Origin of the sequence: Tenacibaculum sp. E3R01 (genome assembly GCF_003318185.1) — a bacterium.
Lineage (GTDB): Bacteria > Bacteroidota > Bacteroidia > Flavobacteriales > Flavobacteriaceae > Polaribacter > Polaribacter halocynthiae.
The window spans coordinates 63,355-121,025 of the sequence record NZ_QOCC01000014.1; the positions used below are offsets into that span (position 1 = coordinate 63,355).

Below are 57,671 nucleotides of genomic sequence, written 5' to 3' on the forward strand. Positions count from 1 at the left end.
CATTAATTGATCCTTTTATTGATTGGACAACAACTCTTATCGATGTTAGCTTACAAACTATTTTAGGAATTATCTTGTTACCAATTATGCGCTTCTTAACAGACAAAATATTATTACCTGGAAGAAAATTAACTGATGAAATCATTAATCAAGAAAAACCAAATATCGGTGCAGGATTAATAGAAGCATTTGCTTATGTTGGTTCAGCTATATTAATTACATGGAGTATCTAAAAAACAATTCATTTATTCTAAAATCGGCCATTTTCGCTACAGGTTTTGCCGGAATTGTAGCTGAATATGTGCTATCAACTTTAGCTACATATTTTATTGGAAATTCAGTTTTTCAATGGACAATGATTGTTTCTTTAATGCTATTTTGTATGGGATTAGGAAGCAGACTTAGTAAAAGGTTTACTAAGAACTTAATTAGAAATTTTCTATTACTTGAATTAGCTTTATCACTAATTGTTGCTTTTTCATCTGTATTAGTGTATACACTAGCAGCTGTATCATCATACTATGATGCAGTTATCTATTTTTTAAGTATGCTTGTTGGTTTACTAATTGGTTTAGAAATCCCTTTAGTTGTAAGAATTAATAAAGAATATGAAGATTTAAAAACTAACATTTCTTCAATTTTAGAAAAAGATTATTATGGAAGTTTATTAGGTGGAGTATTCTTTGCTTTTATAGGCTTACCTATACTAGGACTTACCTATACTCCTTTTATTTTAGGGTTCATTAATTTTTTTGTAGCCTGTTTAGTGTTTTATCGCTTTAAAGGTAAAATGATAAAAAACCAATTAAAATCAATGTTAGCTATGATAAGTATTGTTTTAATTACACTTATCATGGGAATGAGTTTTACTGACACAATTATTACCTGGGGTGAACAAAAAAAATACAAAGATAAAATTGTTTATTCAACCCAAAGTAAATATCAAAAAATTGTGCTAACTGAATGGAAAGATGAACATTGGCTATACTTAAATGGTAACTTACAATTTTGCTCAATAGATGAAGAAATGTATCATGAACCTTTAGTACATCCAATTATGCAACTACACCCAAATCCTCAAAAAATATTAATTTTAGGAGGAGGTGATGGATGCGCAGTAAGAGAATTACTAAAATATCCTTCAGTTGATAAAATTGATATGGTAGATCTAGATCCTAACATGACTGAACTTGGAAAAAAAAGTCCAATTCTTATCAATATTAACGAAGGATCAATGAATAGTGAAAAGCTTAAAATTTACAACAAAGATGCTTACGTTCATCTAGAACAAGACAATCAATCTTTCTACGACGTTATTATCATAGATTTACCTGATCCAAGAAGTGTTGAATTGGGCAGACTTTATTCTCATGAATTTTATACATTATGCAAACGTAAATTAAGACCTCATGGATTAATCATCACACAATCTGGTAGTCCTTATTTTGCTACCAAAGCTTTTCAATGTATTGATTTAACAATGCAATCTGCAGGTTTCACTACAGTTCCAATGCACAATCAAATTATATCTATGGGAGAATGGGGATGGATTATAGGAACAAAAAACAAAGATGTTTCTAAAGAGAAATTTAAGCAAAAACTTCGAAACCTACAATTTTCATCAGTATCAACAAAATGGATTAATAAGGAAGCTATGTTACTAATCACTTCTTTTGGTAAGAAAGATTTTTTTAATATTGGCACAAATAAAGTTGAAGTTAATAAAATTCAAAACCCAGTATTATATCAATATTATTTAAAAGGAAATTGGGATTTATACTAACACAAAATGAACACTGACTACAAACACATACAAGCCAATATATATAATTTTCAAGAATGGATTTCTGAAACTAATCCTGAGGTTTTAAAAACGAATTTTGAAAATTTATTACAACAAAGTAAATTTACTTTATTAGCTTTTAACGAACATCATTTTGAACAACAAGGATACACCTGTTTTTGGCTACTAGGAGAAAGTCATTTAGCCATTCATACGTTTCCTGAGAGTAACAAAACCTATATAGAACTTAGTAGCTGTAATCAAGAAAAATTGAACGTATTTAAAAACTTGATGCAAGTATGAGTTCCAAACAAAAATTAATATTCTTTATACTAGTCGCTGGAATCTATAATATACTAGTATATAGCCTATATCATTTTGAATCTAATTTTGAAAATACTAATATAAATAACCTTGCTGATGCTTATTGGTATTCTATTGTTACATTAACTACAGTTGGTTATGGTGATTTTTATCCTATAACATTCTGGGGAAGACTCATCGGTATTTTATTTGTATTGGGAAGTCTTGGTGTCTTAGGATACATCGTAACAGAATTAAGCTTAAAAATATCAGAATACTTAAAAAAAAGAGAAATGGGATACTTTGGAACAGACATGAATAACCACTGTATAATTATTGGATGGAATGCTTTTTCTAAACAAGTAGCAGATCAAATTATTAAGGCTGAAGAAGACTTAGCAATAGTTGTGAATAAAGAATCTGACTTAAAAACTATTAAGCAACTATACTCTGATAAAAACTGCTTTGTTTTACTTACTGACCTTAATGATTACAAGGCATTAGATAAAATAAAGCTTAAAGAATCAAGAAGAGTTTATATCAGTTTTGAAAATGATACCGACACATTAGTTTATACAATTAGTCTAAAAAAACGATTTGAAAACATTAATTGTGTAGTTGCTATAGAAAACATAGAATTAAAATCTTCTTTCAACTATTTGGGAGTTCAGTTCATTATTCCAAAAAATGAAATTGTTTCAAAATTTATAGCTAGTTATATATTTGAACCTAATGTTGCTTTACTTACAGAAGATTTAATTTCTACTTCTAACGACAAAAGTAATTTAGACATTTGCGAAACTAAGCTATCAAATAAACACACTTATATTAATACCACTTATTTAGAAACTTTTATTCATTTAAAAGAAAAATATGGTATTACACTAGTAGCACTTAGCAGAAAAGGACAACTCATTAAAAACCCTGAAAACCATCTTACACTTCAAGAGAATGATGTTATAATATATATAGCTAATGGGGAAAATAAACAGTTTATAAATTAGCCTATGGACAATCAATTAAATGATATACTAACAAACATTCCTTTATTAAGGAAAAAAGTTGAAAAAATAAGTTTTGAAAATAATATAGATAAAGATGAATTATTAATAGAAATGCTAAAATTTCTTAACCTTATTCATATTACAAAAACAAAATTAAGTCCATCCTTATTAATTGATTTAGCATGGCATGAATTTATTTTATTCACTAGGTATTACCAAAAGTTTTGCTCTACTCATTATAATAGGTTTATACATCATACTCCTAGTGAAAATGAAGATTATACTATTTATCAAAAAACAATAAAATTATATATTAAACATTATAATAAACCACCAGAATCTATTTGGGGATCTTATGCTATGACCCAATGGGAATCTAATAATTGTGGGGCTTGTCATAATTAAAAATTAGCCTATGTATTTAGAAGGAATTATTACCATTGACCCTAGTCAATTAACAGAAATTAAAAAAGTAAAACCAACAAAAGCTTTTAAAAAATTCTTCCATCACCTAACGCTTGGAGTTATTTCAGATAAAGAAGAACGTGAAACTTTTACTGCTGTAGCAATACTGCAACAATTAAACGCCACATTTAGAAGTTTAAAAATCAACAATATCATTAAAATATCACATGATGATATTGATTTCTATCATGATAAAGATGGAAAAGAAAATGATTTAAAACATGCTCTCGATAAATATGAAATAGAGGTAAACGATGCTATGTCTATTCATTTCAAGCAACTAAAACTTGTTTTAGAGCATGAAGATTTCGATTTTAAATACCTGATAGAAATTGAAATAAATAGAGATCACAAAATAGGAGTTTTCCCTTTAGTTATTAAAATTTCAGGGTTATTTAAAGAACTTGAATCAGGAAATCCTAATAAAACTATATCTCAGGCAACAAGTTCTCAATTAAAATTTGACCAGTTTAAAGAAAAGAAGACTTCAAGATTTGATTATTTTTTAAACAAAATAAAACTTGAATTAAAAAAACAAGTAGAAACTGATGACATTAAATCTTTCATTAAAAACAAACACGTACTACCTAAACAAAAAGTAAATACAAAAGAAGATATTAGATACAATACAAAAAGAGGGGGGATTTATGGTGGATATCATGGCTTTGATGACTATCTTTTTTATAGTTTAATTTGGTCAGATATCATGCATCATAATAACAATATAGTTATAACAGATTCTTATTATGAAAATGATTCTGGAGAAGATATTGGATATGCCAAAGAGTTAGAAGTTTCAAATGATGCTTTTAATAGTGAATCTAATAATGACTTAACTGATTCTGTCACTTTTGAAGAAGACCCTTTAAGTATTAATGAACCACCAACAGATGAATCAAGTAACTGGTTTGATTTCAATTCTTGGGGTGGTGATTCAGATTCAAATGGATTTGATTTCAGTAGTAGCCCATGCTCTAACTGTTCATCATGTTCAAGCTGTGCTTCTTGTGGTGGTGATTAATATTAAAAACATATTGAAAATTGATTTTAGCATTTGATACCTATTATTTTGAAAACCAAGCAAAAACCGTTTGTATACAATTTGACAATTGGAAAAGTAAGGAAACTACTAAGATTTATGAAGAGACCTTAACCGGTGTTTCTGACTATATTCCTGGAGAATTTTACAAAAGAGAATTACCTTGCATTTTAAGCTTACTTAAAAAAATTAACCTAGATAATTGTAATGCAATAATTATTGATGGATTTGTTTTTTTAGATGACAACAAAAAATTAGGACTAGGAGGACACCTATATAAATCATTAAAAGATAACATTCCTTTAATTGGTGTAGCCAAAAATGATTTTAAAAATATCAATACTCACAAAACATCGATTGTAAGAGGTAATAGTAAAAAAGCATTACATATTACTGCAATAGGAATGGATGTAAACATTGCTGCCAAAAAAATTAAAGAAATGCACGGAGAGTATCGTTTTCCTGATTTATTAAAAAAAGTAGACTCACTAGGTAGAGAAAACCTTACAAACTAAACTTATGTTCTTTTCTGAAATAAAAAGTAATTACAACGAAGATATCTCTATCTTAATAAAACCAGATAATCACCCTTGGAATTATATTTGTGAATGTGGTGATGCTAGTAACTTAACCGTAAAAGAGATACAAAATACGAATGCGATTTTTATTAGTCATACCCATATAGATCACTTTGTAAACTTTGACGCTATCATAAGACATCAAATAGGTACACAAAGAAGAATTCTTATCTGCGGCCCTAAAAATATAGCTAAACAAGTTCAAAATAGAATAAAAAGTTACACTTGGAATTTGATTGAAAAAGATGCTATTATTTACGAAATACGTGAAATGATTTCTGACAATGAAATTCATATCTATGAAATAGAACCTCCTGTATGGGAACTTAAAAAAACTTCTATTAAACATAACAACATTCTTTTTGAAGAAAATAACTTTATAGTAACTGGAATATTGCTTAACCATAAAACACCTTCTCTAAGCTATAAATTTAAAGAAAAAGACACACTTAAAATCAACCTTAAAAACAGTAATTTTAAAGGAGGAAAATGGGTAAATGATTTAAAAAACGCTTTTCTAAAAAAAGAAGAAACCGTTGCTATAAATATTGAAGGTAAAAACTATGAATCTAAAGATTTATTTCATTTACTACACACCCAAGAAGGTGATTCGATAGGAGTTATTATGGATCATGCTGCTAATTTTGAAAATCATTCTAAGATTAAAAAGCATTTTTTTCAATCTAATAAAATATACATAGAATGTTTTTATAAAAATGAAGACAAAGAATATGCTCACCTTAATTATCATAGCTACTCAGAAAAATCAGGAGAAATAATGAACGCATCTAAAATAAATGAGGCAATACCTGTACACTTTTCTAGAAAATATAACGAACAACAAATAGAGGAAATTATTTCAGAATTTAAAACAGTTTTCAAAAACTAAAAAAACCCTTTGAATTTTATAAAAGCTCAAAGGGTTTAAAATAAATAAAAAACAACTTCTTTTTATTATCTTAGAATAACCATAAGTTATTTAATAATAAATCGTTTATCTTCTTTGGTATATTTATTTTCTATTGTTAAAATATAAATACCAGTTTTTAATTTATCTGTTTGAATACTTCTTCCTGCTAGTTTTCCAGTTTCCAGTACCTGCCCCAACATATTCGTAACACTATAAGAAGCATTTAATAAATTCTTACTATTTCCTGTTAAATAAAGAAGCTCTCCTCTTTTAACTGGATTCGGAGCTACTTCGATTGAAGAAAACACACCTTCATCCTGAGTACCAATAACGTCTGTTCGAATGCCAAATTCACTTACATTAATTGATGATGTTCCACAAGAGCCTTCATAAATTTTCACATTAGAAAAAGTAGAATTATTTCCTGATCCAGCATCATTATCATTAATAAAAACTAACCTATCCATGGTTCCTGTATAAGAACTACCTACAGGAATTACATATTTTTTTGTTCCACTTACATAATTATCAAAATTAGTTACTCCATAATTTTGAGTTCCATGAACTTTGAAATATCTTGAAGAAGTTAAATTATTGTCATTTTCAAATCCTACTGCGTGAATCTCACCTTCAGACGTACTGCTAAACTCAAACTCTATTACAGTGTTAGATGTAACTGTATAATTCATTAAAATATACTTCCAAGTATTATTCGTTAATGCTAGTGAACCTCCTGAGCCTCCAATAGAATAATTTCCACTTGAATCTTGATTAGAAAATGGACTTATAGTAAAATCGTTAAAATTCAAAGCTGTACAATCACCTCCTGGGTCTCCTGCTCCATTAGTAATAGATATTGCATCTATAGCAATATCACTTTGCCAACCACTATTTCCAGAACCAGTAACTACATTAAACCTTAATTGTACACTTGCTTCATTAGCATAAGCACCTAAATCAATAGTTGCAGTTTTCCAGCTATTTCCTTGATCTCCACTTTTGCTAAACACTGATGTCCAAGTACCTGTATTGTCTTTTCTTGCCTCAACTTTTAAAGTAGCAATTGCGCTACCATACATGTGATATTGAAAAGCCAATTTAGGATTTGCTACCGAACCAAAATTTAAACAAGGAGAATTTAAAATAGCTCTCTTATTAGGGTACCCTGAACCATTTCCTGAAGCTTCAACATATAAATACGTAGAACCATCAGCTGCATTACTTGGTCCAGTATTACTTGAAGGAGTTCCTCCAGAATCTCTTGTAAAGTTTAAATCATCTCCAGTGGTTGCATCTTTCCATAAGCCTAAATTAGTTTCAAAACTTTCATTGAAAGGGAACGAAGTAACATCTCCAGCACAACTTCCTGGATCTGGATTACCTCCATCACATGGATTGGTATACGATACTGTTTGATCTGAGTTAGTATTACTACCTCCATTATTATTTTCTACAGCTCCTTCTCCAACTCCTCTACCTGCGAAAGCTTTCCAAATTAAACATTTGTATTTTCCTCCGTATAAATCTTGATCAGCTTGTAAAATACCATCTCTACCTGATACAAAACCAGGATTACTTGCTGTATTTTTTAAACCCTCTATAACTAAAGCCATTGCAACATTATTACCTCCAGTACCGGTATAAAAATTTGGATCAAAACCTTCTTGATCTATAATCAACCAAGTCATATCCCATAATATTGAAGCAAAACTATAACCAACTCCATGCGGTACTCTTAATCCGCCTATATCAGCATAATCTGTATTATTCACAGATCTATCAGTTGAATACACCGTTGGCCTAATTCCTACTCCATCTAAAGCCTGACCTAACGCATAAGTACCAACTCCTTTTCTATCAGTTCCTTTATCACCAGCTTTCATGGTTAGCATTAATCCGAACCAATCAGACCAACCTTCACCCATTTGTTCAGATCCTCCTAACACATTCGCATTCCTTCCACCTACTAATCTTGTAGAAATACCATGTCCATATTCATGAGCAATAATCATATTATCAAATGAACCATCTCTATTAGGATTTGTTCTAGTCCATAAATACATTTGCATTCTTGCATTACCTCCATCTGTTGGAGTTGCCATATTTGCATTATTAGTTCCTCCTCCATCTTGAGAATCAGCATTTACAGAATCACTTCCTGCTCCTCCTTTTCCATAGTTGTTTTCTTGAAAGTTTCCTGAAGCTTCATCAAAACCATATTGATACCATACATCATGCATAATATTATTCCAATAGAATAAGTTAGTAGTTGAAGCATCACGATAAGTACTAGGTGCTTGAGTTAAATTAACTGGGAAATTAAAATCCAAACTAGAACCTCCACTTGGAGAAGCTCCAGTGCCATTATTTCCGTTTGCATCTTCTTGAGCCCATACATTATTACCTCTTGTAATTGTATGTTCAGCACCTGCAACACCATTTGTATCATGCCACCCATAAGGTGATGCTACAGAATTAGCTGGATTAGTAACAACTGTTCTTCCTCCATCATCTGGGTTAATTAATGGCATTGCATATACATTATAAGAATCTGGCGCTAACATGCTAGATTCTTTTAAATATGGAGTACTAGATTCTTTATTTGAATTAAAAAACTCAGAAGAATCATGAGTTGTATGAGAATCATGACCATGATGAGTGTCAAAATTACAAGTTATAACCCAGTTACTTTCCGATATAATTTTATTTGAAGAAGCATCTACATAACTATCCCACCAGTTTTTACCTCCTTTTTCATATAAATTAACATTCCAGCACAAACGTAATTCACCTTCATGTAAGAAGTATACCTTTTTAACAAGAATGGGTTCATTATCTTCTGTAATTCCTGAATTCTTAAACTCAACTAAATCATCTCCTTTACTTTTTCTCATTGTTTTAACTAATTTAGCACTAGTTAATTTATGAGCTCTTATAACTTCATTTATAGCTTGTGTTTCCGTTATAGATATTGATTTTTGTTTAGATGTTTTTATCTTTATATCATTAACAAATTGATTTTTTGAATAATTAACTTTATTATTTATAATTGATAAATTATAAGTACCATTTACAATAGGAATACCATTATAATACTGTGTTAAATAATAATGCGTCAATCCTTTTTTTAAGGAAGACGCAGTACTAGTTACTTTCCATTCAGCATAATCTAAAGATGTCGTTTTTCGAGCTTTCTGTAAATCATTAAAATGTTGTTGGATCAGTCCTAAATTTTTAGGGGTTTGTGTTTGCGAAAAATTTGTTTGGCATATTAAAAGTAATACAACAAACAGGTAGTTTTTTTTCATTTGTTTGGTTTTGAGGGATTTATATCTACGTAAAGTTAACAAACCATCTCCCAAAACTTTAAAATGTTAAAAAAATAAACATAATATCGTTTTTTAACAAAAAAACACACTTTTAAATCATTTTTTTAACAACAAAATAAATTAAACCACAAATTAACAGTAAAAAAACATTAAATTTTTCAATAAAACATAATTAAAGTCTACACTCCCGTCAAAGTTAGTACCAGCTTTCTTTTCCCTCCACAATTTCTATGTTCTCCTAAATATATACCTTGCCAAATCCCCATATTCAATTTACCATTCGTTACAGGAATCAAAACTTGACAACCTAATATTGAACTTTTAATATGAGCAGGCATATCATCATCACCTTCATAATTATGTTTATAGTAAGACATTCCTTCCGGTATCATTTCATTTATATGAGTTTCAAAATCTAATCTTACAGTTGGATCAGCATTTTCATTAATTGTTAAGCTAGCAGAAGTATGCTTAAGAAACACTTGAAACTGTCCGGTTATAATATCTCCTATTTCAGGCATTTCTCTAACTAAAATATCAGTTATTAAATGATAACCTCTTCTATATTCATTTAATTGAATTTCTCTTTGGTAAATTTTCATTTGCTAAAAATAGAAGACTATTAATTTAATTCATAAAAATCATCTATTTTTTTAAACATTCTTTCATTGTTTTCACTCTTTGGAGTTATTTCTAAAGCACCTCCCCATACTTTATCATTGCCTTTTAGTTGTTTCATTATAGCCTTCATATCTGAATACTCAATAACCTTCATTGCATCTACCAATGAAAACCATCTGATATCAGAACACGACTTAGGTATTTTTAAATCGCCTGATTTGTACGAGGCTTGATAATAATGCATTAATGTTGGTTTTACACGACCTTTATAATGAAAAGTAAACAACCCTCTTAGTTTAATTTTTTTAAGTTTAGCCCCAACTCCGTCACTCATTCTCTCAATAAATTTATACAACGAATAGTTGCCTTTATATTTTCTTCCTTGTATTTCCCATGAATCTCCCCATTTAACTAATAAAATTTCATTTTATTATTTGTTATAATTAATTTAAAGAAAGAATAATTGGTAGAAACTACTTCAGACTGACCTACAATTTTTGCACTTATTAAAAACAATACTATTAACAAAATTCTCTTCATTCTATTATATATTTTAAAAACAAAACCGAATAGTGTTTTCTACTATTCGGTTCAAACTTAAATAATCAAAAAAATGGATTTATTCATCTAAATAATCCTCTAAAACTGTGATCCACCCCTTAACTGGATCTAGTAATAGTTTTTCAGTATTTTTAGTATACTCTAATTGAATTGTACCTGTAGCTACAGGATCAATATTTTGTCCATCTTTATAAGCCCATACAGTTACTTTTAAATCATATACTTTTCCTTGTGTCAAACTATCTTGCGTTAATCTTAATAACTCTAAAAAAGCATAATCAGCAATATTGTTAGAAGTATTAATCGTTACTTTAGGATAAAAAAAGTAAAAATCATTTTTATAATCTGTTAATTGAGGAATGTTTTTAGAAAACTTTGTACTCGTTTTTCTTAAAGCCTCTCTACTGGTTTTTTGCCCTGCCATCTCATACGTAATATTAAACCACGCTCCTGGATGAGAAACTGATAACGGCTGCTCAAAGTAAGGCTTAAAAGCTACTGTTTCACCCAACTCTCTTTTTGTTATAAAATTAGCAGATTTTTCAACCGGTTGATTAGCTTTTGAACTTTTTAAATAGTGCGTTTGCTTAGCAAATGCAACTTTACCATGGTAATTTTTATACGTTTCAAAACGCATTAATTTCTTTTTAGTTTTAGCTATTTTAGCAGTATTTAAACTACTTATTAACATATCAACTTTAGCTTGTGCTGTTTCAATATCCCAAGTATCTAAGTCTGCTTTATTTTTTGCCATTACCTCAATTACTGTTCTTTTTGAATCTAATGGAACAGACTCTTCGTATTTATTAATACTTCTACTTGTTTGTTGAGTTTGTGCTAAAACCCCTGGTGCCACTTCAAAAACCTCAACATAAGATTTTGCATAAGAAGACATCCATACAAAAAACATTTTTACTTGTTTTTTTCTGTAATAACTCTCCTTAAAGTTCATTTTTAATTGAGGCTTTTCTTGTTTTTTTTCCCAATAATGTAATTCATTAACAACTTTCCCCTCATTTTCTTTTACAAATCTAAAGCCAAATGCTTTTTTATCTTTTAATCCATGATACTCACCACTTAAGCCTAAATCATCTTTTTCATTGTTTAAATATGAAAACGTACCCCCTGAAGCTCCTCCAGATTTAGATTTTTTAGATGAACTTTTTTTAGAAGTTACTTTTTTTAATAATCTTTTAAACTGAGCATTTGACTCATTACTTGTTCCGAATAGCATTGCTATACTTAACGCACATGTTACTAATATTTGTTTTCTCATTATACTTGAATTTAATAGTTTATTTAGAAACTTAATTTAACTGCTTTTACTTGTTTATTAATTCTTCCTTTATCTCCTCTTACTCCATTTCTTCCTCTACTTGCATATGAATATTTAGGAGCTCCTCCTTTTCCACCTGCTCCTCCTGCATTATTTAAAACAATATTTAATTTGGTAACAGAAGGATCTTTAATTAATAAAATATTACCTCCTGCTCCACCATTACCTCCATTTCCTCCATTTGGAGAGCCTTTTCTTCCTTCAAACCCATTCATTCCCTGACCACCATTATTATTTACAATTAGCTTAGTGTTTGGTGTTAACTTATACCTCACAACCAATTTATTTTTAGTTGTATTGAATATTTCTATTTTATTTAATTTCACTCCAGTTTGTTTGTGTGAAACCGTTTTAACTTTAATTGTTAAATTATCACCTCTTCCAGCATGTTGTCCATTTTGACCTTGAAAAACAGTTACATATTTATGTCTTTCATGCCCCCAGAAACCTGTTTGATTTACCTGTATAGACAAGTTGTTTGTTGTATTAATATGTTTAGTAGCTTTTAATGTTTTATGAAATTTTGAAATAGCTTGAAGCGTAATTCTATCTTCTTTTAAAGTTTTAGCATCTTCATCAATTCTTACTTCATCAATTGTATTACTACAACCTTTGTTTTTAAGAATAAAATCACTCCAAGGAATTTTACCTCCTAAATTTTCTGTTGATAATTTACTTCCATCTTTAAGAATTGCAACAACACCATATTTTATAGCTTCAGAAAAATGAGCTACTTTATTAGGAGTATTCACTAACTGTATTTCTATTTTACTTACCTCTCTATTTTGTAAAGAATTTTTCTTTCTTTCTGCTTCGGCTATAGCTGATTTTTGTTCTTTTACTTCTGCTCTGGCATTCGTTTGATTTTTAAATACAGCTTTTGAATAATTTTCTACTAACTTATTTAGCTCTTTATAGTTTTTATTTAAACCACCTTTTGTAAAAACATATTTTGTTGTTGCTTGTTCTTTTCCATTCCAACTATAATAAACCCCTATACCATCTATAAAAGTTAAACGATATGTTGAAAAAGAAAAATATGCTGGATGACCTGGTACGTCTGGTTTAAAAGTTTCATCTAAAATACCTGCTCTTTTTACTAAAACTGTGCTGGTTTTATCTCCTGATTTTGAAAATTGTATTGGCCATTGCTTCTTAACTTTTACCATTTTATACTTACCATAAGAAACTTTTTTAACTTTATACACTATATATTTTCCAGAATTATAGTTTGCTAATATTTCATTCTGGTTTTGTTGTGCAGAAGCTATCAATGTAAAAAGCACTACTATTATTAATAAAATTCTCTTCATGTTTACTTCTATTTAATTCTGTTTATACCCCTCTTTAATTCTTATACAAATAACGCTTGCTAATATCAAAAAAGCAGAAAATTACTTCCCAAACACACTAAATTACTTCCGAATGAAAAACACACAAAAACCTACAAACCAACAATTTGAACACGCAAACAATTAAAAAACCTGAAACATCAAAAAATAACCTCAAATAAAAAAAGCCAAAACTAGTATCCTAGTTTTGGCTATTAATCTCTTTAAAAAAATTTACGTTATAATAATTTTGACAATTTTAAAACCTTGCCACAATGCTTACTTTCTATTTTAAAAATTACTTTTCCTTTTCTACCACTTTTTGCCCAACGTACTTCTTTTCCCACTTTACATGAAATACTTGTTTTTGACCCTTTATTTAAGGATACAAAACCAGTTCCTGTATAAATTGACACTTTACTTTTAGTATCATTTATTAATGAAAAACTGCTTCCAATTATTTTCTCTGTCTTTACTTCTTTAAAGGTTTTACTTTCATTTGGTGAGTTAAATAATAAAGCTCCAATTGTTGATACAATAATAAATACTAATTTCATTTGATTATTTTTTAGTTAATTTTAAAAACAAAAACTGCATGAGACAATATGTATCTCATACAGTTTTTAACAACACTACTTTTTAACAAACTTCTTGATTCCTATTTTATCATTGTCTGTTTGTACTTTTATTAAATAAATACCTGAAGATAAGTCACTGATATTTATTTCTCTTTCTTTTGATGTTTTTACTTCTCTTCCCTGAATACTATATATAGTTATTTCTTTAACCTGCTCATTTAATTGTAATCTTAAAATTGTTTCTACTGGATTGGGATATACAGCAAAATCTTTTAATTTTTTCTCATCTTCTATCCCAGCTGTTACTTGACTAAACGTTGCTGTAATCGATTTATTTGCATTCATAGTAACTGTAATTTGGTTGGTAGTTCCACTTGCATCACCACTCCAACCATCAAACTTCCATCCAGAGTCAGGAGTAGCTGTTAATGTTACATTTGTTCCATCAACATATCCACCTGTAACATTTGGATTTGTAGTTACTGTTCCATTTCCTGCTTTAGTTACAGTTAATGTTCTCATTATTCTACTAAACATTGCTGTTACCGTTTTATCTCCACTCATTACAACTGTTAATGGATTCGAAGTTCCACTTGCATCTCCACTCCAACCATCAAATTGATATCCTGCATTTGGCATAGCAGTTAACACAACACTTGTTCCATCATCATACGTTCCACTTGTTGGATTAGGATTCGTTGTTACTGCCCCGTTAGATGCATTGATTGTTAACGTACGTTGAATTTTGCTAAACGTTGCCGTTACTGTTTTATTAGCATTCATTACAACTGTTACTGGATTCGTGGTTCCACTTGCATCTCCACTCCAACCATCAAATTGATATCCTGCATTTGGCATAGCAGTTAACACAACACTTGTTCCATCATCATATTTTCCATTTGTTGGATTAGGATTTGTTGTTACTGTTCCATTTGTTCCATTAACTGTTAGCGTACGTTGAATTTTGCTAAATGTTGCTGTTACTGTTTTATTAGCATTCATTACAACTGTTACTGGATTCGTAGTTCCACTTGCATCTCCACTCCAACCGTCAAATTGATATCCTGCATTTGGCGTAGCAGTTAACACAACACTTGCTCCATCATCATACGTTCCACTTGTTGGATTCGGATTTGTTGTTACTGTTCCATTTGTTGCATTAACTGTAAGTGAATATTTAGCTGTACAATTAACACTATAACTAGCAGCAGCATCTTTATTCCATACCGAAGTTGGAGTAAATCCTGAATCTATTTGAATACAACTTAAATTTGGATTTCCAGTTACCGTCATATAAATAAACTGTGTATTATTACCATTAGCTACATTTAAACTCGTTAACTTACTATTTCTAGCATCTACCCCAGTTAAGTTAGAATTTTGAGACACATCTAAACTACTAATTAATGTTTGGTAAATGTTTACGGTTTTTAATGAAGTGTTATTAGACAAGTTTAAACTTGATATATTATTCTTTCTACAATTAAGAACCTCTAAAGCTATATTAGAAGAAACATTAATAGCTGTAAGTTCATTATCAGCACTAATCAATTCTTTTAAAACTGTATTCGTAGTCAAATCTAAACTTGATATTTTATTAATTTGAGCATCTAACTTTATTAGTTTTGTTAATCCAGTAGTGTTCAAAGTAACAATTTTATTCACAGAACACTTCAATTCAATCATATTTGGGTTACCAGATAAATCTAAAGCTGTTATATCATTGTTAAAACAATTAACCTTAGTCAAAGTTCCTGTTTGAGGTAAAATTAAAGTTGTTAATGATGCTTGCTGCTGTGAGCAATCAATTTCTGTTAAAGCAGTATTACTTGATAAATCTATACTTGTTAGCTTATTTCTTTCAAAATTAAATTTTGTGATATTTTTAAACTCCTCAATACCCGTTAGATCACTAATATTTTTAACACGTATACTTAAAGTTCCAGTAAAAGCATTTGCCTCTGTACATTGTATTTTACCATCATTATTTATATCAATTTTTGGCGTATGATTTAATAGTCCATTCTTAAAATTAACATCCGGTATAGATACTATACAGATAACACTAAACTTTGCTGTTACTATTTTATTAGAGTTCATGGTAACATTTACTGAATTAGTAATACCAGTAGCGTCACCTGTCCAACCATCAAATTGATAACCAGGATTTGGAGTAGCATTTAATGCCACCACTTGCCCTTCGTTATATTTTCCATTTACTGGATTAGGATTTGTAGTTACTGTACCATTAGTGCTGGTTACTGTTAATGTGTATTTTATTCTACTAAATTTTGCAGTAATTGTTTTATCTGAATTCATTACTACTGTCAAAGGATTAGTTGTTCCACTTGCATCACTAGCCCATCCATCAAATTTATATCCAGCATCAGGAGTTGCTGTTAATACTACACTTGTTCCATGACTATACCCACCATCAACAGCTACTGGATTTGCAGTAACACTTCCATTTTCAGCTTTTATTTTCAACATTCTACTAACATAAGTAGACGCACCAAACTCATAAGCCCCCATATCAACAGTTCCATTATGAATTCTTACGTTCCCTATTACATCAGAAGCTCCAATCATTACTGCATTGTCCCCAGTATCTTTTGCAGGAGAAGCTGTAGTTAATGAAACATCATTATTTGCCAAATCTGTAAATAAAGGATCAGAATTAGATACATTTGTTACTCTTGAACTTGGTAAATTTGAAAAGCTATCTTCTCCAATTGAGTTTTTTACAGTAATGTTTTGCCCTAATGTTGTATGAACTTGAGCTATAGATTTACTAACAACACCTCCAGTAGTTGTGTTTTTCCAAAAAATACAATTTGCCACATTTCCATTAAACACTCCGTTTGTTCTTCCCATACCAACAGCTGACCTATTAAAATTATTTAGACCACTTGTTGTTCCTAAATTAACATTATTAACATAAGTATTATTTATTAAATCACAATTCATTGTAGATCCAGTACCATAAGCTCTAAACCAGCCTGCACTTCCTGCATGACCTTTATTTGTACCATTATCTTTAGCTATATTATTATCAAAAACAGAGTTTTTAATTTTTATAGTTGCTATTTTGTTATTTCCAGTATAACTATATATCGCAGTTCCATATCTTGATAAATTATTTTTTACAATCGTATTTCTAATTTTCAAATATCCAGACTCTTCAAACCTTGATAAAATAGCCGCCGCTGCTGAAGTCGATACATTATTATCTATAATACAATTTGCAATTTCTAAATTTATCACTGAATGACCTTTGAAAATAGCCCCTCCAGACTGATCATCAGACGCTGTTCCATTGGCATGACCTCCTTGAATAGTTAAACCATCAAGAACTACATCATCATTATTAACTTTTATAATATGATAAGAGTTATCATTTCTTGTAGTGTTAGTAAACTCTAAAGTAGAATTATCATTCCCTAATAAATCACCAGATAATACAGTTCTATTTGCATTTATATTTCTTTGAGATACTTCTGTTTCAGTACCTGCAAAACTTCCATATATTTTAATTCCTTTTTTAGAAATTGTAAAAGAATTAGATCTCCCCGAAGTTGATGGTAAATAGGTTCCTTTTGCAACCCATATTTCATTATTTTCATAAACCTCTGTCAAAGCATCATTTAAATTTACAAAAGCATCTACCCAACTAGAACCATCATTTCTTCCTGTTGCATTTTTATTCACATAAACTGGAACCCTTTCATTTTTGAATATTTTATACTCAGACCATGGAGAAGTAGTGCTTGCCCCACAATTTCTTCTTACATAAACTTTGTACGTACTAGGAGAGGTATTATTAAGAGTAAAACTCCCTGTTTTATTTGTAATAATAGTTGCTGAAGAAAAAGAGTCAGCAATTTTATGATAAGCTATATCTATAGCTTGAGATCCTGAAATATTAATATTAATTGTATCCTCTGTTACATTAGAAGCTGATAATATCTCTGCTGAAATTGATCTACAAAAATTATTATAAGAACCTATATTATTAATTTCCGTAGCAGTTAATAATCTTCCATACACTAATACATCATCAATATCGTTAGCATATTTGTAATTTACAGGAGCATTACCACCATTTAAATTTGCGATTTGAAATTTACGTACATTTTGAGAATGTCCATTAGTAACCCTTAACTGTCTATTTAAGAAAGTATTTGGTCTTTTGTTCTTTTTATGATTTGTATCTAGAGCCCCATCTACATATATTCTTATAAAATTGTCAACTCCTTTACTTGTTCCAATATTATCTGATCTATTAAATATTGAAACTACTATATGATGCCATTCACCATCACTCACAATTCTATTTGATATAGCTGAATGTCTATCTAACCTTCTTAATCCATTATAAAAAGTAAACTCATATCCATTTTCTACTCTTATTTTGCCATTTTCTAGTCTTACTGAATACCCTAACATATTAGTTGAGCTAGCTGCATTACCTCTTGAGCTTTTTTCAAAAATTATTTTTGAATCTGATGACACCTCACTCGTTTTAACCCAAAAACTAATACTTGTATCAATTGTTGAATTACTAGTTGAATAATTAGTATTAAATGAACTACCACTTAATTTAACTGCACTAGTTGGTGCAACATTGAACCTATCATTTATTTCAGTGTATGTTGTTCCTGAAACCGAAAGCGCCCCCCCATTAACTCCATCAACCAAAACACTTCCATTGTTGAAGCCATATTGAACAATTAAGTTATTCGTAGGGAATTGTGCACTTACAACACTAGTTACAAACAAACATATTAATAGTATTTTTTTTACCATAACATCTCTAAGTTTAAAGAATTTTATATTATTTCTCAAACAAAGAAAGTTTAACCCAAGTAGTAGAATTCATTTTTACTTCCGAATGAAGTATTTTATTTTCCAAATGAACTTTTTACTAAATATTTCTTCTCTTTTTATGTGTAAAAAAGTGTTTCGAAGTTCTCCTTATAGCTTTTACTTACTGGTACTTTAAAATCAGATTCTAACGTTACTTCTTTTTCTTTTTTAGAATATACTTCTATTTTATTGATATTTACAATCCACGAACGATGAAGCCTTACAAAATCTTTTTTATTGCATAATAAATTTTCATAATAGCTTAATTTTTTTGCTACCATATATTTTTTATTATTTTTTGTATATACTACTGAATACATTCTATCTGCTTCAATACACAATACATTATCAATATCTAATATTACATAATCTGTTTTATATGGTATCGCAATTTTTTGCAATGCTTTTTTATTCTCTTTTAAAACATTTAAATTGGCTTTTGAAAATTCAGTGTTTTTAATTGATTTTTTTACCTTTTTTACCGCTTCTTGTAAACGCTCAATATCTATAGGCTTTAATAAATAATCAATTGCTGCTACCTCAAAAGCTTTTATAGCATACATATCATAAGCAGTTATAAAAATAATTTGAAAATCAATCTCTGAAAACTCATCCAATAATTGAAATCCATTTTTTCTAGGCATTTCAATATCTAAGAAAACTAATTGCGGTTTATGTTTATTTATAGCAACAGTAGCTTCATCTACATTTGCTACTTCTGAAACAATTTCAACTTCTTTACAAAATGCATTTAATAAGTATCTTAAATTCTCTCTTGCATTTAATTCATCATCGACTATTACAGCTTGTATTTTATTCATCTTTATTTACATAGGGTATTTTAACAATTACTTTCGTTCCTTCATTGATTGCCTCATATTCAAAACCTATGTCGGTTTTATAATAATCTTTCAATAAGGTTAATCGTTCTTGAATTGCTTTGGTTGAAAACGAAGCTTTTTTTGTATTTAAAATATTTATTTCTTTTGACTTTTCCACTCCAATTCCATTATCAATTATCACACATTTAAAAACTTCTTCTTGATAAAAATTAATAGCTACTTTTTTTAATCCAGTAATTTTATGAAGTAAACCGTGTTTGATTGAATTCTCTACAAAAGGTTGAATTATCATTGAAGGTATTTTTATATCTTCAATATTTTCAATTCCTTTTATTTCATATACAAAATCATCTCTAAATCGAAGTTTTTCTAACTCTAAATACTTTTTTAATAACGATAATTCTTCTTCAAAATAAACGAAACTCTTTTCACTCATTTGTAAATTCTCTCTAATTAAAGAAGCGAATTTTGTTAAATAAGTATATGCTTCATGCTTATCTTCTTTTAAAATTAAACTTTGAATAGAATTTAACGCATTAAACATAAAATGAGGATTCATTTGTGCTTTTAATGATTTTAATTGCAAATGTGCTAATTCATTTTTCTTTTTATCTTCTAGCTCTTTATATGCATACGCTAACTCATTTTCATTTTTTTGATTTTGTTTTTTAAAATAATTTACTAAAATAAATGTTCCAAAAAATTGAAATAACACATTCAGATAACCAAAATATTTTTCTGGATAAATAGGGTTTATATAATTTGGCAAATAATATAAACTTATTGCTAAGAATAGCACACCAAAATGAATTACTTTATTATCGAAAAAAAACAATGCCAATAATGGTAGTATTATATAACTATACTCTCCATAAAAACCTCTAAAAGCAAAGTTTGTATTATAAAATAAAGCTATTATCACTAGCATAACAAATAACACCCTTCCTATTTTATACTTTTTTTGACTCTGTAAATAATATATAGTTATAAAAACAACAATTTGCACAACAAAAGAAAGTGTTTTACTTATATCTAATTGACCTAGAAAAAAATCAACTATTAAAAAAAATACAGCTGACAACAAACCAAAAGCACAACAGTAATTTAAAACTTTAATTCTTTTAACACCTGTTGTTGTTAATTCTTTTACTATTCCTGTATGAATAATTTCATATAACAGACTCATTCTTATTCATCTTTATTTACATAAGGAATTTTAACAATCACTTTTGTTCCTTCATTTATTTTTTCATATTCAAAACCTATATCACTTTTATAATAATCTTTTAAAAAAGTTAATCGTTCTTGTATTGCTTTTGTTGAAAATGACGCTACTTTACTATTTAAAGTATTTATCTCTTTTGATTTTTCTATCCCAATTCCATTATCAATTATCACACATTTAAAAACTTCTTCTTGATAAAAATATATGTTTACTTTTTTTAATCCAGTAACTTTATGAAGTAATCCATGTTTTATTGAATTTTCTACAAAAGGCTGAATTATCATTGAAGGTATTTTTATATCTTCTATATTTTCAATTCCTTTTATTTTATATTCAAAATTATCTCTAAATCGTAACTTTTCTAATTCTAAATATTTTTTTAATAACGATAATTCTTCTTCAAAATACACAAAACTCTTTTCACTCATTTGTAAGTTTTCTCTTATCAAAGAAGCGAATTTGGATAAATAAGTATATGCTTCATGCTTGTCTTCTTTTAAAATTAAACTTTGAATAGAGTTTAATGCATTAAACATAAAATGAGGATTCATTTGCGCTTTTAATGATTTCAATTGTAAATGTGCTAATTCATTTTTTTTCTTGTCTTCTAATTCAACATAAGCTTTTTTTAACTTATCTTCGTTTTTAATATTTTCATTCCTGAAATATTGTACAGCCACAAACATTCCTAAAAAAAAAGGAATTACATGAAAGAAACCAAAGCTTTCCTTATCATAAATATTTAAATAGTAATTGGGTATAAAAAACAATAATAAAGCAATTATTAAAAAAATATAATGGACCCACTTGTTGTCAAAAAACAGTAATGTTCCAATTGGAACTACTAAATAATAGTATTCCGTATACTCCCCTTTATACAAGAAATTATTATGTAAAAATAAAATTGAAGTGAATAATATGATAAATAAAAACTTGGCAGCTTCGTATTTTTTAAAATAACTAACAATTAAAACTGAAAAATACAATACTGATTCTAACAAAAATAACAAAGCCATTTTATCAGGTAAATCATTTGTAAAGTATTTAACCACTAATGCTATTAATGGATTTAACCCCATAAAAAAAGCTGCAAAATTTAATATTTTAATCCTCTTTACGGTTTTCTGAGATAAATAGCCATGAACACCAATACTTATAATACTCTTGTATACATTTTTTATTCCATTCATTTTATATAGTATATGGTATTCTAATAACAACTTTCACCCCTTCTAAAGCTTCTTCATAAACAAAACCTATATCTGTTTTATAAAATTCTTTTAATAAACTTAACCTTTCATAAATTGCACTTGTAGAAAACGATTTTTCTTTATTATTCAGCTTATTTATTTCTTTTGATTTCTCAAGACCTACTCCATTATCTATTATTTCGCATTTAAAAACTTCTCCTTTAGAAAAAGATACTGTTAATTCTTTTATTCCTTCAATTTTATGAAGTAATCCATGCTTTATTGAATTTTCTACAAAAGGTTGAATTATCATTGATGGAATTTTTATATCACCAATATTTTCTATTCCTTTTATTTGATATTTAAAATCATTTTTAAAACGTAGTTTTTCTAATTCTAAATATTTCTTCAGCAACGATAATTCTTCTTCGAAATGAACAAAACTTTTTTCACTCATATTTAAATTCTCTCGAATCAATGATGCAAACTTTGTTAAATACACATAAGCTGCATGTTTATCTTCCTTTAAAATTAAACTTTGAATTGAATTTAAGGCGTTAAACATAAAGTGAGGATTCATTTGTGCCTTAAGTGATTTTAATTGTAAATGTGCTAATTCATTCTTTTTTTTATCTTCGAGCTCTTGATAAGCCTTTTCTAATTTTTTTTCATTTTTTAAATTTAATGACTGTGAGTAATTAAGAATTACATAGCATCCTACAAAAGCAGAAAGCAATAATAATGGATTAAATATTTCAATGGGATAAATACCTGGTATTAATTTATAGGGTACATAATATAACAACCAACAAAATATCATTATTGAAATTGTTATTTTCTTATTATCTATTAAAATAAGAGCAACTAATGGATATACAAAGTAAAAATTTTCCATCATTCTAGATGGCTCTATAAAATTTGCAAAAATAAACGTCACTACTATTAACGTTACTATAAATAAGACTCTTGCTGTAATATATTTCTTATGTTTCTGTAATCCATATACAGATACAATAGTTACAAATGAAAATAAATGTAAAACAACACTTCTATCTAAGCTTTGTGAAAAAAAAGGATCTAAAATCATAAAAAAACAAATACAAATAGCCCATGTTAAACAAAACGCATTCAGTAACCTTATTTTTTTATGTTCTCTTTCATTAGTATCATAAATACCAATATTTAAAGCAAATTTATATCCTCTTCTTAAAACCTCCATCTCTATATTGTATATGGTAATTTTATAACAACCTTTGTTCCTTCTTCAACCTCTTCGTAGGAAACTCCAATATCCATTTTATAAAATTCATTTAATAACTGTAACCTATTCTGTATTGCTATTATTGATGATTCATTAATATTCGATTTAGTGTTAAGTACACTTACCTTTTTAGATGCTTCAATACCAATACCGTTATCAGTTATTACGCAAGTAAATATCTTACTCTGATAAAACTCTATTGTAATTATTTTTTTTCCATCAGTTTTATGCAGCAAACCATAACGAATAGCATTTTCTATAAACGATTGTATTACTGAAGACGGTATTTTTATTCTTTGAATTTCTTTCTCTCCTTTTATTTCATATATGAAATCTTCTCCAAAACGTAATTTTTCAAGTTCTAAATACTTTTTTAACATTGATAATTCTACATCAAAATTTATAAAACTTTTCTCACTTGTTTTTAAACTTTCTCGCATTAATAAAGAAAATTTTGTCAAGTATTTATATGCTTCTTCTTTATTATTTGTAAGTATTAAATTTTGTATTGAGTTTATTGCGTTAAATAAAAAGTGTGGATTCATTTGAGCTTTTAATGCTTTTAACTGTAAACTAGCCAACTCACTTTTTTTACGTTCTTCTAACTCTAAAAACGCCTGTTCTAATTGCTCTTTATTTAGTAACAATTCTTTTTCATGCTTTTTATTTAAAGTTTCGGCATAATTTAAAATCACGAAGGCAGCTACAAATACTGAAAACACTAAGACTGGTAAAATGGTATCTTTAGGATAGTGTTCGTAATATAAATTTGGCACAAAATATAACAAAAAACATACTACAAGAATAACTATATTAATCCATTTTTTATCTACTAGTATCAAAGCTATTAGAGGGTAAACAAAGTAAAAATTTTCAATTAAATTTAATGGAGTAGTATAATTTGCAAACACAAATGTAACACCAATTATAGAACTCAAAAATAAGACCCTTGCTAATGTATAGAATTGTTTACTTTGAAAATAAAAAATGAATGCTATTAAAATATAAGAAACACCATGCATTATCAAACTACCTTCCAACTCTCTTCCAAAAATAATATCAAAAATAGTTATCACAGGAATCATTACAGACCATGTAAAACAAAATATATTTAAAAGTTTTATCTTTTTATTTTCTTTTGTCCCCTTAGTATTTTGTATACCTGTATCAAATATTTTTTTTACAATAGAATTCATTGAGCTTTTATAATCTTAAAACAAGGAAAAACACTTTCTTTTTTCAAGAATATTCCTGTAATATATTTTTATTTTTTTCGATAACTTAAATCTTCTTCCTAATCAAGCAAATTTGTTTCCAAATGAATATTTTACACTTTTGTAAATGGAATTTTAATAACAACTTTAGTTCCTATAGGAACTTTTTCATAGACCACTCCAATATCAGTTTTATAATAATCTTTCAAAAAAACTAGTCGATCTTTAATTGCTTTAGTAGAAAATGACTCACGAGTTATGTTACTTTCTTTTTTAATTTTTTTAGCTGCTTCTACCCCAATTCCGTTATCAAATACAACACATTTTAAAACACCATCTTCTTGATAAAATTCTAAAATTATTTTTTTATCATCTCCTTTCTTATGTAATAAACCATGTTTTAAAGCATTTTCTAGATAAGGTTGAATTATCATTGTAGGTATTTTTATATCTTCAACCTTACTATCTCCTTTAATTTCATAAGCAAACTCCCCTCCAAAACGAAGTCTTTCTAATTCTAAATACTTAACTAACAACTGTAATTCATTATCAAATTGAACAAAACTTTTTTTACTCATATTTAAATTTTCTCTAATTAAAAATGAAAATTTAGTTAAGTAATCATACGCTTCATGCCTCTCACCCTTTAATACTAAGTTTTGAATAGAATTTAACGCATTAAACGTAAAGTGTGGATTCATTTGAGATTGAAGGCTTTCTAATTTAGAAGATACCAATTGTTTTTGCATTCGTTCTTTTTCTAACAATTGTTTTTGTTTTATTCTTAAGCTCTTTATCCTATTCGTAAAATAAAACCACACAAACACAAACAACAACAACAAGCCACCTACAATGAACCACCATTCTTTATAAAAAGGGGGATTTATTTTTAATTTAATGGTTTTTACTGCTGTTTCTTCTTTTCCATTTATTTGAACAGCTTTTAATTCAAACGTATAAGATCCAGCAGCCAAATTATTAAAAGTAACCTGATTAACACCTTGTGAAATCAAACTCCATTCTTTTGATGCTCCTAGTAATCGATACTTATATTCAATGTTGTCTTCAGCTAAAAAGCCATTGGTATGAAAACTAAACTGAATTTTTTTTGTATTAGAATCAAGCTTATAACTTTCCTTTATAGAAACCTGCTTATCTTCAACTGAAATCTTAGTGAAATAGAAATCTAAAAGAACAGTATTGGTAAAAACCTTTTCTTTATCTATTTGAAAAATACCTTTATTAGAGCTTAAAAAAACAGTTTTATCAAAAATTGAGATATCAGAAATATTAAAAGAATTTAATCCATGCCTCTTAGTTAAATTTCTAAACCTACCAGTTATTGTATTTAATACTTGTACACCTTTGTTAGTAGAAATCCATAAATAATCTCCATCACTTTTTATAACACTTGTTAAATTAGAAAGCAACCCATTTTTTTGTGTGTAGTTAATAATTGTCCCATCTTCTTTTAAACCAACTATACCATCTTTAAATGTAGAAAACCACACCACACCATTAGCTGTTTCATCAATATCAACTGCAAAAATTTCTCTATTTTTAAAAGTTATTGTTTTACTTTTTAAATTCTCATCATATTCTTTTACCCCATATACATACCCTACATAAATTTTTTTGCTTTTTTTACTATAATAGGTTGAGTATGATCTTTTAGATCCAATTCTTTTATTCTTTTTTGGATTATCTACTAAAACAATAGCTGCTGAGGAATAGGCCGCCATCACTACTCTATTTTTATCTATGAATGAAAAGTCTTTTACATTACCATTCATCTGGAATTTTTTATACTCTTCAGTTTTTATATTAAAAACATAACAATAGGTAGCAAAACTCATTAAAGCTAGTTCATCAGTCAATCCTATAATAGCAAACACTTTTTGTTTATCATTTAAATCAAATTTCTTAAGTGTTTTTTGTTTAATATCAATAACACCAATATCTCCATTAGTAGCCCCAAACAATACACTATTATCCCCTACCCTATCCATGGCACTAATATTTTGCCTGCTTTCATCTAATTCATACTTATTCAAATAAGAATTTGGTACTATAAAAACACCATTTCTATGAGTGGTATACCAATAATTGTTATATCTATCTCTTAAAAAACCAGTTATATACTTTCCTTCAAAATTTGTTCTTTTATAAAAAAACTCTCCTTCTTTATATTCACAAATTATTACTCCTTTATTAGTTCCAAACCAAAATTCATCTCCGGCATCGTAAAAACTTTTTACAATTGTATTACCTCTTAAAATTCTTGGAAGTAATATCTTTTTAAAAGATTTACCTTGCTTCATTAAAATTGATGGTTTTTCAACATTCACCCCATCAGCCTGAAAATTAAAGGAATAAACAAACTGCTTATTTTTATGAGTAAAATAACTTGTAGCTCCTTCTATTGAAATATTAGAGCCCAATGAAAGCTCATTGGAATATTCCTTACCATTAAGACTATACTTATAATAATTAGTACTTAATAAGAACAGTGAGTCCTTGCTTCTAAAAACCGAAGCAACTACATTAACACCATCTTTAAATATTTTCTTTTCTTTTGTTTCTAAATCAATTCTTGCTACATAACCTAAATTTGAAGCTATCAAACTATTTTTGTATAAAAAAAAACTTGCTAATTGGCCACTTGCATGTTCTTTTATATCTACAGATAAATTCAGTTTATCATCTTCTATATAAAAATACTGACCAGAAATATTATTACACCAAACCCTACCTTTTTCATCCAATTTCAATCCGAATACTGATAACCCTCGTTTGTCAGGGTGTGAATAATTTTTAAATTCCTTTCCATCATAACGAAAGAGACCTTTATCTGCAGCTAGCCATACAAAACCTTCTCTATCTTCTATAACGCCATAAAATTCAATATCTGGTAAACCATCTTTTTCTGTTAAGTGATTATATACTGGATGTTGAGCAAAAGTTAACTTACTCAAAAACAGTAAAAAAAATAAAAAGTAAAGGGTTATTTTATTCATAATACTTCTTCAGATCTATATTTTCAAATGTAGTTATTATTATAATAGAAAAAACCCATTGCAATAAATTGCAATGGGTTTAATGTATATATTAGAATGTAATTACTTCACTTCTTCGAAATCTACATCTTCAACATTATCACCTTGAGCATCACCTTCAGGTTGTGCTTGTTGTTGAGCTCCTGCATCTGCTCCACCAGCTTGTTGCTGTGCAGCATACATTTCTTCTGAAGCAACTTTCCATGCTTCATTTATCTTCTCCATTGCAGTATCAATTTGCGCTAAATCTTTAGATTCGTGAGCTTTCTTCAACTCCTCTAAAGCTGCTTCTATTGGCTCTTTTTTATCTGCTGATAATTTATCTCCAAATTCTTTTAATTGCTTTTCCGTTTGGAAAATCATAGAATCTGCACCATTAATTTTCTCTGCAGTTTCTTTAGCTTGCTTATCTGCATCTGCATTTGCTTCGGCTTCTGCTTTCATTTTCTCAATTTCTTCATCAGATAATCCTGAAGAAGCTTCGATACGAATATCTTGAGATTTCCCTGTAGCTTTATCTGCAGCAGAAACATTGATAATTCCATTTGCATCAATATCAAAAGTTACTTCAATTTGAGGAACTCCTCTTTGTGCTGGTGGAATATCAGTTAATTGGAAACGTCCAATCGTTTTATTATCTGCAGCCATTGCTCTTTCTCCTTGTAAAACATGGATATCAACAGAAGGCTGGTTATCTACTGCTGTAGAAAACACTTGAGATTTTTTTGTAGGAATAGTTGTATTTGCATCAATTAACTTAGTAAATACGTTACCCATAGTTTCGATTCCTAAAGATAAAGGCGTAACATCTAATAATAAAACGTCTTTTACATCTCCAGTTAAAACTCCTCCTTGAATTGCAGCTCCTAAAGAAACTACTTCATCAGGGTTTACTCCTTTACTTGGTGCTTTTTTGAAAAACTTCTCAACCGCTTCCTGAATAGCAGGAATACGAGTAGAACCTCCAACTAAAACAACTTCATCAATTTCATCAATTGATAAATCTGCATTTTTTAAAGCAGTAGCACAAGGCTCAATAGTTCTTTTAATTAAATCATCAATTAACTGCTCAAATTTAGCTCTAGTCATTGTTCTAACTAAGTGCTTTGGTCCACTTGCAGTAGCAGTAATATACGGTAAGTTAATTTCAGTAGAAGTTGTACTAGATAACTCAATTTTCGCTTTCTCTGCAGCTTCTTTTAAACGTTGTAAAGCCATAGGGTCTTGACGTAAGTCCATGTTTTCTTCAGCTTTAAACTCTTCAGCCAACCAGTTGATTAATTTTTCATCAACATCATCTCCTCCTAAGTGTGTATCTCCATCAGTAGCTAATACTTCAAATACTCCATCTCCTAACTCTAAAATAGAAACATCATGTGTACCTCCTCCAAAATCAAATACAACAATTTTCTTATCGTCATGAGATTTATCTAATCCATAAGCTAAAGCTGCAGCAGTTGGTTCGTTAATAATTCTACGAACTTTTAATCCTGCAATTTCTCCCGCTTCTTTAGTTGCCTGACGTTGTGCATCATTAAAATATGCTGGAACTGTAATAACAGCTTCAGAAACTCCTTGACCTAAATAGTCTTCAGCAGTTTTTTTCATTTTTTGTAATACCATTGCAGATATTTCTTGTGGCGTATATAAACGTCCATCAATATCTACACGTGGTGTATCGTTATCTCCTTTAACAACTTTATAAGGAACCCTTCCTGCTTCTTTAGAAGATTCAGAAAACTTATTCCCCATAAAACGTTTTATAGAATAAACAGTTTTAGTTGGATTAGTAACTGCTTGTCTTTTTGCTGGATCACCAACTTTACGCTCTCCTCCTTCTACGAAAGCCACAATAGATGGTGTAGTTCTTTTTCCTTCTGCATTTGGAATTACTACTGGCTCATTTCCTTCCATTACAGAAACACATGAGTTGGTAGTACCTAAATCAATACCTATAATTTTACTCATAATACTATTTATTTTTTTATTTTTAATTCAATTTTACGAGTAGAGATAGACAAACTGTATGCCAATAGAAATTTAGCAATAATTTGTCAGTAATTAATAAAAAAACAGGAGTATCCAATGACACAATGTCATTTTACATGTCTTTTTGGTATTCTTTATAAACTAATTTAATGTTAGCGTATGTATTTTGTAGTGCTTCTTCTATTTCTTTTTCATTCTTAAAACACACATCGGTAATTCCTTCTTCTATTTGAGGCTTTAATTCTCCTTTATAATTTGAGTGCATCAAATACCAATATGTTTCTTTAAGTCTTTTTTCTCCATTTTGTAAAAAAAGATGGTATGTATTTAACAAGAATTTCTTTATTACTAAATTTTCAATACCACATTCTTCTTCTACCTCTCTAATGGCAGTTTCTTCAATTTCTTCTCCTCTTTCAATTCTTCCTTTTGGCAAGTCCCACTTATTTCCTCTGTATATAAATAAAACTTCTTTTTCTTCATTCAAAACTAACCCTCCTCCTGCTACAATAGGATTAAATTTTTCTCTAAATCTTCTCCAATCTTCATCTAAATTTGTAGAAAACAGGTAAACACCTGATAAAATATTTGCTTTTAACTTATAAATTAGCTCCTCTATAACAGTGTTTTTAAAAAGATAAACAGGATAGTTTTCTTCTTTTTTTATCGAAGTTGTTAATATTATTGGTTTATCATTAACAAAAACTTTATACATTTGCGACATGGATTTTAACAAAGATACGGCAAAAAAAACGGCTGAACTCCTTTTACAAATAAAAGCGATTAAACTTAGCCCTCAAGAGCCATTTACATGGGCTTCAGGATGGAAGTCTCCAATTTATTGTGATAATAGAATTACATTATCTTTCCCTTCAGTTAGAAATTTTTTAAAAGAAGAGATAGCAAAAATTGTAGAAGATAAGCACGGTAAGCCTGATGTTATTGCTGGTGTTGCTACTGGAGCAATAGCCATAGGTGTATTGGTTGCTCAAGAATTAGGTGTTCCTTTTATATATGTAAGACCAGAGCCAAAGAAGCATGGTCGAAAAAACCAAATAGAAGGTTACTTAGAAAGCGGACAAAATGTTGTGGTTATTGAGGATTTGATAAGTACTGGTAAAAGTAGCTTGAATGCTGTTAAAGCTTTAAAAGAAGCAAACGCTACTGTAAAAGGTATGGTTGCTATATTTTCTTATGGATTTGATATAGCTTCTGAAAACTTTAAAAATGATAATGTCGAATTAACCACTTTAAGTAATTACGAGTTTTTATTAGAACAAGCTTTAGATAGCAAATATATAACTAGTGAAGAACTTCGTACTTTAGAAGATTGGAGAGTTTCTCCTAGTACTTGGAAACAAAAAGAAGAATAGTTAAAAAATAGATTAATGAATATTGAAGGAAATATTGTAAGAGTAAAAAAATCTTCGGAAGAACTTTTTAATTTTTTTACTAAACTTGAGAATTATGAGCAACTAATGCCTGAAAACACTCAAAAATTTGAAGTTGATGGTGATAGTTTTATTTTTGGGTTAAAAGGTATGCCAGAAATTAGATTGGTTATGAAAGAGAAAACTGAGTTTTCAAACGTAACTTTAGGTGCTGCTAGTAGTAAATTACCTTTTACCTTGGCTTCAGATATCAAAGAAATATCTGAAAATGAAAGTGAGGTTACCTTAAAATTTAATGGAGATTTTAATCCTATGATGGCCATGATGGTAAAAAAACCTTTAACTAAATTTATCGAAACCCTAACAGAAAATATAGCTAAATTATAACAGTATATTTTTAGTACTAAGCAAATGAAACTTCTTTAATTTCAAATTCTTTAATAGTTTCATCGCTTAATTCTATTTGGAGTTTACCATTTTTAGATACTCCAACTATTTTACCCATAAATAAAACGTTTTGATTTGTTTTAAACATACTCGGAACGTTTTTTTTATACAACACATCTAAATACTTTGATTCAAGATAGTCATACTCTTTTGCATTTAAAACTTCTATATTTTTTTCTAATCTAACAACTACTTTTTTTAATAAATCATCCAAACCTAATTCTTCTTTTAAAATATCTTTAATTGAAACAGCTTTTAATTCTTTATTAGACAAAAAAGATTCATTAACATTTAACCCAACACCTATTACTGACGATTGTATTTCATTGCCTTTCAAAGAATTCTCTATTAAAATTCCGCATATCTTCATTCCTTCTGCCAGAATGTCGTTAGGCCATTTTATAGACATTTTTGGTAATTTCAACTCATTAAGTACTTCATATACACTTAAAGCAACAGAAAAGTTTAAATATCTCTGACTTGTTACCAACAAACCTTTAAACTTAACAAAAACACTAAAAGTCAGGTTTTTACCCTCTTTAGAATTCCATTCAGTTTTCATTTGCCCTCTACCTAACCTTTGATGTTTAGCTACAACAACTGTAAAATTTTCTAGTATTGAATTTCCTGCCATTTCTTTCAAAAAAGTATTTGTTGAATCAATGGCATCAAGTTTGATTATTTTCATAAATATTTTATAAGTAAAAGTAGTATCAATAATACACTATTTACTCGCAAAAAAATAATAACTTTGCTAAAATTTAATTTTTTTTAATGACTAAAAAACAAGCAAGCACAGACGATTTAATAGCTGTGATTATAAAGGGGATTGATGACGTAAAAGGAGAAGACATTCAACTACTTGATTTAAGAGAAATTGAAAATACCGTATGCGATTATTTTATAGTTTGCTCTGGTAATTCAAACACACAAGTTAATGCTATATCTGGTTCAATACAAAAAGTCGTTAGTAAGGAACTAAAGGATAAACCTTGGCACGTAGAAGGTCAAGGAAACTCTGAATGGGTTTTGATGGATTATGTAAACGTAGTAGTACATGTTTTTCAAAAACAAACACGTGAATTTTACGATATTGAAAGCCTTTGGGGAGATGCAAAAATAACGCAAATAAATCCGGCATAATTAATATATTTTGAAACAAATTTTATGAGTGATAAGAAAAAAAACACACCTAAATTAACCTTTAATTCTCTTTGGATATATATTCCAATAGCAGTTTTATTTATAGGGTTAACTTTTTTTAACTCAGGTTCAATGGGTTCTAAAAATTTATCTGAAAACGAATTCAATCAAATTCTTAAGGATAATGATATTTCTAAAATTTTTATATACAATAAATCATACGCAGAAATATTTATTAAAGATGAATCTTTGAGTAAAGAATCTCATAAAAAATTAAGTAATTCTCCTTTTTACAGAAAAGGGGCTCCACTTTACAAATATAATTTTGGGGATTTACAAAATTTTGAAAAAGAACTTCAAAAAGCAAAAGATACATATTCTTTAGATTTTGATAAAGGGAATGATAGTAAAACTAGTATGATGGATACCATTATAAGTTTTTTACCTTTTATTTTACTAATTGTTATTTGGTTATTTTTTATGAGAAGAATGTCAGGATCTGGTGGTGGTGCTGGTGGTGGTGGACAAATTTTCAACATTGGTAAATCTAAAGCTAAACTTTTTGATCAAGACACTAAAGTAAAAACTACTTTTAAAAATGTTGCTGGTTTAGAAGGTGCTAAAGAAGAAGTACAAGAAATTGTAGATTTCTTAAAGAGTCCTGAAAAATATACAAGATTAGGTGGAAAGATACCAAAAGGGGCCTTATTAGTAGGACCTCCTGGAACTGGGAAAACTTTATTAGCTAAAGCTGTTGCTGGTGAAGCTGGTGTACCTTTCTTTTCTTTATCTGGTTCTGATTTTGTTGAAATGTTTGTAGGTGTTGGTGCTTCACGTGTAAGAGACCTATTTAAACAAGCTCAACAAAAGTCTCCTTCAATTATATTTATTGATGAGATAGATGCTATTGGTAGAGCAAGAGGTAAAAATAGTATGACTGGTGGTAACGATGAACGCGAAAACACGTTAAACCAATTATTAACTGAAATGGATGGTTTTGGTACTGATACAAATGTTATTGTACTTGCCGCAACAAACCGTGCAGATGTTTTAGACAAAGCTTTAATGCGTGCTGGTCGTTTTGACCGTCAAATTTATGTTGACTTACCTGACTTACACGAACGAAGAGAAATTTTTGAAGTACATATAAAGCCTTTGAAATTGGCAGACAATGCTAATTTAGAATTTTTAGCTCAACAAACTCCTGGGTTTTCTGGTGCTGATATTGCAAATTTATGTAATGAAGCTGCTTTAATAGCTGCAAGAAATAATAAAGAAGCTATTGAACATCAAGATTTCTTAGATGCTGTTGATAGAATCGTTGGAGGTTTAGAAAAGAAAAACAAAGTAATTACTCCTAAAGAAAAGAAAGTAATAGCTTTTCATGAAGCAGGTCATGCTACAGTAAGTTGGATGTTAGAACACGCAGCTCCTTTAGTTAAAGTTACTATTGTACCCCGTGGGCAATCACTAGGTGCAGCATGGTACCTTCCAGAAGAAAGAAAGATTGTTCAAACCGAACAAATGCTAGATGAAATGTGTGCTACCATGGGAGGAAGAGCTGCTGAAAAATTAATGTTTAACAAAATTTCTACTGGAGCTTTAAGTGATCTAGAAAAAGTAACTAAACAAGCAAGAGCAATGGTTACTGTATACGGATTAAACGATAAAGTAGGAAATATTACATATTATGATTCATCTGGTAATGATGGTTTTGTAAAACCTTATAGTGATGCTACTGCTAAAACTATAGATGAAGAAATTTCAAAAATAATAGAAGGTCAATATGTTAGAGCTATTGAAATATTAGAGCAACATAAAGATAAATTAACACTATTGGCTGATCGTTTACTAGAAAAAGAAGTTATCTTTAAAGACGATTTAATTAAATTATTTGGTAAAAGACCATTTGAAAAAGACGAAACAAAAGAAAATACAAATCCAATAACAGAAGAATAAGTTTTTTGTTTTAATGAATTTTTTTAAAAAACTATTTAAATCATATACAGAATCATCTAAAGAAGAAATTAATCGTCAACCGGTTAATCTTTCTTTAGATGATTTGTTTGTACATCATTTTATTAACAAAGGAGGGAAATTTTTATATTCTACAAGTATTAATGAAGTTATCATCAATTTAGAAAATATTTTGAAAGAGAATAACTGGGAAAATATAACTTGTACTGATTTTGATTTATTAAAAATCACCCAGCAATTAAAAATAAAATCTCAAGATACACCTAACAATACTATTCCTTTTTTTACTAGTTGTGAGCATTTAATTGCTAATAAAGGAGACATATTATTTTCTTCAAACCAATTAGGAAGTAATAAAATATCTGAATTATCTGAGAACTTTATTATTTACGCAACCACAAGTCAACTAGTGAAAAACATTAGTGAAGGTTTAACAGGTATTAAAACCCATTTTAAAGGTAATATCCCTACTAATATTAGTTCTATAACCAATTATACAATACAAAAGAATAATGATGATTTTTTGAATTACGGTAATAGCAATTCAAAAAATTTATACTTACTTCTTTTTGAAGACCTCTAAAACATGCGAAACTTAGTAATAAGAAGTATTTCTGGACTTGTTTATGCTATTATTTTTATCTCAGCAATATTATACTCAGCAGAATCATATACTGCCTTAATTGCAGTTTTCTCTGCTATATGCTTGTGGGAATTTAATAAAATCATTAATTTCAAAAATTATATTCCATATATAATACTCCCTATAGCTATATATTACACTAAAGAAATAGCATCTAGAAGAACTCTTTTATTCATACTGATTATTACATTAATTTGTTCTTTTCAGATGATTTATAACCTATATAGAAGTAAAAATTCAGAATATCCAAAAACATTTATGGATAAATTAGATGTAGGTATTCGTTATATTATTTTACCTTTTACTTTTTTAACTTTACTTCCTTTTATAAACAACAACTATCATCCATATGTTATAATATATATTATAGTTCTTATATGGACTAACGATAGTTTTGCTTTTTTAGTTGGAAAGAATTTTGGTAAAACTAAATTATTTGAAAGAATCTCTCCTAAAAAAACTATTGAAGGATTTATTGGAGGTTTATTTTTCTCTTTAATTGTTGGTGTTTTAATTGGTTACTATTCTTCTGTATTATCTATATTTAACTGGATTATCATTGCTTTAATTGTTTCTACAGCTGGTACTTTTGGTGATTTAGTTGAATCGATGTTTAAAAGAAGAGCAAATGTTAAAGATAGCGGAACCATAATGCCAGGACATGGTGGATTACTTGATCGTTTAGATAGTTTATATTTCCTTGCTCCTTTTGTATATTTGTATATACACTTTTTAATGTAATACCATTTACATATTATTTATGATAAATGATTTAGACATACAATTTCAGGAGGCTTATAAAATAGCTTCAAACATGCAAGGTAAATTACCTCAAGATATTATGCTTAAATTATATGCGTATTATAAACAAGCTATGAAAGGAGATCAATTTTCTTTTAACGCTAATAATAACACAACTACAGGCCTGAGAAGTGCATTTAAATTCAATGCTTGGGTACAGTTGAAAGGCATGAGTCCTGAAGATGCAAAAAAAGAATATATTAACTTAGTAAATACTATTATAAAACAATACTTATGAAAAAATTAATCTTTCCTCTCTTATTATGTGCTATTACTTTACAGCTAACTTCTTGTAAAAAAGAAACAAAAAAAGAAGAGCAAAAGGAAGCTAAAGTTGAAAAAAAACAAGCTCCTTTTTCATTAAAAAATGCTGATAATAAAGTAAACTGGACAGCTTATAAAACCACAGAAAAAATACCTGTAAAAGGTCAATTTAAAAAAGTAAACATCACCGCTGGTGGTGAAGGAAACTCTGCTAAAGAAGCACTTAATAACGCTGAATTTTCAATTCCTGTAAGCAGTATTTTCACTTCTGACTCTGGAAGAGATTTTAAAATTAAAAAATTCTTTTTTGGTATCATGGACAAAACTGAATTACTTTCTGGAAAATTAGTTTTAGAGAATGATTCTATTGGGTATTCTGACATCACAATGAATAATGTTACTAAAAAATTACCTTTTACTTATACTTTAGATGGAAAAAAATTTAGTTTAAATGCAACTATGAAAGTAAGTAACTGGGAAGCACGAAAAGCTTTAGATTCATTAAACACAATATGCAAAGACTTGCATAAGGGAGCAGATGGAGTTTCTAAAACCTGGGATGAAGTAGCTATAAATATAGTTTCTGTATTTAAATAAAAAGAAATAAACATAATAAAAAAGGTCGTCTAATTTTTTAGATGACCTTTTTTAGTTTCTTAAATACATTTTCTTATTTAAATATACAAAGATGCTTGTTTAACTCTTTTTTGTTGCTTTTAATGTAAATATTAATGGATATAATTTATCTTTTGTCGTAAACATTCCATTTTCAGTTTTTACAAGGTCAGGAAAAACATCATAGGGGCTTTCGTCATACTCATTTAGGTACTCTATCTGCAATCCTTCAGATGTTAAGGCTGTAATTATCTCTCCTAAACCATGATTCCACCCATATTCCTTACTGATAACTTCATTTTTTTCATCTGCATAAGTACCTGAATATTCTTCATAGATAACTTCCTTTTGATTGTATCCAAAACTAAGTTCTGCAGGTTTCTTTAGATAATCAAACATCCACACGATTGGGTGGAATTCTGCAATAAAGAAAACCCCTCCTTCTTTTAATCTAGATGCTATTATTTTTGCCCAAGGCTTTAAATCTGGCAACCAACCAATGGTTCCATAACTTGTGAACACGATATCAAATTGCTCGGAAACATGTTTATTTACATCATATACATTACAACATATAAATTTAGAATCTAGCTTTAATTCTTCATTTAACTCTCTTGCTAACTTAATTCCTTCATCTGATAAATCGATGCCAGTGCATCTAGCCCCCTTTCTACTCCAACTTAAAGTATCTTGTCCAAAATGACATTGCAAGTGTAATAATGATTTATCTGAGACATCTCCTAAAGCATCCAACTCATATTTCATTAATGAATTTTCACCTTCCTTAAATGCTTTTAAATTATACATTTCACTTTTAGCATGCACAGCAACTTTTTTATTCCAAGTTTCTTTATTTGTTTTAAAATAATGTTCAGTAGTTTCCATAGTACCAATATATAAAAAAATAAAAACTAAACCCTTAAGCTAATACTAATGTACATTTTGCATCATTCTTTTTATTTTTTTTGAAAATATCATTACCAACACACCTATTAAAAAAGTAAAAAATCCAAAACCAGAATACACAGAAACATAAGAATATAATTGATGAAATATTGGTTCTTTAGATAAAATTACTTCACTTGACATTCCTGTTATAAATGTTGTTATTTCTCCTAGTAATCCATTTGAAAACATTCCTAAATCACCTTCTGAAACAGTTGTTAAATTTGCTATTTTCCCTGCAAAAAAATGCCCATAAAAATTAGCAGAAAACCAAACTCCCATTATAAAAGCTACATATTTAGTTGGAGATAATTCTGTTATTTTAGACAACCCTATTGGAGATAAAAAAAGCTCCCCCATAGTTAACACTAAATAACCTATTATTAAATAAAGCATTGGCGTTTTAGCAAACTCATCAACTTGGTATGCAGACATTGCAAAAACTACAAACCCTAATCCTAAAAGAGCTACACCTATACCAAATTTGATTACTGAATTTGGATTTTTGTTTATTTTATTTAAGTACATCCACAACATTGAAAATGGTATGGCAAATAAAATTATAAAGCTTGAATTTATACTATTAGTTTGAGCAGCATTTATTCCTATTAAATTCACGTTTCTGTCTGCAAATAACGTTAGTGAACTACCAGCTTGTTCAAATATTGCTGAAAAAACAGTATACAATACTGTAAAGTAAACAGCTACTAATAATTTTTGGCGTTCAGAAACAGTTACATTTCGTAAAACATTAATTATATATAAAACCAAAAACAACGAAACAATCCAAACTAAATAGTGTTCAAACTGATGATATCTTACAATTAAAGCAAAAACAGGCACGAATAATAAAGCGCAGACTGTTATTAAACTTCCCATTTTAATACCAAACCTTTTTTGATTATATACCGCTAAATTCGGAACAGCACCATGCTCATCAAATACATTATTATTTAATCCTTTTTTAAACACTAAAAGCCCTAAAAGCATTCCTATTCCTGCTAAAACAAATCCGTAATGCCATCCATACAATTCAGCTAACCATGCACACAATAATGGAGCTACAGCTCCACCAATATTAATTCCCATATAAAAAATAGTAAAACCAGCATCGCGCCTTGTGTCTCCTTCTTTGTATAACTTCCCTACAAAAGAAGATATATTAGGCTTAAAAAAACCATTTCCTATAATTATTAAAGAAAGTGATCCATAAAAAAACATAGGTTGTTCAAAAGTTAAAAAAAAGTGTCCTAAAGCCATTAATACCCCACCTAAAACAATTGCCTTTCTAAAACCTAATACTTTATCTGCTAACATTCCTCCTATCATTGGCGTTACATATACTAATGACATATAGGCTGCATAAATACCAAAAGACATTTCATCTGTAAATAACAAATGTTTGGTCATGTATAGAACTAATAATGCTCGCATTCCATAAAAAGAAAAGCGTTCCCATAATTCTGCAAAAAATAAATATAACAATCCTCTAGGATGACCTAAAACATCTTTTGTTGATGTATGATTTTTCATATAAAAATAGTTTTGAGCGAATATAAAATCTGCTAAAACCACTTTCTACAATTGTAGTTAATTGTAATAAAAAATAACGTTTTGTGAGTTTCTGTAACACTAAAAATCAGCGCTTAAGAGTTTTAAAGCATAATAGACTTAACCTTCCAATTTACACTATCTTTTTCAACAATAATGAGTCCTTCTTTTTCAGAATCTAAGGCTATTATTTTTTTTCCTTTTTCATTCCAAAAGGCACTTTTACCTCCAGCTTCGACACCCCAATGTTCTCCACAAAAGTTACTCATAAGAATTGGTAACATGTATTTTTCAGAATACCTTTTTAAAGACGAACACCCTTTATCAATACCTTCTTTAGAAAAGAATATACTAGGAACATAAACAGTTGACTTATCTAACTTTGCTTGTTTAGGATGTTCTTCATTATCGATATCAGCACAAATAGCAAAAGACAATTGTTCATTTACTATAGTTACTTTTGGATTGTATAAAAAAGAACTTTTATAGTACATCTCTTCTCCTGAATGTAAATATTGCTTTGTATAAATTTCCTCGTCTCCTTTTGGTTTTAGTATGAAAGACCCTATGAATAACATATCATCTAACAATATTGGAGCTCCAACAACAATTATAATATTATTCTCTTTAGATAATTTTCTTAAGCTATTTAATCTATTATCTTTTCTTTCAAAAGCTACTCTTCTTCCTTCTTCTCTACAATATCCAGTTATTGACATTTCAGGAAATGTAATTAAATCTACTTTTTCTTTTACAGCTTCTTTTATAGCTTTGATATGAGCAATAATATTCTTTTCAATTTCACCTACAGTTACATCAATTTGAGTTGCTGCTATTTTCATTTAATTACAAGTTTTTTATACTCTTCTAATAATGCTTCATCAACAAATATATGTTCTGGAAGAATTCGTAATCTATATTTACTTTCTCCTATAAAAGTAATTAAATCTTTACGTTCTAATTTATTTTCATCTGATAATTGAAGTATCACATTTATGTTATCTATAATCCTTGTTAAATATGTTTGGCTCTTTATCTCACCTCCATAACTAACAACAATACTTTGCTTATTAACTTCATTAAACTTTCTTTTATATGCAAAATTCAGTAAATTTTTATACTGAGTAGTTTTTGAACCAAAATCAATTTTCTCTGCTATAATTCCTTTAGAAGGAATAGTTAATTCGACTAAAGACCAATCTAGAAACTTTATTTTCATTTCATTTGGTTTTGGTGTATTCGCTAGTTGAATAACCCAACTAGTTGCTAAAACTAGAAAAACGGAAACTAACGAGGTTTTAGTTATAATTCTAATAAGCTGATTAAAAAAATCGTTATTCAAGACTGTGAACACATCTGAAAACTGTGAAATAAACAATAAAAAAATTGCAATTATTGAAATAACAGCTACTAACTTTAAATCTCTATGCATAAAGGTTCTATAAAATGAAACCCCCATTAAATAACATAGAAAAGTTGTTAATAAGAAATCAGGAATTCCAACAAGTTTAATTCCATAGTAAATATTAGTACCAATTATAAAAGATAACAATAATGTTAATGAAGCAGCTATGATTATAATAATAGAAATAATTTTTACATTTTTTTCATTTCTATAAATAAACTTAGGAGCATCGTGCACATAATGTAGCGCCAATAACCAAAATAAATTATTTATGGTAGATAATATATTTATTCCTATTTGGTACGATAATGTGTCTTGAAAATTAAAATAATTAGCAATGAGTCCCCATGAACCTGAAAACACCCACACCAACATACCAAAGCTAAAATATAATAACCCTTTATCTACTCGTTTAATTCCGTTTCCATCTTCTAATACCGAAAAAAAACGTTTTCTTATATTGTAATAAATTGCCAATAGTAAAACAGCACCTAATAATGAGATAAAAATATGTGACAGGTTATGAAACTGTGTTACTTCTGACATACTTTTATTTTGAAAGTATCTTATTTACCAAATCCTGTTTTGCTTTTACATCATCTCCAAATAACCACCGTAAAGTATTATCTTCCCAAATTTCATCATATTGCTTCTGGTCGATAATATCTCTATCAATTGCTAAATCTAATAATTTTCCTGGATATGATGATTGGGCATCACTTTCCATTTCTCCTAACGGATATGGATCATCTAGTCCCATTATTATTTGATTTGACCCTTGACGATCTATCATTAATTTTAAAGAATCTGTATCATGAACTAACGTATCAAAAAAGATATTAGGATGCCCTACCGCCTTCCTTGGATGCGTTTTTCCTTCAAACAAATCTGGCCTTCCATCAAATCCTTGAATACGTCGTCCTAAATTCATTTGAGCTAATTGCCCTCCATGTGCAAAACATGTTCTAATATTTGGAAAGCGTTCTTGCATTCCATTTAATGTATAAAAATGATAAGCATCACCACATTGCGCCAACATCCAAATTAAATGAAAACGCCAATTAGTGTTCTCTAATTTTATCATTTTATCTCCATCATACGGGTGAATTTCAATAGCTAACTTATACTTATCTGCTAACTCAAAAATACGGTCATTTTCTTTATCAAATACACAACGCCATTGACCAATTGAATCCATAAAATGAGTTGGCAAACACAATACTTTTAACCCCAACTCTTCTACGCAACGTTCCATTTCATATAATGCTCCGTAAATAAACCCTGGATGAACTACAAAACCACAAGTAAACTTATCTGGATGATCATGCTGAATTTTTGCATTAAAATCATTTTGAAAACGCAATGCTTTTTTCATTTCTTCTAAACGCAACCCGTTACCATATAATTGAGAAAGATTTAGAACCACTGCATGATCTAATCTATTTTTCTCCATCCAAATCAACTTCTCATCTAAGAAAAAACTAGAGTCAGTTACAGGTCTTTTCCATCCTTTTTGAAGCATATGTTTACGTTCATCATCTACCCAAAAAATTTCTTTTTCCTTCATAAATTGAGGAATTTGTTCTGGATAAGGTAATAAGTGTGAGTGACCGTTTATTCGTAGTTTTCGTTGTTTCATTTTTTATTTTAATTGCAACTATAATTTATAATATTAATTAGCATTCTTTTTCTGTAAACAAATCATTGTAGCCTGCATAGTAGTATACAATGTGCCTTGTTCATCTTCAACTTTAGCTTCACAAAACACTAGAGTTTTTCCCGACTTTACCACCTTTCCTGTGGCTACAACTAATTTAGAATTAGCTGGTCGTAATAAATTTGTTTTAAATTCTACAGATAAAACATCTGAATTTTCTGGCATTATTGTTAACGCTGCATAACCACAAGCAACATCCATAATACTTGTTAGTACACCAGCATGAAAAAAACCATGTTGCTGGGTAAGATTATCTACCTTCATACACTGTATTTTCACTTCTCCTTCTTTGATATGAAGAATTTTTGCTCCTAGAGTTTTCATAAAACCCTGTTTAGAAAAACTTTTCTTTATCTCATCAATCATTATTTTACTTTACTAGGAGATTCCATTACTGTTCCACAGTTAGAACAGGTACATTTTTCCGTATTAGAATAGTACTTATCAAAAATAATAGGCATATCAGTTTCTATATTATCTAAAGCAAATTTTTCTCTATAAAGCTGCGTACCACATTTTTCGCAATACCATTCTAAAGCATCTAACATACCCTCATCTCTTGGATATTCAATAACTAAACCTACGGTATTAGCCTTACGTTGTGGTGAGTGAGGTACTTTTCCTGGCAATAAATAAATATCTCCTTCTTTAATTTCAACATCTATCATTTCTCCTTTATCATCAATAATTTTCAACACCATATCTCCTTCTACTTGATAGAAAAATTCTGGTGTTTCATTATAATGATAATCCTTTCTATTATTTGGGCCTCCAACTACCATAACAATATACTCTCCATTATCCCAAACTTGTTTGTTACCTACTGGTGGTTTTAATAAATGACGATTTTCATCAATCCACTTTTTAAAATTTAAAGGTTGTACTAACTTGCTCATTTTTTATTATTCTATAATAGGTCAAAAAAAGATTGTCTAAAAAAGTAACACTTTTTCATAAAAAACAATTTACAAAAACAGTCTTAATCAAAATTTATGATTTATATAAGACTCTATTGATTTATTTTAAATGTTATACTTTCTAGACAATCTCCTTTTAAGAAACCTTAGTTACTTTTTTAATCTAACAGATAATTGCTCTAGATTTTTTTCTATTACTTTTTAACGTAATAGTATTATTCAATTTATTTTTATAAGAAAAAATACTTTCCTTACCTTTTTTAGCTTCTTGTATTTTTACAGGAAAAGCGAATTCGGCTAAATCATAGCTAAAACCATTTGTATCCATATTATAGCTATAGTTTTTTATTAAAGTATTAAACTCAACAGCTAACTTCTCTTCTAAAATATAATACTTACTCGTTCCGTTCTCTTCAATAAGTATTGCTAACTCATCACTTGTAAACCCTAATAAGGATTTTTTCTGTACCGAAATAGCATAACACTTACTAGATAATTTAACTAGTTTATTAGAATCATACATATACCCTAATTGATTCAGCTCTGCTATTAAACCTTCATGTGCCTTTGTAAAGTTAAATGGTAAACTACTCAATGAAATATTTTTAATTTTATTTAAACTAGACAAAGAGTTTACATTGTTACTAGCAATAGTTGAAGTTGGAAGCATTGTTAATGCACCTGCTCCAATAGCTGAAGTTGTAATAAATTTTCTGCGATTCATACTTTAATATTTAAGTTGGTTAATTAATTATTTACTAAGTTATAAAGTTACTATTTATATATATATATATTTAGCTACCCCTTATTTTTTTTAGTATTTTAACCTTAAAATCATCACAAACTTTTAGTCCTACCCCCATCAACAGGAACATTAATTCCATTAATAAAACTTGCTTTATCACTTGCTAAAAAAACTATTGCATTTGCTATTTCTTCTGGTTTTGCAAAACGTTTAGCTGGTGAAGCATTTTTCATTGCTTCAGATACTTCTTCTATTGTTTTACCCGTTTTTGTTGCTTTGTTATTTATTATTTCGTTTAAACGCTCGGTTCCTGTAGCTCCTGGTAATACATTATTTACAGTTATTCCAAACTGTCCTAATTCATTTGCTAATGTTTTAGACCAACTAGCTACTGCACCTCTTATTGTATTAGACACTCCCAATCCGTCAAGTGGCTGTTTTACAGAAGTAGAAATTACATTTATAACCCTTCCATATCCTTCTTTTTTCATAAACGGTACTATTGCCTGAGCCAACACATGATTACATTTTAAATGCTGAGTAAATGCTCTTTCAAACTCATCTAATTGAGCATTGAAAACAGGACCACCAGCAGGACCTCCTGTATTATTTATTAAAATATGAAATTCTAAAGATGTAGCTTCTATTTTTTCTTTTAACTCTTTAGGGTTTGAAAAATCGGCAACAATATAAGCATGCCTTTGATTATTATTTGGTAGCTCGTCTAAAACCTTTTTTAACTTTTCTTCATTACGAGCTATTAAGGTTACATTAACTCCTTCTTCTGCTAATTGAATTGCTGAAGCTTTTCCTATACCTTGTGTACTTCCGCAAACTAAGGCATTCCTATTTTGTATATTTAAATTCATATCTATTCGTTATTCTTAACCTTTCTTTTAATTTTAATTGCTTTTTCAAAATGATCTAATTGATGTGTTTGAATCCACCAAGTTGCCACTTCCATGAGTAATTTAGGATCATCATTTTTATTTTTAAAAAATGCGTAGAATGAAACTCCAACTTGATCTCCTTTTTGAGCTATTTTTTTATCACAAACCTCAACAATTCTTTGTCGTATTTCATTATTCATATTTTATACAAATATTTTTAGGTTCAGTAAAAAAACGCAATGCTTCAAAACCACCCTCTCGTCCAACTCCGCTCGCTTTTTGTCCACCAAAAGGCGTTCTTAAATCTCGCAACATCCATGTATTTACCCAAACAATTCCAGTATTCAATTGTTTAGAAAACTGCATTGTTCTGTTTAAATTATTAGTCCATAAAGTTGCTGATAACCCATACTTTACATCATTAGCCAACAATAGAGCTTCTTTATCCGTTTTAAAAGACATTAAGGTTACTACAGGTCCAAATATCTCTTCCTGGTTCAATACACATTTATTATCTCCAACTTCGATAATTGTAGGTTGTAAATAGTATCCGTTTTCACTTCCCTCTACCACTACTCGATTTCCTCCATAAAGAATTCTTCCTCCCTCATTTTCGGCTATATCAATGTATGATTTTACTTTTTCTAAATGTTGTTTTGAAACAAGTGCTCCTACATTTGTATCATTATCAAAAGGGTTACCTATTTTTAATTCAGATACTTTTTTTACAAAATCTTTCTTGAATTGCTCATATATAGATTCTTCAACAAAAATTCTACTTCCACATAAACAAATTTGACCTTGGTTAGCAAATGAAGATCGTACCGTTGTAGTTAACATCTTATCGTAATCAGAATCTGCAAAAATGACATTCGGATTTTTTCCACCAAGTTCTAAAGACAACTTTTTAAACATAGGTGCTGCAGTTCTTGCAATATGTGCTCCTGTTGCTGTACCTCCTGTAAATGAAATTGCTTTTACCTCAGGATGCTCAATAATTGCTTGTCCAGTAGTTTGTCCTAAACCATGAACTATGTTTAATACTCCTTTTGGTAATCCAGCTTCATTACATATTTCCCCTAATAAATACGCAGTCATTGGCGTTACTTCACTTGGTTTTGCTACAACACAATTACCTGCTGCAATTGCCGGAGCTATTTTCCATGTAAATAAATATAAGGGAAGGTTCCATGGTGATATACAACCAACTACGCCAATAGGTTGACGTAATGTAAAATTGACAGCACCTAATCCAATACTTTCATGAGACTCTGATGAAAACTGAGTAATGGCATTTGCAAAAAAACGAAAATTACTTGCAGATCTTGGGATATCAACCACACTTGCTAACGAAACTGGTTTACCATTATCTTTAGCTTCTGCATTAGCGAAACGTTCAAGATTATCTTCTAATAACTCAGATATTCTTATTAGAATTCTACTTCGATCTTCCAATGTTTTATTAGACCATTCAGGAAAAGCATCACTTGCTGCTTTATAAGCCAATGAAACATCCTCTTTAGTCGAGTTAGGTATTGTACCGTATACTTCTCCTATTGATGGATTATAGTTATCTATGTAATTCTCATTAATTGGAGGCAGAAACTCGCCATTTATGTAGTTTTTTATGTTCATATAATCTCTTTTCTTTCTAACCACTCCATTGGAATTTCATGATTACAAAATTCTAAATGAATTACTCTTCTATCATAATTTGTTATTGATTTAGAAGATGCATGTAATAGTAATGGTTTCATTAACATAACTCCACCTTCATTTACAATACACAACTCTTCTTTACCTATATTTTCTTTTTTAAAATTTTCATCAATTCTAATAATTCCATTTTTATGGCTCTCTAATATCACTTTTAAAGCACCATTAGTTTCGTCTGTTTTATCTAAATGTATTCTAAAAGTGATTATGTTTTCTAAAATTCTTTTAGGAGGTACAACTCCTAATTGCCCGTTTTTATTGGTCCAATTAGTATAGCCTTCAATAATTAATTTCTTTTTTACACTAATGCTTAAATCTTGATGATGACTAACAAACCAATTAAATTTCCCTATTTTATTAAAAAAGATAGCTTTTGACAAAAAATAATCAGTACAACAAACAGAAGCATATAGTTTTTTAAATTTTTCATTTTTAAAAATAACTTCTTTTATTTCTGGCACCTTGTTTACTAATTGCCTAATAGCATATTTATTTTCTGAACTTTCAATCAAATGAATTAATTGTAAACGTTCTTCATCACTAAAAATAGACTCAGTAATTGAATAACCTTTATTAATTAGCTCTTTTTTATTTTGACTGAATTCACTCATTAAATTAGTTTGCTTTTTTATATGCTGTAACTTTAATTTCTACCACTAAATCAGGGTGTGGTAGTTGATGTACAGCTACAGTAGTACGTGTAGGACCTGTTTCTTTTTCAAAAAACTCAGCATATGCTTTATTATAACCTGCAAAATCATTCATGTTTACCAAAAAAGTAGAAACATCTACTACATCTTTTATGCTAGCACCAACTGTTTGTAAATTCTTGTCAATGTTTTTTAAAACTTCACGCGTTTGTGTTTCTATATTCAAACGTTTGGTTCCCATTTCATCAATAATATCTACTCCAGCAATTGAATTATCTGCACGGCGCGAACTTGTTCCTGATACAAAAATAAAATCTCCTACTACCTTAACATGTGGATAAGCTCCTCTTGGTGTTACTTTTTTTTCTCCCATTATTCTTTTGTTGCCAACTCTAATAATTTTACAGTTGTTTTATAGTTTCTTGTAGTTGCTACTACATTTAATTTTTTTTCAATGCTATTATTTGTCAGTTTCGTTTTTCCAAAACCAGACACACAATTTAAATACACAACATCACCATCAACTTTATATTTATCATCTTTAATCCCTTTTACTTCTATCTCGGTAGATGCTGGTTTTTTATTTAAAAAAGAAAATGCAACTATTTTTTCATTCTCTAATGAAAAAGGATAAGCTGTAATTGCTTTTTCCCATTCTTCTTGATTTCTTGCAAATACAGGAACTTTATACCCGTATTTGCTAGTAATTTCTTCTTCTATTTTTTGACAGATAACTTCCTTTGAATCGTCAGAATCTAAAATAACATTTCCACTTTGAATATATGTTTGTACATTTTTAAATTTCAAATTGTTTAATAACTCTCGTAATTCTGCCATAGGAATTTTATTTTTTCCTGACACATTAATACCTCGTAATAAAACTATGTATCTTCTCATCTATAAACCTGCTATCTTATCTTCCTCTAAAATCTCATTCGTTTCTTCTTGCACCTTTCTAAGTACTTCTTTTAAATTAGAAACTGAATTCAAATCATTATGAGCAACCATATTTAACAATGCTTTATCTTGCGCTCTTCCCTTCTTCATTGCTTCTGAATAGGGTATGTTTTCATTAAAAGTAACCATTGAATATTTTGAGAAATACTCTTTAGGAAAATTTTCTTCTAACGACATTTCTAACATACGTTTTTGCTTAAATAATGGGTTAGCAACATGATCACGCATTTCATAATAATTATCTATTGCTAAATCGGCTATTGCGTCTGTATCTTCTTTTCTAACCAGTTGGTATTCTTTAAAAACAGCTTCCCAGTTACCTTCATGTTTGTCTAAAATTGTATCAAAAACTGTTACATCTTCAAAAGAAGCATTCATACCTTGCCCATAAAATGGAACAATCGCATGAGCTGCATCTCCCATAAGCACTGTATTTCCTTTATAAAACCATGGAGAACATTTTACTGTTCCTAATGCTCCTGTTGGATTATTAAAGAACTCATCTTTTATACTTGGAATTAATTTTAACGCATCTGGAAATTCTTTTTCAAAAAATTCAGTTATTCTCTTTTCAGTTGTTAAGTTATTAAAATTATATTCTCCTTCATCATAACTTAAAAATAAAGTAACGGTAAAACTTCCATCTAAGTTTGGCAAAGCTATTAACATGTATTCTCCACGAGGCCAAATATGTAAATGGTCTTTACTTATTTGATGATTTCCTAATGCGTCTGCAGGAATTTCAAGCTCCTTATATCCATGTGTTAAGTAATTTTGAGAATAACTAAACAAAAATTTCCTTTCTAAATAATAACTTTTCCTCAATACAGAACCGGCTCCGTCAGTTCCAAAAATCACATCTCCATTTACTGAAAACTCTTCTTTTGTTTTATAATCTTTAAAACGTACTACCGTTTCTTCAATATCTACTGAAATACATTTTTTGTTAAAATGTATGGTTACATTTTCATGCTTTTCTGCTTCAGTTAACAAAATACCATTTAAATCTCCTCTAGAAATTGAGTTAATATATTCCCCTTGTCTTCCTGAATAATTTGAAGCAAATGTATTTTCTTTAGCATCATGAATTAAACGCCCGTGCATTGGAATACATATCTCTCGTGCCTTATCTTCAACTCCAGCTAAACGCAATGCTTTAAAGCCTCTATCCGATAATGCTAAGTTTATAGATCTACCTGCTGATATATCATTAGTTCGTAAATCTGGCCTACTTTCAAATAATTCAACTTTGTATCCTCTTTGTGCTAATCGTAAAGCTAACAATGAACCACATAAACCAGCTCCTATAATAAGTATATTATCTTTTTTATTCATAAAACTAAATTAGTTCATTTCTCCGTTTCTTAAATTTATCCCTGTATACAAATACGCTTTTAATGAACAAATAAAATCTGTCCATCCTTGAGTTTGTTGCATTACTTTTTTAATCCCTTCTTCATTATTATCATAACTTCTTTCTTTAATACTTACTTCAGTTACATTATCACTTTGGCTATTAAATTCCATTTCAACTTCAGTGGTAACTTTATTTCCTTTCCAACTAAAAATAATCTTACTATTTTCATTAATTGATAATACGGTAACCAAACATTCGGCACAAAAATCTTTCCACTCCCATTTTACTTTCGTTCCTTCAATTAAATCAGCACTTGCATTAGAAACAAAGTATTTTGAAATTATATTTTTATTTACTACTGCATTAAAAACAGTATTTACATCTCTTTTAACTACATCTTTAATATGAACTTCTAAACTCATAATAGTCCTTTTAAAATTGAAACCATTTTATAAACATCTTCAAAACTATTATACATTGGTACGGGTGCACAACGAATAACATCTGGCTCTCTCCAATCAGTAATAATATTATTCTCAGTTAACTTTTTATGTAAACTTTTATCTGCATTCTTTACTTGAATAGATAACTGACAACCTCTTTCTTTTGGGTTTGAAGGAGTAATTATCTTAATGTCATCAGAATTTATTTCATTTATTAAAAACTCAAAATAACCTGTTAGTTTTTCAGATTTTTCACGTAATGCTTCCATCCCTACTTCATTAAACATATCTAAAGAAGCCTTAATTGCTGCCATTGATAATATAGGAGGATTTGACAATTGCCAGCCTTCTGCTCCAGCCATTACGTCAAAAGGTTGACGCATATTAAAACGTGTTTCTTTATTATGATTCCACCAACCTGAAAAGCGCGGTAACTCTTTATTTTCTGCATGTTTCTCGTGTACAAACAAGCCTCCTAAACTTCCTGGTCCTGAATTTAAATATTTATATGTACACCAAGCAGCAAAATCTACTCCTGAATCATGTAACTCTGGAGATATGTTACCTGCTCCATGCGCTAAATCGATACCTACAAAACAGTTTTTAGTATGACCTATTTCTGCTATTCTTTTTAAATCTAAATATTGACCTGTATAATAGTTTACTCCTCCTATTAACAATAAAGCAATTTCATCACCTTGCTCAGAAACAATACTTTCTAAATCTTCTATGTTTAAAAGCTCTTCTCCCTCTCTTGGCTTCCATTCAATTAATCCTTCTTCAACATCAAAACCATGAAATTTTAATTGCGACTGAACTGCATATCTATCAGATGGAAATGCATCACTTTCAATAACTATTTTATATTTTGTTTTTTTAGGCTGATAAAAAGAAACCATTAACAAGTGTAAATTTGTTGTTAATGTATTCATTACAACAACTTCTAATGGTTTTGCGCCAACTATTTTTGCCATAGTTTCCGTTAAAAACTCATGATAAGGTAACCATGGTGTTTTACCTTCAAAATGACCTTCAACTCCATAATTAGCCCAGTCATTTAATTCTTGTTGAATATATTTTTGTGTTTGTTTAGGTTGCAATCCTAAAGAGTTTCCTGTAAAATATAACCAATCATTCCCATCTTCATCTTTTGGTATATGAAACTCTTCACGTAAATATGATAATTTATCTTCTTTATCTAACCCTAACGCGTATTCTAATGTTGCTCTATACATACTTTCTTTTTAAATCACCTAGTAAAAAGAGCTTTTAAATGCTCAATTTATATAACATAAAAAACAATAAGTGTTTCACTATTTAAAACGGTGTTTTATAAATTTATATCTTTTTTATTACTTTAGCAAATAAGTAATACAATTATTTTTTATTAGATGAAAGAAGTTAACGACAATAAATTAAATCAATCTATCATAAAAGCTTTTAAACTTTTAGATGCTTTTACTGAAGAAAAATCTTCGTGGGGGGTTAGAGAACTAGCTATAAAAACTGGTTACAACAAAAGCACAACTTATCGTTTATTGCACACATTAACTTCATTAAATATTGTTCATCAAAACAGTGACGAAAAATACAGTTTAGGTAGTAAAATTTTTGAATTAGGCAATCGAGTTTCCATATATAAAGCAATCACTAAACTCACCAATAAGTCTATAAAAAAAGTAGCTCTTGAAATACAAGAAACAGTTTTATTTAGTATACTTAAAGACAATAAGGTATTTCATATAGACAAAGCAGATAGCTTACATGGTTTAAAGATCAACACATCAATTGGATCATTTGAACCAATTCATGCTACAGCTTCAGGAAAATTATTATTAGCATTCTCTTCTACCTCTATCAAAGAAAATATTTTAGAAAATATTGAATTAACTTCTTATAATAAAAACACTATCTCTTCTATTTCTTTATTAAAAAAAGAGTTAGAAAAAATACAAAAACAAGAATATGCCTTAGACATGGAAGAGTTAGAATCTGGTCTAGTGTGTATTGCTATTCCAATAAAAAACAAAAATAAAAAAGTAATCGCTAGCATTAGTGCTTCTGGGCCTTTAAGTAGATTTAAAGTTGAAAACATCACTAACTATATTACAACATTACAAAAAGGCGCAAATATTATTGAAACAGAGTTAAGTAGTTTTGACACTTTATAAAATACATTATGAATCAAATAAGAAACTCTTTAAATGAATTATCTAACATTTCAGACGCTGACTGGACATATTTCTCTTCTAAATTAAAAAAAATTGAATTCAATAAAAAAGAAACTATTCTTTCTAATGGTCAAACTGAAAATTACTTATTGCTTAAACTTATTTTTTCACCATAAAAAATGCCTCGAATTAACTTCAAGGCATTTTAATAAATTTTAAACTTAATTACTAGTACAATACTCTAAATTTAATTGTACCATTTACTTTTTTAAGCTTACCTATCACTTCTTGGTTATACTCTTTATCAACATCAGTAATAACGTATCCAACTTTCTCATCAGTAGAAAGGTATTGACCTGTAATATTCAATTCATATTTTGCAAGCACCTTATTAACTTCTGCCATAACACCAGGTACATTTTTATGAATATGCAAAAAACGATGTGCGTTTTTATGCTTTGGCAATCTAATATTAGGGAAGTTTACAGCATCTACCGTATTTCCAGAATTAATATAACTCATGATTTTATTTGGTACAAAATCCGCTATATCTTTTTGAGCTTCTTCAGTACTTCCTCCTACATGTGGTGTTAATATAACATTATTCAACCCTTTCAATTCAGTATAAAAATCACCATTTTTCCTTGGCTCCTCAGGATACACATCTACAGCTGCGCCAGATAATTTCCCTGACTTTAACCCTTCAACTAAAGCTTCAATATCCACTACAAAACCTCTTGACAAGTTAACTAAGTGTGCACCATCTTTCATTTCAGCTATCTCTTTTGCTCCAATAAAATTTTTATTTGCAGCGTTATCATCAATATGCAACGTAATTACATCTGAGATATTTAACAACTCTTTTAAAGTGTTAATTTTCGTTGCATTACCCAATGCTAATTTATCTTCAACATCATAATAATACACATCCATACCTAAAGCCTCTGCCAATATAGAAAGCTGTTTACCAATATTACCATAACCAACAATCCCTAACTTTTTACCTCTAACCTCTCTAGAGCCCTGTGCTGTTTTATTCCATTCTCCGTTATGTAATTCTGTACTTCGTTGAAAAACACTACGCATTAACATGATAATTTCTCCAATAGCCAACTCAACTACCGAACGTGTATTACTATATGGCGCATTAAAAACTACAATTCCATTTTCTTTACAAGCTTCTAAATTTATTTGTTTAGTACCAATACAAAAAGCTGATACGACCATTAATTTTTCAGCAGCCTTAATCACTTTTTCAGTAACTTGAGTTTTAGAACGAATACCTAATACATGTACATCTTTTATTTTCTCTATCAACTCTTCTTCTGATAAACTTCTTGACACAGTTTCTACAGAAAAACCATCAGCAGAAAGTTTTGTAAAAGCATCAGCATGTACATTTTCTAATAATAAAATTTTAATTCTATTCTTTGGGTATGAAATATTTCTTGGCAAATCGTTTACGTATAAAAATTCATCTAAATTTGGAGTAATATAATCAGCATTAGCAACTGTCTTATCTCTTGATACATTTTCAGTATAAGCAAAAAATTTATCTGCTACTCCTGCTTCTCTAGTTACATAATCACTATAGCCATCACCTATCACTTGAATTTCTCCTTCAAGCTCTAAATTTTTCAAGCATTGGATCTTCCCATTATGGGTTGATAACACATTATCCTTATCAAAACCAACTATAACATCATTTTCATCAAACTCAAAAGTATTTGCATACACTCTTTCAGATGGAATATTATATGCGGCAACTATAGGATCAATAAACTCTTTAAAACCAGCGGAAATAACATAAATATCATCAGAAAAATTTTCAAAAAACTCTTTATTCCTTTCAATTGACAAAGATACTTTTTGTTTTAACTCCTCTATTAAAACTGTCAAATCTGATTTTTTAGCATCCAATAACTGAATTCGTCTTTCCAAAGATTCAGGAAAAGAAATTTCGCCATCAATCCCTAAGTTTGTTATATTAACTATACCATTAATAATCTCTTCTTTTTTAGGATTATTAACTAGAGTAATTTCAGCTAAAACATCTAGTGCTTCTACTTTAGTTAACGTACTATCAAAATCAAAAATATAATTTCTTTTTAAAGTACTTACTGTGTTCATTTTTTAAATATTTTAGTATGTTGTGTTGTGTCAGCGCAAATTACAAAGGATGTGTTAAAAAAGTATCACAAAATGATAACATTTTCATTTTTAAGTTAATTTGCTTAAAAAAAGAAACTTTTACCCCTTATTTTTTAAAAAATCAAAAGCATTCCCCACCACAACAAAGGAATAGCTTCTACCCAAAAAGAACTATAATACTTTGACTGTTCTTCTTTCGCTCTCATTAACATTGTAGAAAAAAGTAGAAAAACAATAAAAAACACCTTTCTAAAAACATTCTCCTCTGCTATTAAAAACTCTAGAAACAAACATATCATTAAAATAAAAAAGCCAGCTTTTTTAGTATTTTCAATTCCTATTTTTCTTGGTATCGTTTGAAGAGAAATAGCATCAAATTTTATATCTCTTATATCAAAAGGCAGAATTAATACTATTACAAATAAAAAACGTTGAAATAACATATAAAAAGTTTTAACATCTAACTGATTGCCCGCATCATATATTGGCAACAACACAGTTACTCCAGCCCAAACTAATGCAACTACTATAATTTTCAAATAACTAATATTTCGTAAATTTTTTTGAAGCTTCCCTATAAAAGGCACAGCATAAAATAAAGTCAATAAACCAAATGGTAGAGTTAGTATTAGTGTTTTTACTTTTAAATGAACTAAATAATAACACGCTAAGAGAAAACACACTAAAGAAAAAACTTGAATATATTTCAGATTATTAGTCAAGCTTTTATGATGTAATTTTGCTACACCTGCATATTTTACAAAGTTATAACCTGTTATTGTTCCATAAAATACAAAAAAATCTAACGGTTCATTATAAGGTAATCCAAAATACAATTCTGTTAACCTCATAAAAGCATACACAGAAAACCCTACATGAATACTTGAATTTATATAAAAATTTACAACTTTTTTTAAGTAATCCATTAAACAAAAATAACACATATGTTTATTATTATATATATAGGTAATAAATTAATAGTTTACGATAAAAACATGCTTATTAAATCATCTATTTTAATTATTTTTGAGGCACTTAAAACAAACAGCACAAATGAACACGAATTCATTTCAATTAAGACACATTGGTCCTCGTGTTAAGGATCAAGAAAACATGCTAAAGACCATCGGTGTAGATTCTTTAGATCAAATTATTAATGAAACTATCCCTGACGATATTCGATTACAAGAAGAGTTAAATTTAGCTCCCGCAATGAGTGAATATGAATATTTAGGGCATATAAATGAACTAGCTGCCAAAAATAAAGTTTTTAAAAGTTATATAGGTTTAGGTTACCACGAAGGTATTGTACCTAGTGTTATTCAACGTAACATTTTAGAAAACCCAGGATGGTATACTGCTTATACTCCTTACCAGGCTGAAATAGCTCAAGGACGTTTAGAAGCTTTATTAAATTATCAAACAATGGTTTGTGATTTAACTGGAATGGAATTAGCTAATGCTTCTTTATTAGATGAAGGTACTGCCGCTGCTGAAGCAATGGCTTTATTATTTGATGTTCGTGAAAGAGCTAAGAAAAAAGCTGGTGCTAACAAATTTTTCGTTTCTGAAGATATTTTACCGCAAACGTTATCGGTATTACAAACTCGAGCTATTCCTATTGGAATTGAACTAGTTATTGACAACCATGAAAACTTTGATTTTTCAGATGAGTTTTTTGGGGCCATTGTTCAATACCCTGGAAAACATGGACAAGTATATGACTATACTGATTTCGTTGCTAAAGCAAATGAAAACAACATAAAAGTAGCTGTAGCTGCTGATATTTTATCTTTAGTTTTATTAAAAGCACCTGCTGAATTTGGAGCTGACGTAGTTGTTGGTACTACACAAAGATTTGGTATTCCATTAGGATATGGAGGGCCTCATGCTGGTTATTTTGCTACTAAAGAAGCTTACAAACGTAGTATACCTGGTCGTATTATAGGTGTTACTAAAGATAGAAATGAAGACCGTGCTTTACGTATGGCTTTACAAACTCGTGAACAACATATCAAACGAGAAAAAGCTACTTCAAATATTTGTACTGCTCAGGTATTATTAGCTGTTATGGCTGGTATGTATGCCGTATACCACGGTAAAGACGGCTTAAATTTCATTGCTAATCAAGTTCACACTGCTGCTACAACATTAGCTAGCGGGTTAGAAAGATTAGGTTTCAAACAAAAAAATAGTTCTTATTTTGATACTATTTTAGTTGAAGTAGAAACTAGTAAGTTACGTTCTGTAGCTGAATCAAATGGAATAAACTTTAACTACATTGATGAAAATCATGTTTCAATTTCTGTAAACGAAACTGTTAGTTTAAAAGAAATAAACACAATTATTGATTGTTTCGAACAAACTTTCAATATACAAGATATTACTATAACTGAATTTACTTCTGTTGATGTAATACCAACAAACATTCAAAGAAATACTACTTTCCTAGAAAACGAAGTATTTAATACGTATCAATCTGAAACAGATATGATGCGTTATATTAAAAAATTAGAACGTAAAGATTTAGCTTTAAATCACTCTATGATTTCTTTGGGTTCTTGTACTATGAAGTTAAATGCAGCTTCTGAAATGTTACCTTTAAGCAACCCTCAATGGGGTAATATTCACCCTTTTGCTCCTTTAAATCAAGCTCAAGGGTATCAAGAAATGCTTATCAATTTAGAGCAACAATTAAATGTTATTACTGGTTTTGCAGGTACTTCTTTACAACCTAACTCAGGCGCACAAGGAGAGTTTGCTGGATTAATGGTTATTAGAGCATACCATAAATCAAACGGTGATGATCACAGAAACATCTGTTTAATACCTGCTTCTGCACACGGTACCAATCCTGCTTCTGCTATCATGGCCGGTATGAAGGTAGTTGTTACTAAAACTGATGAGAGAGGAAACATTGATGTTGAAGATTTACGTGCAAAAGCTGAATTACACAAAGATAATTTAGCTGCATTAATGGTTACCTATCCTTCTACCCATGGAGTTTATGAAAAAGCCATTAAAGAGGTTACACAAATTATCCATGATAACGGAGGGCAAGTTTACATGGACGGTGCTAACATGAATGCTCAAGTAGGTTTAACGAACCCTGCTACAATTGGAGCTGATGTTTGTCATTTAAATTTACATAAAACTTTTGCTATACCTCATGGTGGTGGTGGACCTGGAGTTGGCCCAATTTGCGTTGCTCCTCAATTAGTTCCTTTTTTACCAACAAATCCAATTATAAGTACGGGTGGAGATAATGCTATCACAGCAATTTCTGCAGCTCCT

At 29.2% G+C, this 57,671-nt stretch carries 55 protein-coding genes (2 of these 55 only partly in view); 19 read left to right on the forward strand and 36 right to left on the reverse strand.

All coding sequences use genetic code 11. The annotated features are described in order from the left end of the window. The 8 genes in view from DS884_RS03140 to DS884_RS03175 are tightly spaced (at most 20 nt apart) and all read left to right on the forward strand, a layout consistent with a single transcriptional unit that may run on beyond the window. Positions 1–233: the 3' portion of a DUF350 domain-containing protein gene (locus tag DS884_RS03140; RefSeq protein WP_113785751.1), read on the forward strand. 646 nt of this gene lie to the left of the window's left edge; the window shows 233 of its 879 coding nt (coding positions 647–879); the start codon falls outside the window, past its left edge; the stop codon is at positions 231–233. Beyond that, positions 221–1,783 carry a polyamine aminopropyltransferase gene (locus DS884_RS03145; protein WP_113785752.1) on the forward strand — a complete coding sequence of 521 codons (1,563 nt, stop codon included), beginning with the start codon at positions 221–223 and terminating at the stop codon, positions 1,781–1,783. Before DS884_RS03140 ends, DS884_RS03145 begins: the two co-directional genes overlap by 13 nt. Before the next feature lie 6 nt (positions 1,784–1,789). Then, a complete protein-coding gene (locus tag DS884_RS03150) occupies positions 1,790–2,086 on the forward strand; it encodes an S-adenosylmethionine decarboxylase family protein (RefSeq protein WP_113785753.1) in 297 nt (98 codons plus the stop codon). Further along, positions 2,083–3,090 (forward strand): potassium channel family protein, encoded by a 1,008-nt coding sequence (locus DS884_RS03155; RefSeq protein ID WP_113785754.1) that lies wholly within the window; start codon positions 2,083–2,085, stop codon positions 3,088–3,090. The genes DS884_RS03150 and DS884_RS03155 overlap by 4 nt, the downstream gene beginning before the upstream one ends. A gap of 3 nt (positions 3,091–3,093) precedes the next feature. After that, positions 3,094–3,495 carry a glycine-rich domain-containing protein gene (locus tag DS884_RS03160; RefSeq protein WP_093870673.1) on the forward strand — a complete coding sequence of 134 codons (402 nt, stop codon included), beginning with the start codon at positions 3,094–3,096 and terminating at the stop codon, positions 3,493–3,495. A gap of 10 nt (positions 3,496–3,505) precedes the next feature. After that, positions 3,506–4,576 (forward strand): hypothetical protein, encoded by a 1,071-nt coding sequence (locus tag DS884_RS03165; RefSeq protein WP_113785755.1) that lies wholly within the window; start codon positions 3,506–3,508, stop codon positions 4,574–4,576. Between the two features lie 20 nt (positions 4,577–4,596). After that, the gene (locus tag DS884_RS03170) at positions 4,597–5,109 is read left to right on the forward strand and encodes an endonuclease V (protein WP_113785756.1); all 513 of its coding nucleotides are present in this window, start codon (positions 4,597–4,599) and stop codon (positions 5,107–5,109) included. A 4-nt stretch (positions 5,110–5,113) separates the two neighbouring features. Further along, positions 5,114–6,061 carry a peptidase gene (locus DS884_RS03175; protein ID WP_113785757.1) on the forward strand — a complete coding sequence of 316 codons (948 nt, stop codon included), beginning with the start codon at positions 5,114–5,116 and terminating at the stop codon, positions 6,059–6,061. Positions 6,062–6,147: 86 nt separating this feature from the next. Here DS884_RS03175 and DS884_RS03180 read toward each other — a convergent pair whose 3' ends face one another. The 16 genes from DS884_RS03180 to DS884_RS03250 all read right to left on the reverse strand — a co-directional run bounded on the left by DS884_RS03180 (position 6,148) and on the right by DS884_RS03250 (position 30,196). Beyond that, the gene (locus DS884_RS03180; protein WP_113785758.1) at positions 6,148–9,390 is read right to left on the reverse strand and encodes a M36 family metallopeptidase; all 3,243 of its coding nucleotides are present in this window, start codon (positions 9,388–9,390) and stop codon (positions 6,148–6,150) included. Between the two features lie 200 nt (positions 9,391–9,590). Next, positions 9,591–10,013 (reverse strand): secondary thiamine-phosphate synthase enzyme YjbQ, encoded by a 423-nt coding sequence (locus tag DS884_RS03185; RefSeq protein ID WP_093870668.1) that lies wholly within the window; start codon positions 10,011–10,013, stop codon positions 9,591–9,593. Between the two features lie 20 nt (positions 10,014–10,033). After that, positions 10,034–10,366, reverse strand: coding sequence for a hypothetical protein (locus tag DS884_RS03190; protein ID WP_113785759.1), 333 nt, complete (start codon positions 10,364–10,366; stop codon positions 10,034–10,036). 77 nt (positions 10,367–10,443) lie between these two features. Continuing rightward, the gene (locus DS884_RS18710; protein WP_255414816.1) at positions 10,444–10,572 is read right to left on the reverse strand and encodes a hypothetical protein; all 129 of its coding nucleotides are present in this window, start codon (positions 10,570–10,572) and stop codon (positions 10,444–10,446) included. A gap of 79 nt (positions 10,573–10,651) precedes the next feature. Then, positions 10,652–11,869: a hypothetical protein gene (locus DS884_RS03195; RefSeq protein ID WP_113785760.1), complete on the reverse strand. Its 1,218-nt coding sequence runs from the start codon at positions 11,867–11,869 to the stop codon at positions 10,652–10,654. A gap of 23 nt (positions 11,870–11,892) precedes the next feature. Next, complete coding sequence (locus tag DS884_RS03200) at positions 11,893–13,242, reverse strand: hypothetical protein (RefSeq protein ID WP_147239362.1); 1,350 nt, start codon at positions 13,240–13,242, stop codon at positions 11,893–11,895. Between the two features lie 257 nt (positions 13,243–13,499). Beyond that, positions 13,500–13,817 (reverse strand): hypothetical protein, encoded by a 318-nt coding sequence (locus DS884_RS03205; RefSeq protein WP_113785762.1) that lies wholly within the window; start codon positions 13,815–13,817, stop codon positions 13,500–13,502. A gap of 75 nt (positions 13,818–13,892) precedes the next feature. Continuing rightward, on the reverse strand, positions 13,893–18,644 hold the full coding sequence (locus DS884_RS03210; protein WP_113785763.1) for an InlB B-repeat-containing protein: 4,752 nt from the start codon (positions 18,642–18,644) through the stop codon (positions 13,893–13,895). Positions 18,645–18,781: 137 nt separating this feature from the next. Continuing rightward, entirely contained in the window at positions 18,782–19,525 is a 744-nt protein-coding gene (locus DS884_RS03215) for a LytR/AlgR family response regulator transcription factor (protein ID WP_093870662.1), read from the reverse strand. Then, positions 19,518–20,732 carry a sensor histidine kinase gene (locus DS884_RS03220; protein ID WP_113785764.1) on the reverse strand — a complete coding sequence of 405 codons (1,215 nt, stop codon included), beginning with the start codon at positions 20,730–20,732 and terminating at the stop codon, positions 19,518–19,520. Before DS884_RS03220 ends, DS884_RS03215 begins: the two co-directional genes overlap by 8 nt. A 2-nt stretch (positions 20,733–20,734) precedes the next feature. Beyond that, entirely contained in the window at positions 20,735–21,961 is a 1,227-nt protein-coding gene (locus DS884_RS03225; RefSeq protein WP_147239363.1) for a sensor histidine kinase, read from the reverse strand. A gap of 1 nt (position 21,962) precedes the next feature. Next, positions 21,963–23,180: a sensor histidine kinase gene (locus tag DS884_RS03230; RefSeq protein ID WP_113785766.1), complete on the reverse strand. Its 1,218-nt coding sequence runs from the start codon at positions 23,178–23,180 to the stop codon at positions 21,963–21,965. Between the two features lie 2 nt (positions 23,181–23,182). Next, on the reverse strand, positions 23,183–24,418 hold the full coding sequence (locus tag DS884_RS03235; protein ID WP_113785767.1) for a sensor histidine kinase: 1,236 nt from the start codon (positions 24,416–24,418) through the stop codon (positions 23,183–23,185). A gap of 131 nt (positions 24,419–24,549) precedes the next feature. Further along, the gene (locus DS884_RS03240) at positions 24,550–27,453 is read right to left on the reverse strand and encodes a histidine kinase (protein ID WP_113785768.1); all 2,904 of its coding nucleotides are present in this window, start codon (positions 27,451–27,453) and stop codon (positions 24,550–24,552) included. A 102-nt stretch (positions 27,454–27,555) separates the two neighbouring features. After that, positions 27,556–29,460, reverse strand: coding sequence for a molecular chaperone DnaK (dnaK, locus tag DS884_RS03245; RefSeq protein WP_093870656.1), 1,905 nt, complete (start codon positions 29,458–29,460; stop codon positions 27,556–27,558). Positions 29,461–29,593: 133 nt separating this feature from the next. Beyond that, positions 29,594–30,196 (reverse strand): NUDIX hydrolase, encoded by a 603-nt coding sequence (locus DS884_RS03250; RefSeq protein WP_093872013.1) that lies wholly within the window; start codon positions 30,194–30,196, stop codon positions 29,594–29,596. Between the two features lie 7 nt (positions 30,197–30,203). Here DS884_RS03250 and pyrE point away from each other — a divergent pair, with 7 nt between their 5' ends. Then, on the forward strand, positions 30,204–30,854 hold the full coding sequence (pyrE, locus tag DS884_RS03255; protein WP_113785769.1) for an orotate phosphoribosyltransferase: 651 nt from the start codon (positions 30,204–30,206) through the stop codon (positions 30,852–30,854). A gap of 15 nt (positions 30,855–30,869) precedes the next feature. Further along, complete coding sequence (locus tag DS884_RS03260) at positions 30,870–31,259, forward strand: orotate phosphoribosyltransferase (RefSeq protein ID WP_093870654.1); 390 nt, start codon at positions 30,870–30,872, stop codon at positions 31,257–31,259. 16 nt (positions 31,260–31,275) lie between these two features. Here the strand turns inward: DS884_RS03260 and DS884_RS03265 are convergent, their stop codons facing one another. Further along, positions 31,276–32,007 (reverse strand): biotin--[acetyl-CoA-carboxylase] ligase, encoded by a 732-nt coding sequence (locus tag DS884_RS03265; protein ID WP_113785770.1) that lies wholly within the window; start codon positions 32,005–32,007, stop codon positions 31,276–31,278. 86 nt (positions 32,008–32,093) lie between these two features. On the opposite strand from DS884_RS03265, the gene rsfS reads away from it, so the two are divergent. From rsfS to DS884_RS03295, 6 genes are read left to right on the forward strand one after another with little or no spacing between them, the layout of a single operon-like run. Next, positions 32,094–32,462 carry a ribosome silencing factor gene (gene rsfS, locus DS884_RS03270; protein ID WP_113785771.1) on the forward strand — a complete coding sequence of 123 codons (369 nt, stop codon included), beginning with the start codon at positions 32,094–32,096 and terminating at the stop codon, positions 32,460–32,462. 24 nt (positions 32,463–32,486) lie between these two features. Further along, the gene (gene ftsH, locus DS884_RS03275; RefSeq protein WP_093870651.1) at positions 32,487–34,421 is read left to right on the forward strand and encodes an ATP-dependent zinc metalloprotease FtsH; all 1,935 of its coding nucleotides are present in this window, start codon (positions 32,487–32,489) and stop codon (positions 34,419–34,421) included. A gap of 13 nt (positions 34,422–34,434) precedes the next feature. Then, positions 34,435–35,022 (forward strand): LUD domain-containing protein, encoded by a 588-nt coding sequence (locus DS884_RS03280; RefSeq protein WP_093870650.1) that lies wholly within the window; start codon positions 34,435–34,437, stop codon positions 35,020–35,022. A 3-nt stretch (positions 35,023–35,025) separates the two neighbouring features. Continuing rightward, positions 35,026–35,823 carry a phosphatidate cytidylyltransferase gene (locus tag DS884_RS03285; protein WP_093870649.1) on the forward strand — a complete coding sequence of 266 codons (798 nt, stop codon included), beginning with the start codon at positions 35,026–35,028 and terminating at the stop codon, positions 35,821–35,823. Positions 35,824–35,842: 19 nt separating this feature from the next. Next, positions 35,843–36,121: an acyl-CoA-binding protein gene (locus DS884_RS03290; RefSeq protein WP_093870648.1), complete on the forward strand. Its 279-nt coding sequence runs from the start codon at positions 35,843–35,845 to the stop codon at positions 36,119–36,121. Next, entirely contained in the window at positions 36,118–36,744 is a 627-nt protein-coding gene (locus DS884_RS03295; protein WP_093870647.1) for a YceI family protein, read from the forward strand. The genes DS884_RS03290 and DS884_RS03295 overlap by 4 nt, the downstream gene beginning before the upstream one ends. Positions 36,745–36,843: 99 nt before the next feature. Here DS884_RS03295 and DS884_RS03300 read toward each other — a convergent pair whose 3' ends face one another. The 17 genes from DS884_RS03300 to kynU form a co-directional block, all read right to left on the reverse strand. Beyond that, entirely contained in the window at positions 36,844–37,647 is an 804-nt protein-coding gene (locus DS884_RS03300; protein ID WP_113785772.1) for a class I SAM-dependent methyltransferase, read from the reverse strand. Between the two features lie 45 nt (positions 37,648–37,692). Then, a complete protein-coding gene (locus DS884_RS03305; RefSeq protein WP_113785773.1) occupies positions 37,693–39,240 on the reverse strand; it encodes a peptide MFS transporter in 1,548 nt (515 codons plus the stop codon). A 122-nt stretch (positions 39,241–39,362) separates the two neighbouring features. Beyond that, positions 39,363–40,100, reverse strand: coding sequence for a carbon-nitrogen hydrolase family protein (locus DS884_RS03310; protein WP_113785774.1), 738 nt, complete (start codon positions 40,098–40,100; stop codon positions 39,363–39,365). Continuing rightward, positions 40,097–41,209 (reverse strand): hypothetical protein, encoded by a 1,113-nt coding sequence (locus DS884_RS03315; protein ID WP_113785775.1) that lies wholly within the window; start codon positions 41,207–41,209, stop codon positions 40,097–40,099. Before DS884_RS03315 ends, DS884_RS03310 begins: the two co-directional genes overlap by 4 nt. A gap of 4 nt (positions 41,210–41,213) precedes the next feature. Then, positions 41,214–42,302, reverse strand: a complete 1,089-nt coding sequence (locus tag DS884_RS03320) for an amidohydrolase family protein (protein ID WP_113785776.1) — start codon at positions 42,300–42,302, stop codon at positions 41,214–41,216. A 33-nt stretch (positions 42,303–42,335) separates the two neighbouring features. Then, positions 42,336–42,704, reverse strand: coding sequence for a PaaI family thioesterase (locus DS884_RS03325; RefSeq protein ID WP_233487100.1), 369 nt, complete (start codon positions 42,702–42,704; stop codon positions 42,336–42,338). Between the two features lie 41 nt (positions 42,705–42,745). After that, on the reverse strand, positions 42,746–43,276 hold the full coding sequence (locus tag DS884_RS03330; protein ID WP_093870640.1) for a 3-hydroxyanthranilate 3,4-dioxygenase: 531 nt from the start codon (positions 43,274–43,276) through the stop codon (positions 42,746–42,748). A 184-nt stretch (positions 43,277–43,460) separates the two neighbouring features. Then, on the reverse strand, positions 43,461–44,021 hold the full coding sequence (locus tag DS884_RS03335) for a hypothetical protein (RefSeq protein ID WP_113785778.1): 561 nt from the start codon (positions 44,019–44,021) through the stop codon (positions 43,461–43,463). 113 nt (positions 44,022–44,134) lie between these two features. Continuing rightward, the gene (locus DS884_RS03340; protein WP_113785779.1) at positions 44,135–44,911 is read right to left on the reverse strand and encodes an SDR family oxidoreductase; all 777 of its coding nucleotides are present in this window, start codon (positions 44,909–44,911) and stop codon (positions 44,135–44,137) included. A 2-nt stretch (positions 44,912–44,913) separates the two neighbouring features. Next, entirely contained in the window at positions 44,914–45,132 is a 219-nt protein-coding gene (locus DS884_RS03345) for a DUF6500 family protein (RefSeq protein WP_093870637.1), read from the reverse strand. Then, positions 45,125–46,567: an aldehyde dehydrogenase gene (locus tag DS884_RS03350; protein WP_113785842.1), complete on the reverse strand. Its 1,443-nt coding sequence runs from the start codon at positions 46,565–46,567 to the stop codon at positions 45,125–45,127. The genes DS884_RS03345 and DS884_RS03350 overlap by 8 nt, the downstream gene beginning before the upstream one ends. Then, positions 46,564–47,259: a phytanoyl-CoA dioxygenase family protein gene (locus tag DS884_RS03355; RefSeq protein WP_113785780.1), complete on the reverse strand. Its 696-nt coding sequence runs from the start codon at positions 47,257–47,259 to the stop codon at positions 46,564–46,566. Before DS884_RS03355 ends, DS884_RS03350 begins: the two co-directional genes overlap by 4 nt. Positions 47,260–47,263: 4 nt before the next feature. Next, positions 47,264–47,671: a RidA family protein gene (locus tag DS884_RS03360; RefSeq protein ID WP_093870635.1), complete on the reverse strand. Its 408-nt coding sequence runs from the start codon at positions 47,669–47,671 to the stop codon at positions 47,264–47,266. Next, on the reverse strand, positions 47,671–48,195 hold the full coding sequence (locus DS884_RS03365) for a DUF1697 domain-containing protein (protein WP_113785781.1): 525 nt from the start codon (positions 48,193–48,195) through the stop codon (positions 47,671–47,673). The genes DS884_RS03360 and DS884_RS03365 overlap by 1 nt, the downstream gene beginning before the upstream one ends. Next, a complete protein-coding gene (locus DS884_RS03370) occupies positions 48,196–49,590 on the reverse strand; it encodes an FAD-dependent oxidoreductase (protein ID WP_093870633.1) in 1,395 nt (464 codons plus the stop codon). It lies immediately after the preceding gene. A 9-nt stretch (positions 49,591–49,599) separates the two neighbouring features. After that, positions 49,600–50,034 (reverse strand): SRPBCC domain-containing protein, encoded by a 435-nt coding sequence (locus tag DS884_RS03375; RefSeq protein ID WP_093870632.1) that lies wholly within the window; start codon positions 50,032–50,034, stop codon positions 49,600–49,602. Next, positions 50,031–51,290 (reverse strand): kynureninase, encoded by a 1,260-nt coding sequence (gene kynU, locus DS884_RS03380; protein WP_113785782.1) that lies wholly within the window; start codon positions 51,288–51,290, stop codon positions 50,031–50,033. The genes DS884_RS03375 and kynU overlap by 4 nt, the downstream gene beginning before the upstream one ends. Before the next feature lie 156 nt (positions 51,291–51,446). On the opposite strand from kynU, the gene DS884_RS03385 reads away from it, so the two are divergent. Together DS884_RS03385 and DS884_RS18385 are read left to right on the forward strand one after the other, a co-directional pair. Beyond that, positions 51,447–52,226 (forward strand): IclR family transcriptional regulator, encoded by a 780-nt coding sequence (locus DS884_RS03385; protein WP_113785783.1) that lies wholly within the window; start codon positions 51,447–51,449, stop codon positions 52,224–52,226. An 8-nt stretch (positions 52,227–52,234) separates the two neighbouring features. Next, positions 52,235–52,402 (forward strand): hypothetical protein, encoded by a 168-nt coding sequence (locus tag DS884_RS18385; RefSeq protein WP_158530813.1) that lies wholly within the window; start codon positions 52,235–52,237, stop codon positions 52,400–52,402. A 52-nt stretch (positions 52,403–52,454) separates the two neighbouring features. On the opposite strand, the gene serA is transcribed toward DS884_RS18385, so the two are convergent. Continuing rightward, the gene (gene serA / locus DS884_RS03390) at positions 52,455–54,356 is read right to left on the reverse strand and encodes a phosphoglycerate dehydrogenase (RefSeq protein WP_093870630.1); all 1,902 of its coding nucleotides are present in this window, start codon (positions 54,354–54,356) and stop codon (positions 52,455–52,457) included. A 134-nt stretch (positions 54,357–54,490) separates the two neighbouring features. Then, positions 54,491–55,303: a hypothetical protein gene (locus DS884_RS03395; RefSeq protein ID WP_113785784.1), complete on the reverse strand. Its 813-nt coding sequence runs from the start codon at positions 55,301–55,303 to the stop codon at positions 54,491–54,493. A gap of 127 nt (positions 55,304–55,430) precedes the next feature. On the opposite strand from DS884_RS03395, the gene gcvP reads away from it, so the two are divergent. Beyond that, positions 55,431–57,671 carry the 5' portion of an aminomethyl-transferring glycine dehydrogenase gene (gene gcvP / locus DS884_RS03400; RefSeq protein ID WP_113785785.1) on the forward strand. The gene runs 615 nt beyond the window's last position, so 2,241 of the gene's 2,856 nt are visible here — the first part of the coding sequence; it begins with the start codon at positions 55,431–55,433; its stop codon lies off the right edge, out of view.

What these genes read in the sequence shown, in the direction of transcription:
- DS884_RS03285 (WP_093870649.1), top strand. Translation starts at nt 35,026, where the DNA reads ATGCGAAACTTAGTAATAAGAAGTATTTCTGGACTTGTTTATGCTATT.
- DS884_RS03265 (WP_113785770.1), bottom strand. Translation starts at nt 32,007, where the DNA reads ATGAAAATAATCAAACTTGATGCCATTGATTCAACAAATACTTTTTTG.
- DS884_RS03335 (WP_113785778.1), bottom strand. Translation starts at nt 44,021, where the DNA reads ATGAATCGCAGAAAATTTATTACAACTTCAGCTATTGGAGCAGGTGCA.
- DS884_RS03230 (WP_113785766.1), bottom strand. Translation starts at nt 23,180, where the DNA reads ATGGAGGTTTTAAGAAGAGGATATAAATTTGCTTTAAATATTGGTATT.
- DS884_RS03385 (WP_113785783.1), top strand. Translation starts at nt 51,447, where the DNA reads ATGAAAGAAGTTAACGACAATAAATTAAATCAATCTATCATAAAAGCT.
- DS884_RS03310 (WP_113785774.1), bottom strand. Translation starts at nt 40,100, where the DNA reads ATGAAAATAGCAGCAACTCAAATTGATGTAACTGTAGGTGAAATTGAA.
- DS884_RS03295 (WP_093870647.1), top strand. Translation starts at nt 36,118, where the DNA reads ATGAAAAAATTAATCTTTCCTCTCTTATTATGTGCTATTACTTTACAG.
- ftsH (WP_093870651.1), top strand. Translation starts at nt 32,487, where the DNA reads ATGAGTGATAAGAAAAAAAACACACCTAAATTAACCTTTAATTCTCTT.
- DS884_RS03205 (WP_113785762.1), bottom strand. Translation starts at nt 13,817, where the DNA reads ATGAAATTAGTATTTATTATTGTATCAACAATTGGAGCTTTATTATTT.
- DS884_RS03250 (WP_093872013.1), bottom strand. Translation starts at nt 30,196, where the DNA reads ATGTATAAAGTTTTTGTTAATGATAAACCAATAATATTAACAACTTCG.
- DS884_RS03305 (WP_113785773.1), bottom strand. Translation starts at nt 39,240, where the DNA reads ATGAAAAATCATACATCAACAAAAGATGTTTTAGGTCATCCTAGAGGA.
- rsfS (WP_113785771.1), top strand. Translation starts at nt 32,094, where the DNA reads ATGACTAAAAAACAAGCAAGCACAGACGATTTAATAGCTGTGATTATA.
- DS884_RS03165 (WP_113785755.1), top strand. Translation starts at nt 3,506, where the DNA reads ATGTATTTAGAAGGAATTATTACCATTGACCCTAGTCAATTAACAGAA.
- DS884_RS03370 (WP_093870633.1), bottom strand. Translation starts at nt 49,590, where the DNA reads ATGAATAAAAAAGATAATATACTTATTATAGGAGCTGGTTTATGTGGT.
- DS884_RS03360 (WP_093870635.1), bottom strand. Translation starts at nt 47,671, where the DNA reads ATGGGAGAAAAAAAAGTAACACCAAGAGGAGCTTATCCACATGTTAAG.
- DS884_RS03190 (WP_113785759.1), bottom strand. Translation starts at nt 10,366, where the DNA reads ATGAGTGACGGAGTTGGGGCTAAACTTAAAAAAATTAAACTAAGAGGG.
- DS884_RS03215 (WP_093870662.1), bottom strand. Translation starts at nt 19,525, where the DNA reads ATGAATAAAATACAAGCTGTAATAGTCGATGATGAATTAAATGCAAGA.
- DS884_RS03155 (WP_113785754.1), top strand. Translation starts at nt 2,083, where the DNA reads ATGAGTTCCAAACAAAAATTAATATTCTTTATACTAGTCGCTGGAATC.
- pyrE (WP_113785769.1), top strand. Translation starts at nt 30,204, where the DNA reads ATGGATTTTAACAAAGATACGGCAAAAAAAACGGCTGAACTCCTTTTA.
- DS884_RS03185 (WP_093870668.1), bottom strand. Translation starts at nt 10,013, where the DNA reads ATGAAAATTTACCAAAGAGAAATTCAATTAAATGAATATAGAAGAGGT.
- DS884_RS03235 (WP_113785767.1), bottom strand. Translation starts at nt 24,418, where the DNA reads ATGAATTCTATTGTAAAAAAAATATTTGATACAGGTATACAAAATACT.
- DS884_RS03175 (WP_113785757.1), top strand. Translation starts at nt 5,114, where the DNA reads ATGTTCTTTTCTGAAATAAAAAGTAATTACAACGAAGATATCTCTATC.
- DS884_RS03395 (WP_113785784.1), bottom strand. Translation starts at nt 55,303, where the DNA reads ATGGATTACTTAAAAAAAGTTGTAAATTTTTATATAAATTCAAGTATT.
- DS884_RS03210 (WP_113785763.1), bottom strand. Translation starts at nt 18,644, where the DNA reads ATGGTAAAAAAAATACTATTAATATGTTTGTTTGTAACTAGTGTTGTA.
- kynU (WP_113785782.1), bottom strand. Translation starts at nt 51,290, where the DNA reads ATGTATAGAGCAACATTAGAATACGCGTTAGGGTTAGATAAAGAAGAT.
- DS884_RS03280 (WP_093870650.1), top strand. Translation starts at nt 34,435, where the DNA reads ATGAATTTTTTTAAAAAACTATTTAAATCATATACAGAATCATCTAAA.
- DS884_RS03330 (WP_093870640.1), bottom strand. Translation starts at nt 43,276, where the DNA reads ATGAGCAAGTTAGTACAACCTTTAAATTTTAAAAAGTGGATTGATGAA.
- DS884_RS03365 (WP_113785781.1), bottom strand. Translation starts at nt 48,195, where the DNA reads ATGAGAAGATACATAGTTTTATTACGAGGTATTAATGTGTCAGGAAAA.
- DS884_RS03225 (WP_147239363.1), bottom strand. Translation starts at nt 21,961, where the DNA reads ATGAATGGAATAAAAAATGTATACAAGAGTATTATAAGTATTGGTGTT.
- DS884_RS18710 (WP_255414816.1), bottom strand. Translation starts at nt 10,572, where the DNA reads ATGAAGAGAATTTTGTTAATAGTATTGTTTTTAATAAGTGCAAAAATT.
- DS884_RS03195 (WP_113785760.1), bottom strand. Translation starts at nt 11,869, where the DNA reads ATGAGAAAACAAATATTAGTAACATGTGCGTTAAGTATAGCAATGCTA.
- DS884_RS03150 (WP_113785753.1), top strand. Translation starts at nt 1,790, where the DNA reads ATGAACACTGACTACAAACACATACAAGCCAATATATATAATTTTCAA.
- DS884_RS03200 (WP_147239362.1), bottom strand. Translation starts at nt 13,242, where the DNA reads ATGAAGAGAATTTTATTAATAATAGTAGTGCTTTTTACATTGATAGCT.
- DS884_RS03290 (WP_093870648.1), top strand. Translation starts at nt 35,843, where the DNA reads ATGATAAATGATTTAGACATACAATTTCAGGAGGCTTATAAAATAGCT.
- DS884_RS03320 (WP_113785776.1), bottom strand. Translation starts at nt 42,302, where the DNA reads ATGAAACAACGAAAACTACGAATAAACGGTCACTCACACTTATTACCT.
- DS884_RS18385 (WP_158530813.1), top strand. Translation starts at nt 52,235, where the DNA reads ATGAATCAAATAAGAAACTCTTTAAATGAATTATCTAACATTTCAGAC.
- DS884_RS03300 (WP_113785772.1), bottom strand. Translation starts at nt 37,647, where the DNA reads ATGGAAACTACTGAACATTATTTTAAAACAAATAAAGAAACTTGGAAT.
- DS884_RS03315 (WP_113785775.1), bottom strand. Translation starts at nt 41,209, where the DNA reads ATGTCAGAAGTAACACAGTTTCATAACCTGTCACATATTTTTATCTCA.
- DS884_RS03240 (WP_113785768.1), bottom strand. Translation starts at nt 27,453, where the DNA reads ATGAATAAAATAACCCTTTACTTTTTATTTTTTTTACTGTTTTTGAGT.
- DS884_RS03345 (WP_093870637.1), bottom strand. Translation starts at nt 45,132, where the DNA reads ATGAATAATGAAATACGACAAAGAATTGTTGAGGTTTGTGATAAAAAA.
- DS884_RS03355 (WP_113785780.1), bottom strand. Translation starts at nt 47,259, where the DNA reads ATGAGTGAATTCAGTCAAAATAAAAAAGAGCTAATTAATAAAGGTTAT.
- DS884_RS03325 (WP_233487100.1), bottom strand. Translation starts at nt 42,704, where the DNA reads ATGAAAACTCTAGGAGCAAAAATTCTTCATATCAAAGAAGGAGAAGTG.
- serA (WP_093870630.1), bottom strand. Translation starts at nt 54,356, where the DNA reads ATGAACACAGTAAGTACTTTAAAAAGAAATTATATTTTTGATTTTGAT.
- DS884_RS03160 (WP_093870673.1), top strand. Translation starts at nt 3,094, where the DNA reads ATGGACAATCAATTAAATGATATACTAACAAACATTCCTTTATTAAGG.
- DS884_RS03340 (WP_113785779.1), bottom strand. Translation starts at nt 44,911, where the DNA reads ATGAATTTAAATATACAAAATAGGAATGCCTTAGTTTGCGGAAGTACA.
- DS884_RS03220 (WP_113785764.1), bottom strand. Translation starts at nt 20,732, where the DNA reads ATGAGTCTGTTATATGAAATTATTCATACAGGAATAGTAAAAGAATTA.
- DS884_RS03375 (WP_093870632.1), bottom strand. Translation starts at nt 50,034, where the DNA reads ATGAGTTTAGAAGTTCATATTAAAGATGTAGTTAAAAGAGATGTAAAT.
- dnaK (WP_093870656.1), bottom strand. Translation starts at nt 29,460, where the DNA reads ATGAGTAAAATTATAGGTATTGATTTAGGTACTACCAACTCATGTGTT.
- DS884_RS03180 (WP_113785758.1), bottom strand. Translation starts at nt 9,390, where the DNA reads ATGAAAAAAAACTACCTGTTTGTTGTATTACTTTTAATATGCCAAACA.
- DS884_RS03350 (WP_113785842.1), bottom strand. Translation starts at nt 46,567, where the DNA reads ATGAACATAAAAAACTACATAAATGGCGAGTTTCTGCCTCCAATTAAT.
- DS884_RS03260 (WP_093870654.1), top strand. Translation starts at nt 30,870, where the DNA reads ATGAATATTGAAGGAAATATTGTAAGAGTAAAAAAATCTTCGGAAGAA.
- DS884_RS03145 (WP_113785752.1), top strand. Translation starts at nt 221, where the DNA reads ATGGAGTATCTAAAAAACAATTCATTTATTCTAAAATCGGCCATTTTC.